General features: G+C 47.7%; 70 protein-coding genes and 2 other annotated features (1 of these 72 running past the window's edge). Of the genes, 68 read left to right on the forward strand and 2 right to left on the reverse strand.

The window, feature by feature from the left end; translation table 11 throughout:
• The 10 genes from ACM6JA_RS11200 to pssA form a co-directional block, all read left to right on the forward strand.
• Window positions 1–204: hypothetical protein (locus tag ACM6JA_RS11200; RefSeq protein ID WP_414852373.1), on the forward strand; the 204-nt coding region annotated here is incomplete at its 5' end.
• A 54-nt stretch (window positions 205–258) separates the two neighbouring features.
• Complete coding sequence (locus ACM6JA_RS11205; RefSeq protein ID WP_007716179.1) at window positions 259–1380, forward strand: UDP-N-acetylglucosamine--LPS N-acetylglucosamine transferase; 1122 nt, start codon at window positions 259–261, stop codon at window positions 1378–1380.
• Between the two features lie 29 nt (window positions 1381–1409).
• Entirely contained in the window at window positions 1410–2084 is a 675-nt protein-coding gene (locus tag ACM6JA_RS11210) for an HAD hydrolase-like protein (protein WP_414852374.1), read from the forward strand.
• Window positions 2085–2285: 201 nt separating this feature from the next.
• Window positions 2286–2750, forward strand: coding sequence for a CtsR family transcriptional regulator (locus ACM6JA_RS11215; protein WP_007716181.1), 465 nt, complete (start codon window positions 2286–2288; stop codon window positions 2748–2750).
• Between the two features lie 16 nt (window positions 2751–2766).
• A complete protein-coding gene (locus tag ACM6JA_RS11220; RefSeq protein ID WP_007716182.1) occupies window positions 2767–3285 on the forward strand; it encodes a UvrB/UvrC motif-containing protein in 519 nt (172 codons plus the stop codon).
• Between the two features lie 19 nt (window positions 3286–3304).
• Window positions 3305–4378, forward strand: coding sequence for a protein arginine kinase (locus ACM6JA_RS11225; RefSeq protein WP_172143232.1), 1074 nt, complete (start codon window positions 3305–3307; stop codon window positions 4376–4378).
• Window positions 4379–4444: 66 nt separating this feature from the next.
• Complete coding sequence (locus ACM6JA_RS11230) at window positions 4445–6895, forward strand: ATP-dependent Clp protease ATP-binding subunit (RefSeq protein WP_106841303.1); 2451 nt, start codon at window positions 4445–4447, stop codon at window positions 6893–6895.
• Between the two features lie 106 nt (window positions 6896–7001).
• A complete protein-coding gene (gene radA, locus ACM6JA_RS11235; protein WP_414852375.1) occupies window positions 7002–8369 on the forward strand; it encodes a DNA repair protein RadA in 1368 nt (455 codons plus the stop codon).
• A gap of 8 nt (window positions 8370–8377) precedes the next feature.
• The gene (disA, locus tag ACM6JA_RS11240; protein WP_414852376.1) at window positions 8378–9454 is read left to right on the forward strand and encodes a DNA integrity scanning diadenylate cyclase DisA; all 1077 of its coding nucleotides are present in this window, start codon (window positions 8378–8380) and stop codon (window positions 9452–9454) included.
• A 114-nt stretch (window positions 9455–9568) separates the two neighbouring features.
• Entirely contained in the window at window positions 9569–10297 is a 729-nt protein-coding gene (gene pssA, locus ACM6JA_RS11245) for a CDP-diacylglycerol--serine O-phosphatidyltransferase (protein ID WP_017247027.1), read from the forward strand.
• Between the two features lie 95 nt (window positions 10298–10392).
• On the opposite strand, the gene ACM6JA_RS11250 is transcribed toward pssA, so the two are convergent.
• Window positions 10393–10788: a hypothetical protein gene (locus ACM6JA_RS11250; protein ID WP_007716195.1), complete on the reverse strand. Its 396-nt coding sequence runs from the start codon at window positions 10786–10788 to the stop codon at window positions 10393–10395.
• A gap of 286 nt (window positions 10789–11074) precedes the next feature.
• Between ACM6JA_RS11250 and ACM6JA_RS11255 the strand changes: the two genes are divergently transcribed.
• The 26 genes from ACM6JA_RS11255 (at window position 11075) to ACM6JA_RS11380 (ending at window position 37967) form a co-directional block, all read left to right on the forward strand.
• Window positions 11075–12163, forward strand: a complete 1089-nt coding sequence (locus ACM6JA_RS11255) for a PIN/TRAM domain-containing protein (RefSeq protein WP_414852377.1) — start codon at window positions 11075–11077, stop codon at window positions 12161–12163.
• A gap of 27 nt (window positions 12164–12190) precedes the next feature.
• Window positions 12191–12877 carry a 2-C-methyl-D-erythritol 4-phosphate cytidylyltransferase gene (ispD, locus tag ACM6JA_RS11260; protein ID WP_414852378.1) on the forward strand — a complete coding sequence of 229 codons (687 nt, stop codon included), beginning with the start codon at window positions 12191–12193 and terminating at the stop codon, window positions 12875–12877.
• A gap of 3 nt (window positions 12878–12880) precedes the next feature.
• Entirely contained in the window at window positions 12881–13354 is a 474-nt protein-coding gene (gene ispF / locus ACM6JA_RS11265; RefSeq protein ID WP_048035642.1) for a 2-C-methyl-D-erythritol 2,4-cyclodiphosphate synthase, read from the forward strand.
• A gap of 87 nt (window positions 13355–13441) precedes the next feature.
• Window positions 13442–14908, forward strand: coding sequence for a glutamate--tRNA ligase (gene gltX / locus ACM6JA_RS11270; RefSeq protein WP_414852379.1), 1467 nt, complete (start codon window positions 13442–13444; stop codon window positions 14906–14908).
• Window positions 14909–14935: 27 nt separating this feature from the next.
• Window positions 14936–15198: a binding site (T-box leader), on the forward strand.
• 276 nt (window positions 15199–15474) lie between these two features.
• Window positions 15475–16140: a serine O-acetyltransferase gene (gene cysE, locus ACM6JA_RS11275; RefSeq protein ID WP_007716200.1), complete on the forward strand. Its 666-nt coding sequence runs from the start codon at window positions 15475–15477 to the stop codon at window positions 16138–16140.
• Window positions 16121–17527, forward strand: coding sequence for a cysteine--tRNA ligase (cysS, locus tag ACM6JA_RS11280; RefSeq protein ID WP_414852380.1), 1407 nt, complete (start codon window positions 16121–16123; stop codon window positions 17525–17527). Before cysE ends, cysS begins: the two co-directional genes overlap by 20 nt.
• Before the next feature lie 17 nt (window positions 17528–17544).
• Window positions 17545–17949: a Mini-ribonuclease 3 gene (locus ACM6JA_RS11285; RefSeq protein WP_414852381.1), complete on the forward strand. Its 405-nt coding sequence runs from the start codon at window positions 17545–17547 to the stop codon at window positions 17947–17949.
• A 1-nt stretch (window position 17950) separates the two neighbouring features.
• Window positions 17951–18706 (forward strand): 23S rRNA (guanosine(2251)-2'-O)-methyltransferase RlmB, encoded by a 756-nt coding sequence (gene rlmB, locus ACM6JA_RS11290; protein ID WP_414852382.1) that lies wholly within the window; start codon window positions 17951–17953, stop codon window positions 18704–18706.
• Between the two features lies 1 nt (window position 18707).
• On the forward strand, window positions 18708–19232 hold the full coding sequence (locus ACM6JA_RS11295; protein ID WP_007716210.1) for an NYN domain-containing protein: 525 nt from the start codon (window positions 18708–18710) through the stop codon (window positions 19230–19232).
• Window positions 19233–19315: 83 nt separating this feature from the next.
• A complete protein-coding gene (gene sigH, locus ACM6JA_RS11300; protein ID WP_005828894.1) occupies window positions 19316–19966 on the forward strand; it encodes an RNA polymerase sporulation sigma factor SigH in 651 nt (216 codons plus the stop codon).
• Between the two features lie 240 nt (window positions 19967–20206).
• Complete coding sequence (rpmG, locus tag ACM6JA_RS11305) at window positions 20207–20356, forward strand: 50S ribosomal protein L33 (protein WP_003392018.1); 150 nt, start codon at window positions 20207–20209, stop codon at window positions 20354–20356.
• The gene (gene secE / locus ACM6JA_RS11310) at window positions 20356–20604 is read left to right on the forward strand and encodes a preprotein translocase subunit SecE (protein WP_007716212.1); all 249 of its coding nucleotides are present in this window, start codon (window positions 20356–20358) and stop codon (window positions 20602–20604) included. Before rpmG ends, secE begins: the two co-directional genes overlap by 1 nt.
• Window positions 20605–20649: 45 nt before the next feature.
• Window positions 20650–21186 (forward strand): transcription termination/antitermination protein NusG, encoded by a 537-nt coding sequence (gene nusG / locus ACM6JA_RS11315; RefSeq protein ID WP_007716213.1) that lies wholly within the window; start codon window positions 20650–20652, stop codon window positions 21184–21186.
• A gap of 184 nt (window positions 21187–21370) precedes the next feature.
• A complete protein-coding gene (rplK, locus tag ACM6JA_RS11320) occupies window positions 21371–21796 on the forward strand; it encodes a 50S ribosomal protein L11 (protein ID WP_007716214.1) in 426 nt (141 codons plus the stop codon).
• Between the two features lie 89 nt (window positions 21797–21885).
• Window positions 21886–22569: a 50S ribosomal protein L1 gene (rplA, locus tag ACM6JA_RS11325; protein WP_007716215.1), complete on the forward strand. Its 684-nt coding sequence runs from the start codon at window positions 21886–21888 to the stop codon at window positions 22567–22569.
• Window positions 22570–22611: 42 nt separating this feature from the next.
• Window positions 22612–22774 (forward strand) — a sequence feature (ribosomal protein L10 leader region).
• A gap of 25 nt (window positions 22775–22799) precedes the next feature.
• Window positions 22800–23315: a 50S ribosomal protein L10 gene (gene rplJ / locus ACM6JA_RS11330; RefSeq protein ID WP_007716217.1), complete on the forward strand. Its 516-nt coding sequence runs from the start codon at window positions 22800–22802 to the stop codon at window positions 23313–23315.
• 55 nt (window positions 23316–23370) lie between these two features.
• The gene (rplL, locus tag ACM6JA_RS11335; RefSeq protein ID WP_007716218.1) at window positions 23371–23733 is read left to right on the forward strand and encodes a 50S ribosomal protein L7/L12; all 363 of its coding nucleotides are present in this window, start codon (window positions 23371–23373) and stop codon (window positions 23731–23733) included.
• Between the two features lie 102 nt (window positions 23734–23835).
• A complete protein-coding gene (locus ACM6JA_RS11340; protein ID WP_414852383.1) occupies window positions 23836–24432 on the forward strand; it encodes a class I SAM-dependent methyltransferase in 597 nt (198 codons plus the stop codon).
• A gap of 307 nt (window positions 24433–24739) precedes the next feature.
• Entirely contained in the window at window positions 24740–28279 is a 3540-nt protein-coding gene (rpoB, locus tag ACM6JA_RS11345) for a DNA-directed RNA polymerase subunit beta (protein ID WP_414852384.1), read from the forward strand.
• A 29-nt stretch (window positions 28280–28308) separates the two neighbouring features.
• Window positions 28309–31935 carry a DNA-directed RNA polymerase subunit beta' gene (rpoC, locus tag ACM6JA_RS11350; RefSeq protein ID WP_007716221.1) on the forward strand — a complete coding sequence of 1209 codons (3627 nt, stop codon included), beginning with the start codon at window positions 28309–28311 and terminating at the stop codon, window positions 31933–31935.
• A 137-nt stretch (window positions 31936–32072) separates the two neighbouring features.
• Window positions 32073–32327: a 50S ribosomal protein L7ae-like protein gene (locus tag ACM6JA_RS11355; RefSeq protein ID WP_087341519.1), complete on the forward strand. Its 255-nt coding sequence runs from the start codon at window positions 32073–32075 to the stop codon at window positions 32325–32327.
• Between the two features lie 123 nt (window positions 32328–32450).
• Window positions 32451–32894, forward strand: a complete 444-nt coding sequence (gene rpsL / locus ACM6JA_RS11360) for a 30S ribosomal protein S12 (RefSeq protein ID WP_005828873.1) — start codon at window positions 32451–32453, stop codon at window positions 32892–32894.
• Window positions 32895–32947: 53 nt separating this feature from the next.
• A complete protein-coding gene (gene rpsG, locus ACM6JA_RS11365) occupies window positions 32948–33418 on the forward strand; it encodes a 30S ribosomal protein S7 (RefSeq protein WP_007716226.1) in 471 nt (156 codons plus the stop codon).
• Window positions 33419–33487: 69 nt separating this feature from the next.
• Window positions 33488–35566: an elongation factor G gene (gene fusA / locus ACM6JA_RS11370; protein ID WP_414852385.1), complete on the forward strand. Its 2079-nt coding sequence runs from the start codon at window positions 33488–33490 to the stop codon at window positions 35564–35566.
• A 120-nt stretch (window positions 35567–35686) separates the two neighbouring features.
• Complete coding sequence (tuf, locus tag ACM6JA_RS11375; protein WP_012683980.1) at window positions 35687–36877, forward strand: elongation factor Tu; 1191 nt, start codon at window positions 35687–35689, stop codon at window positions 36875–36877.
• 154 nt (window positions 36878–37031) lie between these two features.
• On the forward strand, window positions 37032–37967 hold the full coding sequence (locus ACM6JA_RS11380) for a DMT family transporter (RefSeq protein WP_414852386.1): 936 nt from the start codon (window positions 37032–37034) through the stop codon (window positions 37965–37967).
• A gap of 25 nt (window positions 37968–37992) precedes the next feature.
• Here ACM6JA_RS11380 and ACM6JA_RS11385 read toward each other — a convergent pair whose 3' ends face one another.
• Entirely contained in the window at window positions 37993–38379 is a 387-nt protein-coding gene (locus tag ACM6JA_RS11385; protein WP_414852387.1) for a globin, read from the reverse strand.
• A 356-nt stretch (window positions 38380–38735) separates the two neighbouring features.
• Here ACM6JA_RS11385 and rpsJ point away from each other — a divergent pair, with 356 nt between their 5' ends.
• The 32 genes from rpsJ to ACM6JA_RS11545 all read left to right on the forward strand — a co-directional run.
• Complete coding sequence (gene rpsJ, locus ACM6JA_RS11390) at window positions 38736–39044, forward strand: 30S ribosomal protein S10 (RefSeq protein WP_007716236.1); 309 nt, start codon at window positions 38736–38738, stop codon at window positions 39042–39044.
• A 147-nt stretch (window positions 39045–39191) separates the two neighbouring features.
• A complete protein-coding gene (rplC, locus tag ACM6JA_RS11395; RefSeq protein WP_007716241.1) occupies window positions 39192–39821 on the forward strand; it encodes a 50S ribosomal protein L3 in 630 nt (209 codons plus the stop codon).
• Window positions 39822–39841: 20 nt separating this feature from the next.
• Window positions 39842–40465 (forward strand): 50S ribosomal protein L4, encoded by a 624-nt coding sequence (gene rplD, locus ACM6JA_RS11400; RefSeq protein WP_007716242.1) that lies wholly within the window; start codon window positions 39842–39844, stop codon window positions 40463–40465.
• Window positions 40465–40755, forward strand: a complete 291-nt coding sequence (gene rplW, locus ACM6JA_RS11405; protein WP_007716243.1) for a 50S ribosomal protein L23 — start codon at window positions 40465–40467, stop codon at window positions 40753–40755. Before rplD ends, rplW begins: the two co-directional genes overlap by 1 nt.
• Window positions 40756–40787: 32 nt before the next feature.
• Window positions 40788–41618: a 50S ribosomal protein L2 gene (gene rplB, locus ACM6JA_RS11410; protein ID WP_007716245.1), complete on the forward strand. Its 831-nt coding sequence runs from the start codon at window positions 40788–40790 to the stop codon at window positions 41616–41618.
• A gap of 49 nt (window positions 41619–41667) precedes the next feature.
• Window positions 41668–41949, forward strand: a complete 282-nt coding sequence (rpsS, locus tag ACM6JA_RS11415) for a 30S ribosomal protein S19 (protein ID WP_007716246.1) — start codon at window positions 41668–41670, stop codon at window positions 41947–41949.
• A 29-nt stretch (window positions 41950–41978) separates the two neighbouring features.
• The gene (gene rplV, locus ACM6JA_RS11420; RefSeq protein ID WP_007716247.1) at window positions 41979–42311 is read left to right on the forward strand and encodes a 50S ribosomal protein L22; all 333 of its coding nucleotides are present in this window, start codon (window positions 41979–41981) and stop codon (window positions 42309–42311) included.
• A 13-nt stretch (window positions 42312–42324) separates the two neighbouring features.
• Window positions 42325–42987 (forward strand): 30S ribosomal protein S3, encoded by a 663-nt coding sequence (rpsC, locus tag ACM6JA_RS11425; RefSeq protein ID WP_007716248.1) that lies wholly within the window; start codon window positions 42325–42327, stop codon window positions 42985–42987.
• 2 nt (window positions 42988–42989) lie between these two features.
• The gene (gene rplP / locus ACM6JA_RS11430) at window positions 42990–43424 is read left to right on the forward strand and encodes a 50S ribosomal protein L16 (protein ID WP_007716249.1); all 435 of its coding nucleotides are present in this window, start codon (window positions 42990–42992) and stop codon (window positions 43422–43424) included.
• Window positions 43414–43611, forward strand: coding sequence for a 50S ribosomal protein L29 (gene rpmC / locus ACM6JA_RS11435; RefSeq protein WP_007716250.1), 198 nt, complete (start codon window positions 43414–43416; stop codon window positions 43609–43611). Before rplP ends, rpmC begins: the two co-directional genes overlap by 11 nt.
• Window positions 43612–43633: 22 nt before the next feature.
• Window positions 43634–43900 (forward strand): 30S ribosomal protein S17, encoded by a 267-nt coding sequence (gene rpsQ, locus ACM6JA_RS11440; RefSeq protein WP_007716251.1) that lies wholly within the window; start codon window positions 43634–43636, stop codon window positions 43898–43900.
• Window positions 43901–43942: 42 nt separating this feature from the next.
• Window positions 43943–44311 carry a 50S ribosomal protein L14 gene (gene rplN, locus ACM6JA_RS11445; RefSeq protein ID WP_017247050.1) on the forward strand — a complete coding sequence of 123 codons (369 nt, stop codon included), beginning with the start codon at window positions 43943–43945 and terminating at the stop codon, window positions 44309–44311.
• 49 nt (window positions 44312–44360) lie between these two features.
• A complete protein-coding gene (rplX, locus tag ACM6JA_RS11450; protein WP_007716253.1) occupies window positions 44361–44675 on the forward strand; it encodes a 50S ribosomal protein L24 in 315 nt (104 codons plus the stop codon).
• Between the two features lie 26 nt (window positions 44676–44701).
• Entirely contained in the window at window positions 44702–45244 is a 543-nt protein-coding gene (gene rplE / locus ACM6JA_RS11455) for a 50S ribosomal protein L5 (protein WP_007716254.1), read from the forward strand.
• A 24-nt stretch (window positions 45245–45268) separates the two neighbouring features.
• The gene (locus tag ACM6JA_RS11460) at window positions 45269–45454 is read left to right on the forward strand and encodes a type Z 30S ribosomal protein S14 (protein ID WP_007716256.1); all 186 of its coding nucleotides are present in this window, start codon (window positions 45269–45271) and stop codon (window positions 45452–45454) included.
• A gap of 27 nt (window positions 45455–45481) precedes the next feature.
• A complete protein-coding gene (gene rpsH, locus ACM6JA_RS11465) occupies window positions 45482–45880 on the forward strand; it encodes a 30S ribosomal protein S8 (protein ID WP_007716262.1) in 399 nt (132 codons plus the stop codon).
• A 35-nt stretch (window positions 45881–45915) separates the two neighbouring features.
• Window positions 45916–46452 carry a 50S ribosomal protein L6 gene (gene rplF / locus ACM6JA_RS11470; RefSeq protein ID WP_007716264.1) on the forward strand — a complete coding sequence of 179 codons (537 nt, stop codon included), beginning with the start codon at window positions 45916–45918 and terminating at the stop codon, window positions 46450–46452.
• A 32-nt stretch (window positions 46453–46484) separates the two neighbouring features.
• A complete protein-coding gene (gene rplR, locus ACM6JA_RS11475) occupies window positions 46485–46847 on the forward strand; it encodes a 50S ribosomal protein L18 (protein ID WP_007716266.1) in 363 nt (120 codons plus the stop codon).
• A gap of 18 nt (window positions 46848–46865) precedes the next feature.
• Complete coding sequence (gene rpsE / locus ACM6JA_RS11480) at window positions 46866–47363, forward strand: 30S ribosomal protein S5 (RefSeq protein ID WP_007716268.1); 498 nt, start codon at window positions 46866–46868, stop codon at window positions 47361–47363.
• 16 nt (window positions 47364–47379) lie between these two features.
• Entirely contained in the window at window positions 47380–47565 is a 186-nt protein-coding gene (gene rpmD, locus ACM6JA_RS11485; protein WP_007716270.1) for a 50S ribosomal protein L30, read from the forward strand.
• 33 nt (window positions 47566–47598) lie between these two features.
• Window positions 47599–48039 (forward strand): 50S ribosomal protein L15, encoded by a 441-nt coding sequence (gene rplO / locus ACM6JA_RS11490; RefSeq protein ID WP_007716272.1) that lies wholly within the window; start codon window positions 47599–47601, stop codon window positions 48037–48039.
• Window positions 48039–49334, forward strand: a complete 1296-nt coding sequence (gene secY / locus ACM6JA_RS11495) for a preprotein translocase subunit SecY (protein ID WP_414852388.1) — start codon at window positions 48039–48041, stop codon at window positions 49332–49334. Before rplO ends, secY begins: the two co-directional genes overlap by 1 nt.
• Before the next feature lie 60 nt (window positions 49335–49394).
• Complete coding sequence (locus ACM6JA_RS11500; RefSeq protein ID WP_007716278.1) at window positions 49395–50039, forward strand: adenylate kinase; 645 nt, start codon at window positions 49395–49397, stop codon at window positions 50037–50039.
• 6 nt (window positions 50040–50045) lie between these two features.
• Window positions 50046–50792, forward strand: coding sequence for a type I methionyl aminopeptidase (gene map / locus ACM6JA_RS11505; RefSeq protein ID WP_414852389.1), 747 nt, complete (start codon window positions 50046–50048; stop codon window positions 50790–50792).
• A gap of 118 nt (window positions 50793–50910) precedes the next feature.
• Window positions 50911–51129 carry a translation initiation factor IF-1 gene (infA, locus tag ACM6JA_RS11510; protein WP_003333772.1) on the forward strand — a complete coding sequence of 73 codons (219 nt, stop codon included), beginning with the start codon at window positions 50911–50913 and terminating at the stop codon, window positions 51127–51129.
• Window positions 51130–51163: 34 nt separating this feature from the next.
• Window positions 51164–51277 (forward strand): 50S ribosomal protein L36, encoded by a 114-nt coding sequence (gene rpmJ / locus ACM6JA_RS11515; protein WP_003333770.1) that lies wholly within the window; start codon window positions 51164–51166, stop codon window positions 51275–51277.
• Between the two features lie 21 nt (window positions 51278–51298).
• Window positions 51299–51667, forward strand: coding sequence for a 30S ribosomal protein S13 (gene rpsM, locus ACM6JA_RS11520; RefSeq protein ID WP_007716287.1), 369 nt, complete (start codon window positions 51299–51301; stop codon window positions 51665–51667).
• A gap of 16 nt (window positions 51668–51683) precedes the next feature.
• Window positions 51684–52085, forward strand: coding sequence for a 30S ribosomal protein S11 (rpsK, locus tag ACM6JA_RS11525; protein ID WP_005828803.1), 402 nt, complete (start codon window positions 51684–51686; stop codon window positions 52083–52085).
• A 156-nt stretch (window positions 52086–52241) separates the two neighbouring features.
• The gene (locus ACM6JA_RS11530; protein WP_017247057.1) at window positions 52242–53186 is read left to right on the forward strand and encodes a DNA-directed RNA polymerase subunit alpha; all 945 of its coding nucleotides are present in this window, start codon (window positions 52242–52244) and stop codon (window positions 53184–53186) included.
• A 56-nt stretch (window positions 53187–53242) separates the two neighbouring features.
• Complete coding sequence (gene rplQ / locus ACM6JA_RS11535) at window positions 53243–53602, forward strand: 50S ribosomal protein L17 (protein WP_007716290.1); 360 nt, start codon at window positions 53243–53245, stop codon at window positions 53600–53602.
• A gap of 168 nt (window positions 53603–53770) precedes the next feature.
• Window positions 53771–54622 (forward strand): energy-coupling factor transporter ATPase, encoded by an 852-nt coding sequence (locus ACM6JA_RS11540; RefSeq protein ID WP_087341497.1) that lies wholly within the window; start codon window positions 53771–53773, stop codon window positions 54620–54622.
• A protein-coding gene (locus ACM6JA_RS11545; RefSeq protein ID WP_414852390.1) for an energy-coupling factor transporter ATPase crosses the window boundary here: on the forward strand, window positions 54598–54998 show its 5' end (the start). 472 nt of this gene lie beyond the right edge of the window; the window shows 401 of its 873 coding nt (coding positions 1–401); its start codon is at window positions 54598–54600; the stop codon falls past the right edge of the window. Before ACM6JA_RS11540 ends, ACM6JA_RS11545 begins: the two co-directional genes overlap by 25 nt.

Here is a 54998-nt window from a genome sequence, read left to right on the forward strand (position 1 = left end):
TCGGTCGAGGACTTATCCACACACTTAGCAATCATGCGTATTCAGTTTTCAGGGAATGAAACCAACCTCTTTACCCCAGAATGGGTAAGGAGGTTTTTCGTTTTTATAGCAAAAAGACAAACTCGCGATTATTTTGTCGATAAGTTAGGCCGAATGACCGACAAGTTCCCTCTTGCAGACGGGTCTTGGGGTAGACTAACATGAGAAGGTACCTGATCCAGGCGTTGGAGTAGGCGAGGTTATGAAGGAGAATCGTTCATGAAAAAAATTCTAATCTTTTCCGCTTCCATCGGTAACGGACACAACCAGGCAGCGCGGGCCATGCAAGAAAGCTTGGCTGAGAGTGGTTGCACATCAATGATCATCGATACGTTGGAATATATTAGCCCCACCTTTCACAAGATTTTGCTGGAAAGCTATATGAATCTGTTAAGGCTGTCACCCAAGATGTGGGGCAGAATTTACCATAATACAGAAAAAACCCGTTTCTTCGATATGAATGTGCTGATGAATAAGTTATTGGCAAACAAACTGAAAAAGCTGATCAACAGTGTACAGCCTGATGCCTTTATTGCTACGCATCCGTTTGCAAGCTGTATGCTCTCCGTACTGAAAGGGAGAAATGATTGGAAGGAACCAATCTATACAATCATTACTGACTATACCATCCATCCTTCATGGATTAATCACCATATCAATTATTACTTCATCGGCCATGAACAACTGTATTACCTGTTAGACGTTTATCGACAGGACCATCAAAAATTCATTCCGATGGGCATTCCCATCATGAAAAAATTCAGTTTGCCATTGGAACCCGAACTGATTCGGGGAAAGCTTGGCCTTGCTCCTGGACAAAAGAGCATTATTCTTTCAGGGGGCGGATTGGGTCTTGGTTCGATGGAAAAGGTATTAGATGGGCTAGAAGAGATTAACATTCCTCTGAAAACCTTTGTGTTAACAGGGACAAACGACAAGCTGTACAATAAAGTGATAAATCGTACGTATCGCCATGAAGTCGTTCCACTAAAATTCATCAATAACTTCCACGAATACTTGGAGACGGCTGATTTAATTGTCACCAAATCAGGCGGACTTACATCAGCTGAAGTAATGAGTAAACGGGTACCCATGATTGTTTACAACCCTCTGCCTGGACAGGAAGAGAGGAACAGCCACTTTTTGCTCAATAATGGATGTGCGGTACATGCGAATCTGTCAGAGCAATTGATTTACTTTATCGATGAACTATTGCATAGCCCGTCCAAGGTGGATTATATGCGTAGAATGGGACAGAAAATCTCGAAGCCAGATGCTGCACAACGAATTACCGAGTTCATCATGGATGATATGAATATGTTGCCAGGAGAAGTAGAATAGCTGCCTAGCCAGACAAAATGGAGGAACCCATGACTGTACCATTCGCCATATTATTTGATATGGATGGCACGTTACTGCAAACAGAAAAGCTGTCGACCCCCGCATTTATTCGAACGTTTGACCAGCTTCGTCAAAAAGGACTATGGCAAGGTGAAACCCCTGACGAACGTGAACTGATCAATGTACTGGGAATGACGATCGAGCAGATCTGGGACAAATTACTGCCGGGTGCGAGTGAGGAAGCCATTCGCTCAGCCGACGCCTTCTTGCTAGAAAATGAAATCCAGTTACTCAAAGAAAGAGTGACCGAGCTATATCCGGATGTAAAATCAACCTTGGAAACGGTGCGTGAGAAAGGATTTGCTTTGTTTGTAGCAAGCAATGGGCAGGAAGAGTATATCGATGCCATTTGTCAGGAATACGAGTTAAAGCCGCTGATGACCGATCTGTACTCAGCTGGCCGTTTCTGCACGCATTCCAAAAATGACCTAGTTGCAAAATTGTTGTCTGATTACAAAATCGGGCAGGCCATCATGGTAGGAGATCGTCACTCCGACGTAGAAGCAGGCAAGACAAATGGTTTATTTACCATTGGATGCGACTTTGGTTTTGCGAAACCAGGCGAGCTTGATGGGGCAGATGTCATCATCACCAGCTTCTCTCAGCTACTGAGTCATTTGCCAGCAATCGACACCAATACATAAGAACAAACATAAACCATTCCTCAGTGAGTGGTTTTTTTGTTGATCATGTCCAAGTTTCAAGCGACCCTCTTTTGCCCACACTAGAATGTGTAAGGGACACTTGCGGGCACGCATTAAACCCATTATAATTAACGTCAAAGATAGTCAAAGTCAATTAGGTAACCTCATAAGAACATACACAGAGGAATAGGAGGCGATGACTTGCGTAACATCTCGGACATCATTGAACATCACTTGAAAGGCATCATTACAAACAGTCCCAATGGATCGATCGAGATTCAGCGTAGTGAGCTTGCCGACCATTTTCAATGTGTGCCGTCTCAGATCAATTACGTCATCAATACGCGCTTTACCGTTCAAAAAGGATACATTGTAGAGAGTAAGCGCGGGGGCGGCGGGTATATTCGCATACGCAAGGTGCAGATTGTCAGCAAAGCACGCTTGCAGGAATTGCTAACAGAAGAACTAATTGGTGAGAGCATCAGTCAGAGCGTGGGAAATGCGATCGTAGAAAGACTATTTGAGGAAGGATTAGTCAACATCAGAGAAGCCACCTTGATGAAAATCGCTACCTCGCGAAACGTATTGACGCTAGAAGCTGAATTGCGGGATCGTTTGCGGGCAAATATTTTAAAGCAGATGATCGCAGCAATCTTGTTGAAGTAAAAGGAGGTATGATGTTATGAACTGTGAGGAATGCGGAAAACGACCGGCGACACTTCATTTGACGAAAATCGTCAATGGCGAAAAAACCGAATACCATATTTGCGAGCAGTGTGCTCATGAAAAAGGGGACGTCTTTACCGGCTTTCACAACTTCAGCATCAACAATCTCCTGTCAGGACTTTTAAAATTTGATCCCATGCAAAAGAATGGACGCGAAACGGCAACGAATAAGCCGCTTCAATGCGAAACATGTGGACTCACATATTCTCAATTTAGTAAAAGCGGCCGATTTGGCTGTAGTGATTGCTACACCTTTTTGGGTGATCGACTGGACCCCCTTTTCCGCCGAATTCATGGAAACACACAGCATAGTGGAAAAGTACCAGAGCGGACCGGTGGCAAACTGAAGATCCGCAAAGAGCTGGAGCAACTAAAGCAAGCGCTGCAAAGTCATGTCGCCAGTGAAGAGTTCGAGAAGGCAGCAGAAATGCGCGATCGAATTCGAGCATTGGAACAAAAAATGGCCCAATCGTAGCAAGGGAGGTTAGCTGGTTATGTCCCAAAAGCAGTTTATGCAAAACCCGTGGAGCAATTGGATGAAAGGAGAAGGTCCTGATTCCGACATTGTCATTAGTACACGGCTGCGTATCGCCCGTAACCTGCGCCAGCACCCCTTTCCGTTATTGGCAACGGACTCGCAGGGCGAGGAAGTCGTCAGAAAGGTAACGGAAGTAAGCGATTCGGAGGCAATGCGCAAAAGGCATCAGCTTCAGGTCATCCATATGGACCAAATTAATCCGTTAGAAAAAAGGGTGCTCGTAGAAAAGCATCTGATTAGCCCTCATCTGGCAGAGGAGTCTCGCAAAGGTGCGGTATTACTTCGTGAAGATGAGTCTGTCAGCATTATGGTTAATGAAGAAGACCACATTCGAATACAGGTACTATTACCCGGGTTTCGTTTGAACGAGGCATGGGAAATAGGTACGAAGATAGACGACATTTTTGAGAAAAGCTTGAACTACGCTTTCGACGAAACACGAGGATATCTAACAAGCTGCCCAACCAATGTGGGTACGGGAATTCGTGCATCTGTGATGCTGCACTTGCCGGCACTGGTGATGACGCAGCAGATCAGCAGAATTTTACAGGCAATTAATCAAGTTGGTCTAGTCGTTAGAGGAATTTATGGAGAGGGCAGCGAAGCTCTAGGGAATCTTTTTCAGTTATCCAATCAGGTTACACTGGGTATGTCTGAGTCGGATATCCTTTCCAATCTCTACGGTGTAGCCAGACAGATTATTGAGCAAGAGCGTGTGGCACGTACTTATTTGCTGGAGCATACGCGGGTTTCATTGGAGGATCGGATTTTTCGGTCGTATGGCATCTTGATGTACGCTCGCACGGTAGAGTCCAAGGAAGCGGCTCAACGTCTGTCCGATGTACGTCTGGGGATTGATCTAGGCATCATTCCGAATGTATCTCCGCTCGTCCTAAACGAACTGTTGGTCACGACACAGCCAGGGTTTTTACAGCACCACGCTGGACAAAAGCTCACTCCGGACCAACGCGACGAAAGAAGGGCAAGGTTGATCCGCGAACGTCTGCGCGTAGTAGAATCACAAGAATAATTGTAATGGTATCACGCAATTGTTAACCATTTAGAGAAAAAACAGGGTTATACGGAGGTGTACGATATGATGTTTGGACGTTTTACAGAACGAGCACAAAAAGTACTGGCGCTTGCCCTGGAAGAGGCGGTTCGTCTCGGACACAAAGATATTGGGACAGAGCATGTGCTACTGGGACTCATTCGAGAAGGCGAAGGGATTGCGGCGAAGGCACTGCAATCACTTGGGCTTGGCCTCGATAAAATCCAGAGTGAAGTGGAGTCGTTAATCGGGCGAGGAACAGAGCAGTCCGGTAGTAATTACACACCAAACTATACACCTCGCGCCAAAAAGGTTATTGAACTTTCGATGGACGAAGCCCGCAAGCTGGGTCATACCTATGTCGGGACTGAACATATTCTGCTTGGCTTGATCCGTGAAGGAGAAGGCATTGCTGCGAGAATCATGAACAATTTGGGCGTTAGCCTGAACAAGGCACGTCAACAGGTACTCCAGCTTCTTGGCAGCTCGGAAATGATGGCATCTCATCAACCGTCTGGAGGGAATCCAGCGGCGAATACGCCGACACTGGACGGCTTGGCAAGGGATCTGACTGCAATCGCTCGTGATGGCGGGCTGGACCCTGTCATCGGTCGCCAAAAAGAAATCGAGCGTGTGATTCAAGTACTTAGCAGACGCACCAAGAACAACCCTGTTTTGATTGGGGAGCCTGGCGTCGGGAAAACAGCTATCGCAGAAGGTCTTGCCCAAAAAATCGTGAACAACGAAATTCCAGAGACCCTTCGTGATAAACGAGTCATGACACTGGATATGGGAACCGTTGTTGCGGGAACCAAATATCGAGGTGAGTTCGAAGATCGTCTGAAAAAAATCATGGACGAAATTCGCCAAGCAGGAAACATCATCCTGTTTATTGATGAGCTGCACACCCTGATTGGTGCAGGTGGAGCAGAAGGCGCAATTGATGCCTCCAACATTTTGAAGCCTGCTCTGGCACGTGGCGAGCTACAGTGCGTAGGTGCCACAACGTTGGATGAATATCGCAAGTACATCGAAAAAGACGCGGCACTGGAGCGTCGTTTCCAACCGATTCAGGTTGATGAACCGACAGCAGAGGATGCTATTCGTATCCTGCATGGCCTTCGTGATCGTTACGAAGCCCACCATCGTGTCAAAATTACCGATGAAGCAATCGAGCAGGCAGTAAAACTGTCTGACCGCTATATTACGGAACGCTTCCTGCCTGACAAGGCCATCGACTTGGTCGACGAGGCGGCATCCAAAGTTCGCTTGCAATCCTTTACGGTTCCACCCAACCTCAAAGAGCTGGAGGGACGACTGGAAGAGGTGCGCAAGGAAAAAGACGCTGCCGTGCAATCACAAGAGTTCGAGGAAGCAGCAGCACTTCGCGATCAGGAACAAAAACTGCGTGAAGAACTGGATAAAACGAAAAAAGACTGGAAAGAGCGCCAAGGTCAGCTGAACATGGAGGTTACTCCGGAAGACATCGCACAAGTAGTGGCGAGCTGGACGGGTATTCCTGTGTTGAAGCTGAAGGAAGAAGAAACAGAGCGCTTGCTGAAGATGGAAGAAATTTTGCACGATCGCGTCATTGGTCAAGATGAAGCAGTCAAATCCATCTCGCGTGCGATTCGCCGTGCCCGTGCTGGTCTGAAAGACCCAAAACGCCCGATCGGCTCGTTTATCTTCCTGGGACCTACTGGTGTGGGTAAAACTGAATTGGCTCGTGCCGTGGCAGAGACGCTTTTCGGTGACGAGGATGCAATGATTCGTGTAGATATGTCCGAGTACATGGAGAAGCATTCCACCGCTCGTCTGGTAGGTGCCCCTCCTGGCTACGTAGGCTTTGACGAAGGCGGTCAGCTGACCGAAAAAGTGCGTCGCAAGCCTTACTCCGTCATTTTGCTGGACGAAATCGAGAAAGCTCACCCAGACGTATTCAACATCCTCTTACAAGTATTGGATGATGGTCGTCTGACAGACTCCAAGGGACGTACCGTTGATTTCCGCAACACGGTTGTCATTATGACTTCCAACGTCGGAGCCAGCATGATCAAGAAAAATACGACGCTCGGCTTCACGACCAACGATTCGGAAAGAAAGTATCAGGATATGAAAGACAAAGTCATGGATGAGCTGAAGAAAAGCTTCCGTCCTGAGTTCTTGAACCGTATCGATGAAGTCATCGTGTTCCACTCCTTGGAGCAAGAGCACATCGAGCAAATCGTATCTCTCATGACAGATGAGCTGCGTAAACGTTTGAAAGAGCAAGACATTGATTTCCAATTGACCGAAGAAGCCAAGAAAGTATTGGCAAAAGAAGGCTTTGATCCGGCTTATGGTGCACGTCCTCTGCGTCGTGCTATCCAGCGCCACATCGAGGATAATTTGTCCGAGGAATTGCTCAAGGGCACGATCAGTAAAGGCGATACCGTCAATATCGAAGCCGAAGAAGGCAAGCTGGTTGTCAAGCGCCTCGAAAAAACGAAATCATAAGCTGGGTTGAAACGTAATAGAATGCCTCCTGATTCGGGAGGTATTCTTTTTTTGGGTGCGTAATTATGATAAAAGTAGAGAAAGAAATCCAAGTGAGGGTGCGACTATGTCAAAGTATAAAACGAAATACGCGTGTCAAGAATGTGGCTATGAATCACCAAAATGGATGGGAAAATGCCCAGGCTGCAGCAGCTGGAACACCTTGGTGGAGGAAGTGACGGTAAAAAATGCACATCGTCACGAAGGGATGAGCGGCGGCCAGCGCCAATCTGCGATTCCATTGACCCAGGTAGCCAGTGAAGAAGATCCACGTATGGATACGACAATCGGAGAATTGAATCGTGTACTTGGTGGAGGACTTGTTCCGGGCTCACTCATTTTGGTTGGGGGAGACCCCGGAATTGGAAAATCGACATTGCTTTTGCAGACATCTTTTGCCTTGGCTCATCAAGGGGCGAAGGTTCTCTATGTATCTGGAGAAGAGTCGGCAAAGCAAATCAAAATTCGCGCGGATCGACTCCATTTGCAAACGCCGCCGATGTTTGTATTGGCAGAAAATGATTTGGATTTGATCGAACAGCATATTAATCAAGTAGACCCGGATGTGCTAATTATTGACTCGATCCAGACCGTGTTTCACCCAACGATCCAATCGGCTGCTGGAAGTGTCGCACAAGTGCGGGAGGCGACTGCCCAATTGATGCGGATTGCAAAAGGGAAAGGGATTGGGACCTTCATTGTCGGTCACGTTACCAAGGAAGGCTCTATCGCCGGTCCGCGTATGCTTGAGCATATGGTGGATGCTGTTCTTTATTTTGAAGGGGAGCGCCACAATACGTTTCGAATTTTGCGCGCCGTCAAAAACCGTTTTGGTTCGACAAACGAAATCGGTATTTTCGAGATGAAGGATCGCGGTTTGGAGGAAGTGGCGAATCCCTCTGAGATATTTTTGGCAGAGCGTCCATTTGGTGTTGCGGGTTCGACAGTCGTAGCCAGTATGGAGGGCACACGTCCCGTCTTGGTTGAGCTGCAAGCTCTCGTTGCCCCGACCAGCTTTGTAACCCCTCGGAGAACGGCAACAGGGGTCGATCATCAGCGTGTGGCGATGATCATGGCAGTGTTAGAAAAGCGCATGGGCATGATGCTGCAAAATCAGGATGCTTATGTAAACGTAGCAGGTGGGGTCAGATTGGATGAGCCAGCGGTTGATTTGGCGATTGCCGTAAGCATTGCAAGCAGTTTCCGTGACCACGCTACCAATCCGCATGATGTCGTTATCGGAGAAATTGGTTTGACTGGTGAGGTGCGCGGTGTCTCCCGTATTGAGCAACGAGTACGAGAAGCACATAAGTTAGGCTTTAGGCGTGTCATCATCCCTGAGAAAAACATCCGTGGTCTGGATGCGCCAGCAGACATTCAAGTAATTGGTGTGAGCAATATTGCGGATGCGTTGAACGAGGTGATAAGGAGGTAGGAGTGGGCATGCAGGGGAACATCAAAAGAGCTCCGCAAATCGGTGATGTGCTTCGTCTCGTGGCACCCGGCACACAGCTTCGTGAAGGGTTGGAAAATGTTTTACGGGCAAAAACTGGGGGCTTGATCGTCATTGGGTGCGGTCCAGAGATGAAGACGATTGTCGATGGCGGTTTTTCCATCAATTGTGATTTTTCTCCTGCCCATTTGTATGAATTAGCGAAGATGGATGGGGCGATTATAGTAAGTGAAGACGCAAAACGCATCCTGTACGCGAATACGCAAATCTTCCCACCCTCCTCAATCCCCACGAGCGAGACGGGGACACGGCATCGTACAGCGCAACGGACAGCCATCCAAACGAATCATCTGGTCATTGCTATCTCGCAGCGCCGCAATGTGATCACGCTGTACCAGGGGAATTTCCGGTATGTCTTAAGCGAAATCAGCGTCATTTTGGCCAAGGCGAATCAGGCTGTATCTACCCTTGAGAAATACAAGGCTGTGCTTGATCAAACATTGACGAATCTCGGTGCGTTAGAATTCGAGGAGCTCGTTACGTTACACGAAGTTGCCTCGGTTTTGCAACGGATTGAGATGGTGTTACGTATTAAGACTGAGGTCTCCAAATACATATGTGAGCTAGGGATAGAAGGAAGGCTCGTCAGTATGCAGTTGGAGGAACTGGTTTCAAACATTGAGGAAGAGGCCCATATGTTTATTCGGGATTATTCCAGAGATGCATCCTATTCACCTGATCTCGTGCTGCGGGACATGAAAAAATTGAACTCGGAGGAAATGCTGGAGCTCACTTCTTTTTTGCGAACGCTGGGGTATTCCTCCAATGTCAGTATGCTGGATGAATCCGTTTCCCCTAGAGGGTATCGGATCCTGTACAAGATACGGCGTTTGCCCGTTACGATCATCTCAAATCTGGTAGAGCATTTTCATCATCTGCCGCGAATCATGATGGCAACGATTCAGGAATTAGACGAGGTGGAAGGCATTGGAGAGGTCCGAGCGAGAGCGATTAAAGAGGGGCTGAAACGAATTCAAGAACAAGTGTTCATTGACAGACACATTTAAAGTAGAATAGGATAAAGGCATTATTTGTATTCAACATTTGCCTAGGGGACTTGGATAAAAACAAGGTCGACAGGATAACCTGCTCCTTATGCAAAAGAAATCAGGAGGTAGTCTATGTTCGTGAAATCGTTACCGAACATACTAACCGTAAGCAACTTGTTTCTGGGAGTTTTAGCAATTATTCTTGCGTTTCGAGGCGATCAATACGTCGAATATGCAGCGATCACAGTGATCATTGGTATGCTGGCAGACGGGCTGGATGGACGTGTAGCTCGTATGTTGAATGCCCAAAGTGAGTTCGGGAAGGAATTGGATTCACTTTCTGACGTTATTACATTTGGGATTGCGCCAGCGTTCATCATGTATGTTGTCGTCTTGCAACACTTTGATTTGCTTGGGATTCTCATTACAGCCATTTTTCCGATCTGTGGTGCGCTGCGTTTGGCGCGTTTTAACGTACAGGCCGGGGTTCCGGGGTATTTCATCGGTTTGCCGATTACGGCAGCGGGAGGCGTGCTTGCTACGCTCGCACTCTATCACCAAGTGTTCACTCCGGTATTGCTCGCCGTAAGTATGTTGCTGCTTGCCTTTTTAATGGTATCAAAGGTCAAGTATCCTAACTTTAAAAAAGTGGGGATTCCAAAGTCTGCTTACTGGATCACACCCATTATCATCGCGATTGTGGTTGTTGTAGCGATTAAGTATCCGCAGCAATTTCCAAAAATCGTCTTCCTGCCACTCGCTTTTTATGCACTGTACGGAATAAAAAAAAACGTTGACTTTCTTGTCAAAAAATTACGCAAGCGTAAAAACAAAGAGGAAGAATCCGTACCGTTTGAATAGTTACGGCATAAAAAAACCCACACTTCAATGTGCGGGTTTTTCTTTTTTGTATGCAACTTTTTTTAGGGTTCATTCGTAATACGAGTAACGGACTTTTAAGACAGATTGAAGACACCCAAAGTATTCAGTCGGTTGGATTCTTTTTGAAGCACATCTTCTAGCTTAATGTCAGTAATATTGCACAAGGCAGTGAGGTAAAAGAGGTTTTTGCCAAGCTCGGCAGTAACTACATCGCGACAATGCTCGCACAACGGTCCGTTAAAGTGGGTGTCCAAATGGGACTTGTTGTCCTCCAGATTCTTGTTCGAATCGTACGTCTGTTTTTTGGCAACCACTTCGACACAGCCGCATTCGGTGATGGCTTTTGTCAGTGAACGGTTAATGCGGGATGCCGTTTCCTGAACTTTGGACATGACGTCCAGTACGCTACGATGTCTGATCAAAAGCTCGGATACTTGCGTTTGAAAGTCGTCTATGTTTCGATTGTCCATCTGGTTCACCTCTGCTTTAGGCTGTTGGTATCGTCAAAATTTTCTCTCATTACGATACTGACATTATAAGAAGGGAGCCAGCTCCCTGTCAATTTATCATCGAAGGAAACGAGTGTTCCCGGGTTGACGAGAAAATGACAACTATGTTAAAATTTTTGGCTATTTGACATGGCAAAATCTTTTTTGCTATAGTGAGGGAAAGTAAAATGAAGCATTATAATGATTTGGAAAAAAATAGGTTTTTACTCTTAGGCTTCTGTCTATATTAGTAAAAGGAGGTGAAGGCATGTTACGCCGAGTAGGAAAATTCATTTTTGTTTTGATTGGTGGCGGATTGGGGTATCGATTTGGTGACGAACTGTTCTCGTTGCTCGATCCATTGTTAAACTTTGGTGTAGTAGCCGGATCGCAATATATTGGAGCTATACTGGGTGCCATCTTGTTTTTCTTCTTAGCAAATTGGGTTGTGGATTATGTTCTGCGCATCGTTCGATGGGGTGAAGAGACACTCGTCAAAATGCCGGTTGTCGATGTGATGTTCGGAGCGATGGGGTTGATTAGTGGTCTTATTATTGCATTCTTATTATTCCTGCCCATCAGTAAAATTCCGATTCCATTTGTAGGAGATCTTTTGCCGTTAATTGTTTCCGGGTTGCTTGGTTATTTGGGCTTCCAGGTAGGGTTTCGCAAGCGGGACGAGATTATGTCGGTATTTTCGATTGGACGTAAGGATAAGAAAAAGGAAAGTGCAACATCTGCCACTACCTTGGAAAATAAAATTCTCGATACCAGTGTCATCATTGACGGACGCATCGCAGATATTTGCCGTACCGGCTTTCTGGAAGGGGTACTGGTCATTCCGGGATTTGTGCTAGAGGAGTTGCAGCATATCGCCGATTCCTCCGATGTACTGAAGAGAAACCGCGGTCGTCGTGGTCTGGATATCTTGAACAAGATTCAAAAAGAAATGAAGGTAAAGGTCCAGATTTGGGAAGGCGATTTTGAAGAAGTGTCCGAGGTGGACAGCAAGCTTATCAAGCTCGCTAAGCTCATTGGCGGAAAGGTCGTAACAAACGACTTTAACCTGAACAAGGTATGTGAGCTGCAAGGTGTTGCGGTTTTGAACATCAATGATTTGGCGAATGCAGTCAAGCCCGTAGTTTTACCTGGAGAAGAGATGAACGTTCAAGTCATCAAGGATGGGAAAGAGCACGGTCAGGGTGTCGCTTATCTGGACGATGGCACGATGATTGTTGTAGAGGGCGGACGAGAGTACATCGGAAACGACGTCGATGTTCTCGTAACGAGTGTGCTGCAAACTTCAGCAGGACGTATGATCTTTGCCAAACCAAAGTTGCTGGAACGAGCGTTATAGAAAAGACAACAGGAGAGGGATGAATCAGTGAGTACGGGTGTCGTGATCGTTGCAGCCGGTTCGGGTAAACGAATGGGTGGACAACGAAATAAGTTGTGGTTACCGCTTGCGGGCGAGCCGATCTTGGCTCATACGGTACGTCTTTTTGCTACTCATCCCGACATTGATGAAGTCGTGCTGGTGGTGAGTGAAGCAGACCACGCAGAAGTAATGACCTTGATCTCGGTTGAAAAGCTGACGGTTGTGGTTACTCTGGGTGGAGCAGAGCGACAAGACAGTGTGAGAAATGGCTTGGCATCACTATCCGCAAATTGCGATTACGTACTGGTTCACGATGCTGCGCGTCCTTTCGTCACTCGCAAACAGATCAGTGATATGATCAAACAGGTGCAACAAGATCAAGCAACGATCATGGCAGTACCTGTCAAAGATACGATTAAAGTGGTGGGGGCAAAAGGACTTGTAGAGTCAACCCCGGCACGGGAGAGCTTGTGGGCGGTTCAAACCCCACAAGCTTTTCGTATGTCTTTATTGCGAGAGGCACATGAGGCAGCGGAGGCAGCGGGGAAACTGGGTACGGATGATGCGATGCTGGTTGAGTGGCTGGGTCATCCGGTATCGATTCTTCACGGAAGCTATGAGAACATTAAGATTACGACGCCAGACGATCTGTGGTTTGGTGAAGAGATATTGCGGAAACGAAAGGGAGAGTAGCTCATGCGTATTGGACAAGGTTTTGACGTGCATCAATTAGTAGAGGGGCGTCCATGCATTATCGGAGGCGTCACCATCCCGTATGAAAAAGGCTTGCTAGGGCATTCTGACGCGGATGTTCTCCTCCATGCGATTAGTGATGCGATTCTTGGAGCGATTGGTGAAGGGGATATTGGCCGTCATTTCCCAGATACAGACCCGGCTTTTAAGGATGCGGATAGCGTAAAGCTGCTGGAGCATGTATGGAAGTTGGTTCGGGAGCGCGGCTACCGATTAGGAAACGTGGATGCAACGATCATTGCCCAAGCGCCGAAAATGGCGCCGTACATCCCGCAAATGTGTGAAGTCATTGCACGCGTGCTGGAAGCAGACGATCTCTCGCAAGTGAATGTGAAGGCGACGACATCGGAGAAACTCGGTTTTACAGGCAGAGGAGAAGGAATCGCTGCCCAGGCAGTATGCTTGCTTGTCAAGTAGAAGGGCAAGGTGTAACATAAAGCCTTAGATACGTTTTTACTTAAGTCAAGGTTATAGCCTTTTACATTCATAAGGATGGTGCTACCAATGGCGAAAGAAATTCGCACTCGTTATGCGCCGAGTCCTACGGGGCATTTACACATCGGCGGTGCGCGAACAGCGCTCTTCAATTATCTTTTTGCGAAACATCACGGTGGTTCGTTCATCGTTCGGATTGAAGATACGGACCAAACGCGCAATAAGGAAAATGCGGACGAAGAACAAATGAAAAACCTGAAATGGCTCGGCGTAACATGGGAAGAAGGTACAGATGTTGGTGGACCATATGGACCGTACCGTCAAACAGAGCGCCTGGACATTTATCGGAAATATATCGATCAACTGCTGGCAGAAGGCAAAGCGTACTACTGCTACGCGACAAAAGAAGAGCTGGATGCAGAACGTGAAGAACAGCTCGCGCGTGGAGAAACACCACGCATTCTGGAAAAGCACCGTCATGTAACGGACGAGCAGCGTGCTCAGTACGAAGCAGAAGGACGAGTGCCATCCATTCACTTCCTCGTTCAGGATGATCGCGAGTATGTTGTGAACGACCTGATTCGTGGCCAGGTAACATTCAACTCCAACGAGATGGGCGATTTCGTTATTTGTCGTCCGGATGGAATTCCTACATACAACTTTGCCGTTGTAGTGGACGACTATTTGATGAAAATTAGCCACGTCATTCGTGGAGAAGAGCATCTGTCCAACTCGCCTCGTCAATTGATGATTTATGAAGCGTTTGGGTGGGAAGCGCCTGACTTTGCTCACTTGGCACTGATCCTCAACCAAGATGGCAAAAAGATGTCCAAGCGCGACGAGAGTATTCTTCAGTTCATTGAACAGTACCGTGACCTCGGCTTCTTGCCAGAAGCAATCGTGAACTTCCTTGTACTTTTGGGATGGTCACCAGGTGGCGAAGAAGAGATTTTCTTAATGGAAGATCTGATCAAGCTGTTCTCCATGGACCGCGTGAACAAGTCGCCAGCTGTGTTTGATGCAACGAAGATGAACTGGATGAACAACTTCTATTTGAAGCGCCAACCGCTGGATATGATCACAGATATGTGTATCCCGCATCTGCAAAAAGCTGGCTTCATCGAAGAGAATCTGTCTGCTGAGAAGCGCGAATGGGTTCGCAGTATCGTAGGCTTGTACCAAGAGCAAATGTCCTACTGTGCGCAAATCGTTCCGTTGGCAGCTCTTTTCTTCCTTGACGAAGTGGTGTACGATGAAGAAGCAACTTTGGTGCTGAAAGAACCACAATTGCCGGAAGTACTTGCTTCCTTTGTGAAACACCTTTCTGCCCAGGATGCATATAATGTGGATGTTATTAAAGCGGTACTCAAAGACGTGCAAAAGGAAACCGGTCACAAAGGCAAGGCATTGTTCATGCCGGTCCGCGTAGGAGCAACTGGTCAGGCGCATGGTCGCGATCTGGCGGAGACGTTGTATCTGCTTGGACGCGACAAGGTGATTGCACGTGCAGAGCAAGTAATTGCAAACGGTCAGTAAGTATTGGCTGGTTTTCTTTTATAAATAATGAATGCGACGATCAGGAGAAGTACAACAGTCTGCACATCTACAGAGAGGATGGATAGGTGAGAGCCATCTGGTGTGCCCTGTATGGAAATGCCCCTGTGAGCAATGAGCTGAACCTATCTTTTTGAAAAGATATCAGTAGGCGCCATCGGCTTCCCGCCGTTATCGGGATATGAGCGAGATTTGCTCATGACTGTTGTGAGTTTTTAGTGACAGTGATGACGATCTAAGCAGAGTGGAACCACGGTAAACCCGTCTCTGTCCCTTCGTGTTTGAGGGGATAGGGACGTTTTTTATTTTTTTGAAAAGGTAGTTCAAAAAGTCGTCTTTTGATCACGATGTAGTCCTGGAAGCGTATTCGACTTCGAAAGTAGCGTTCACCTTCGAAGTCCGGTGCTCATGTAGGTCTCCTACACTACACTCCGCTCCTCCTTCTTCAGGTTCTCGCTACTTTCTCGATGCTGAAAAGACAACTTTTTGAACCCTGACACTGAGGTTGAACGTGAGCAGGTAAATCAGGCAGGAGGTGCCACCCAAAAATGTTAGCACAGATGAGAGATGACATTCATGCTGTTTTTGAACGAGACCCGGCTGCGCGAAGTACGCTGGAAGTCGTTTTGACCTATTCCGGTTTGCACGCGATATGGGGGCACCGGATTGCCCACAGGCTCTGGAAGGCTGAGCTGTGTACACTCGCCCGAATTGTCTCTCAACTATCCCGTTTTTTCACGGGAATTGAGATTCACCCGGGCGCAACAATTGGCCGCGGCCTGTTCATTGACCATGGCATGGGTGTTGTGATCGGAGAGACGTGCGAAATCGGAGACAATGTAACGATTTATCAAGGGGTTACACTCGGGGGAACAGGTAAAGAAAAAGGAAAGCGTCACCCTACGATTGGCAATGATGTCATTATTGCAACGGGAGCAAAGGTGTTGGGCTCCTTCAAAATTGGCGATAATTCAAAGATAGGGGCTGGTGCCGTTGTCTTGCAGGAGGTACCGCCTAACTCGACCGTAGTAGGAATCAAGGGACGCATCGTCATCCAGGATGGCAAGCGGGTCAAAAATGATCTGGACCATGTAAACATGCCAGACCCGGTAGCGGATACGATTCGTATGATGCAAAAGGAAATTGATCAATTACGTAAAGAATTGGAGCTTTTGAGGGAGGATAAAAAGAACGATGGGCATTCAGCTGACTAACACGATGACGCGGCGAAAGGAACCGTTTCACACATTGGAGCCAGGAAAGGTAAAAATGTACGTGTGCGGCCCGACCGTGTACAACTACATCCACATTGGAAATGCGCGCCCTGCCATTGTATTTGATACACTGCGCCGTTACTTGAAATATCGTGGATACGAAGTGACATTCGTGCAAAATATTACGGACGTAGATGACAAACTGATTCGTGTGGCGAATCAGGAAGGTGTCACTGTCAAAGAAGTGGCTGATCGATACACAGATGCGTACAATGCTGATCTGAAATCACTGAACGTATCGCCACCGGATATTCAACCGCGAGTGATGCAGACAATTCCAGAGATCATTGAATTCGTGCAAGGGCTGATTGAAAAAGACTTTGCCTACGAGAGTGAAGGTGACGTCTATTTCCGCACGGGACGTTTTCAGGAATACGGAAAGCTTTCGCATCAACCGTTGGATGATTTGCAGGCAGGTGCTCGTGTAGAAATCAACGAGAAAAAGGAACATCCCCTGGACTTCGTACTTTGGAAAGCGGCCAAGACCGGAGAAGTTACCTGGGACAGTCCGTGGGGCGAAGGAAGGCCAGGATGGCATATTGAGTGCTCGGCAATGGCCCTGAAGTTTTTGGGTGAGGAAATCGATATTCATGCGGGCGGAACAGACCTTGTGTTCCCACACCACGAAAATGAAATTGCCCAGTCGGAGTGCTTTACGGGTAAAGTCTTTGCTCGTTATTGGCTACACAACGGGATGCTCAATATCGATAACGAAAAAATGTCCAAATCCCTCGGGAATTTCTTGCTTGCACGCGAACTTTCGGAGAAATTCGGCGGTCAATTAATTCGCTTCTTTATGCTTCAGGGGCACTATCGCAACCCGATCAATTTTAGTGAAGAGTTGATCGAACAGGCGGCCAATGGAATGGAGAGAATCAAGACTGCGTATACGAATCTTTCCCATCGTCTGGATACTGTGCGCGCAGAAGAGCCGAATGAGCAGGCACAGGAGCAGGCACGAATTATTGGAGAGCTTCGCGAGCGTTTCGTTGCTGAGATGGATGATGATATCAATACAGCTAATGCCATTACCGTTATTTTTGACGTTGTGAAGGAAGCCAACCTGTATTTGCGTTATCAAAATGTAGGCGAAACCGAAGTTCGTGCGTACATGGATTTGTTGGTGGAGTTGACGGAGGTTCTTGGTCTTGAAATTGCAGAAGAGCAGGAGCTGTTGGATAGTGAGATTGATGCGTTGATCGAAGAGCGCACAGAAGCTCGCAAAGCAAGAGACTTTGCCCGTTCTGACGAAATCCGCGATCTGCTCGCAGCAAAAGGAATCGTGCTGGAGGACACGCCACAAGGTGTTCGCTGGCGTCGAAAGTAAGGGGCCGAAGAAAATAGATGCAAAAAGAAGAACTAACCCGAGATCCTAATCTGACAAATCCACTCGTGCTTGCCTTCCTCGGGGATGCTACCTATTCGCATTGTGTCAGGTATCATTTGATCGCCAAGGGGCTGGTTAAACCAAACCAGCTCCACAAGGCGGCCAACAGCTATGTTTCAGCGAAAGCACAGGCCAATGTGTTGTTGACGTTAATGCCCGCATTGCCGGAGGAAGAATTGAATGTAGTGAAGCGGGGGCGGAATGCCAAATCCGGCTCCAGTGCCAAAAACGCCGATATTATCGACTACCGTCATGCAACGGCTTTTGAAGCATTGATCGGGTACCTGTACTTGAGTGGAAAAGAAGAGCGGATCGCTGAAATTGTGCAGCAGGCTTTTGCCATAGTGGAAGGAGAATCATGAAATGAGTGAAGAATGGATTCTGGGGAAAAACCCCGTCATCGAGGCTTTGCGATCAGGTCGTACGATTAATAAGATTTGGATTGCAGAGGGAACGAATAAAAATCTGATGGGACCTGTCTATGCCTTGGCGAAAGAACAGGGTGTCATTGTGACGACGGCGAATCGCAAAAAGCTGGATCAGCTCGTGTCGACGGACAACCATCAGGGTGTAGTGGCTTCTGTTGCTGCTTACGATTACGTAGAGATAGACGATATTTTAAAGCGGGCAGAGGAAAAAAACGAGGCGCCGTTCATTTTGCTGTTGGACGAGCTGGAAGATCCGCATAACCTCGGTTCCATCATGCGGACAGCCGATGCAGTCGGTGCTCATGGTGTCATCATTCCAAAACGACGTTCTGTCAGTCTTACGGCAACGGTAGCAAAAGCTTCGGCAGGGGCGATCAACTACGTGCCAGTAGCGCGAGTGACGAACTTGGTTCGTACCATGGAAGAGCTCAAAGAACGCGGTGTTTGGATCGCAGGAACAGACGCGAGTGCCAAACAAGATTTCCGCCAGGGTGACTATACGATGCCACTCGCGATTGTCATTGGCAGCGAAGGAAAAGGTATGAGTCGCCTCGTGCGGGAAAACTGTGATTTTCTGTACAGCCTTCCGATGGCGGGCAATGTTACCTCACTCAACGCTTCTGTAGCAGCTGCCTTGTTGATGTATGAAGTCTATCGCTCCAGGAGTCCAATCCCGACTCGGGTGAAATGACATGGCGAAACGAAAAGCCAAGCAGCTGTTGATCGTAGATGGATACAATATCATCGGCGCCTGGCCCGATCTGCGCCTGCTGAAGGATCAAGAGCGGATGGACGAGGCGCGTGATCAATTAATCGCAAAAATGGCAGAGTACCAGAGCTACACTGGTGTGAAGGTCATCATTGTCTTTGATGCGTACAACGTTCCTGGCATTGGCCGTCAAATGGAAGACTTCCAGGTTGAAGTTTATTTCACGAAGAAAAAGGAGACGGCTGACGAAAAAATCGAGCAGTTAGTCTCTCAATTTCACAATAAAAATCGACAAATTTATGTGGCAACTTCTGACTATACGTCACAACGTGTCATATTTGGGCAGGGAGCTTTGCGCAAATCTGCCCGGGAGTTGTTGCTCGATATGGAAAATGCGGGGAAAGAAATCAAGAAACAAGTCGAAAAAACGAAGGAAGACGGCTTCTCCAGGCGGATTGCGCTGAATGATGAAATAGCGAAAATATTCGAAAAATGGAGAAGGGAATAACTTGGATTCGGTTGACGCTTTTTTACGGCATCATGTATAATAGCGCTATCTATTGGAGAAACCGGTTGGCGGAGGGATCATTTGTGAGTGTTGACCTCAAGGAGTTAAAACATGCCCAATATGAACTAATGACCGACGAAGAAGTAGTCGACCTGGTTCGCGATAATGACGCCGAAGCTTTGGAGTATTTGATCAACAAATACAAGAACTTCGTCCGTGCCAAAGCGAGATCCTATTTTCTTATTGGGGCTGACCGCGAAGACATCGTGCAGGAAGGGATGATCGGACTGTACAAGTCTATTCGCGACTTCCGAGGAGACAAGCTCACGTCGTTCAAGGCATTTGCCGAGCTGTGTATTACCCGTCAGATCATTACCGCGATCAAGACGGCGACACGCCAAAAGCACATCCCGCTCAATTCTTACGTCTCATTGGACAAGCCTATATACGATGAAGATTCTGACCGTACACTACTCGATGTGATCTCGGGAACCAAGGTGACCGATCCAGAGGAATTGTTTATCAATCGGGAAGAATTCGATGACATCGAAGGCAAGATGAGTGAAATCTTGAGTGACTTGGAGCGCCAGGTTCTCATGCTTTACTTGGACGGACGATCCTATCAGCAGATTGCTGTGGAACTGAAGCGTCATGTCAAGTCTATCGATAATGCATTACAGAGAGTCAAGCGCAAGCTAGAGCGCTATTTAGAAGGAAGAGAGATTCATCTGTAAGAGAGAATCTCTCTTTTTATTTTGGAAGCAAAAGGACTTCTGGTTGTCAAGTCATTTTGTTTGACATGGGTATTTCGGTATGATAAATTTATTTAGGTAGCCATAGACTCTTATCTCTCTGTTCTATGGTTACTTAGGTGAATGAAATGGTCTGGAAAAAGTAGCGGTTTTCCCGTACTATTAATCATCGGGGTACTTTTAACTAATAGCAGGTTTGAAATGAGATGGAGGTGGCAATAAATGCGAGTAAACATCACGTTGGCGTGCACCGAGTGTGGCGAGCGTAACTATATCTCCACAAAGAACAAGCGCACCACTACTGAACGTGTTGAACTGAAAAAGTATTGCTCCCGTGACAAGAAGCAAACCCTTCATCGCGAGACGAAGTAATGGTTGATGCGACGAAGTCAGGGGGTGGCAAAGTGGGTTTTTTATCACGAATCGGAGCCAGTTTTCGCCGTACCGGTGGTTTTTTTAGTGACGTAATGTCCGAACTAAAGAAAGTCCGTTGGCCTAACCGTAAAGAATTGACGACCTATACGCTCGTTGTTCTTGTTACGGTTATGCTCCTGGCAGTATTCTTCTTCGTCGTTGATTTGGGTATCTCGCGCTTGATCGATTTGATTCTAGGAACGTAATTATGCAAGTCTTAGGAGGGACGGACGGTTATCGTCCTGTTGGATATGGAAAAAGCATGGTATGTACTTCATACGTACTCAGGTTACGAAAACAAGGTGAAAACCAATCTGGAGAAGCGACTCGAGTCGATGGGCATGGAAGACAAGATCTTTCGCGTTCTTGTTCCCACTGAAGAAGAGGTGGAAACCAAGGATGGTAAGAAGCGCACCGTCACGAAAAAAGTGTTTCCTGGATACGTCCTTGTTGAAATGGTGATGACGGACGACTCTTGGTATGTCGTGCGCAACACCCCTGGGGTTACCGGCTTTGTCGGATCCACGGGTGCTGGCTCTAAACCGACAGCGCTGCGTCCTGAAGAGGCCGATACGATTCTCAAGCAAATGGGAATCGAAATTCCCAAGATCAGAATCGATTTTGCTCTCCGCGATATGGTGCGCGTCACAGATGGTCCGTTTTCCAATCGCACCGGGGAGATTATCGAGATTTACCCGGACAGGCAGAAGGTTCGCGTGTTGGTGGACATCTTCGGTCGCGAAACACCGGTAGAGCTAGACTTTACACAAGTTCAACAATTGGATTAGGATTCAACTTGAAAAGTATCGCGCTATGTGGTACATTTCATTTTGTTTTAACAATCCCACAACATTAATTGGGGTTTCTTGCACTCTCACTATAGATTCGGAAGTCTTTTACTAGACTTTCAAAAAACGGTGGGAGGGGGCATTCCCCCGTAATAACCACATGTGAAGTAAGGAGGTGTCTTACGTGGCTAAGAAGGTTATCCGCGTAATTAAATTACAAATTCCAGCAGGTAAAGCGAATCCTGCACCTCCAGTAGGTCCGGCTCTCGGTCAAGCTGGTGTAAACATCATGGGATTCTGTAAAGAATTCAATGCTCGCACTGAAAGCGAAGTAGGTATGATCATTCCGGTGGAAATCACCGTGTTTGAAGACCGTTCTTTCACTTTTATCACAAAAACTCCTCCAGCTGCAATTCTGTTGAAGAAAGCTGCTGGTATCGAGTCCGGTTCCGGCGTACCAAACAAAACAAAAGTTGCTACGCTGAAACGTGATAAAGTTCGTGAAATCGCAGAACTGAAGCGTCCTGACCTGAATGCTGCATCCGTAGAAGCGGCTATGCGCATGGTAGAAGGTACAGCTCGTTCTATGGGTATCGTAATCGAAGACTAATTGTCTTGAGTGCAAGGGGGCACAGACGTTGTGCCCCCCTGTCTGTGGGAGGATCAACCGCTACGACCACATTGAAGGGAGATTTAATCATGGCGAAAAAAGGTAAGAAGTATCAAGACGCTGTAAAGCTCGTTGATAAAAACAAAGTATACGAAGTAGCAGAAGGTATTGAGCTGGTTAAAAAAGCAGCTACTGCTAAGTTCGATGAAACTGTTGAAGCAGCTTTCCGTTTGGGTGTAGACCCTAAGCGTGCTGACCAACAAATCCGTGGCGCTGTTGTATTGCCACATGGTACTGGTAAAGTACAACGTGTTCTCGTATTCGCTAAAGGCGAAAAAGCAAAAGATGCTGAAGCAGCTGGCGCAGACTTCGTAGGCGATGCAGACATGATCGCGAAAATTCAAGGTGGCTGGTTCGACTTTGACGTTATCGTAGCTACCCCTGACATGATGGGTGAAGTAGGTAAATTGGGTCGTGTACTCGGTCCAAAAGGCCTGATGCCAAACCCTAAGACCGGTACTGTTACTTTTGACGTAACAAAAGCGGTTAACGAAATCAAAGCAGGTAAAATTGAATACCGCGTAGACAAAGCTGGTAACATCCACGCTCCTATCGGTAAAGCATCCTTTGATGCTGACAAGCTGGCTGACAACTTGGCTGCTCTGACGGATGCACTGAACCGTGCGAAACCAGCTGCAGCAAAAGGTGTTTACATGAGAAATGTAACCCTGAGCTCTACTATGGGCCCTGGTGTTCGTGTAGCTGTAAAATAATGACACTTGACTTCCTTTATGGGAGTTGTTAAGATAGTCCCTGTTGATGAAAAGAATATGCCGTAGACAGAAGGCGCGGTGCTTGTGAGAGTAACGCTTAATATCCCTCCGAGGCGTGTAATGTACGAATGAGGAAACGCTGTTTTCCTTTGACGATATAGCATTATGCCCTCGTGAGTCTGCGAGGGCATTCTTCATTTTCTAGGATTAGAGCACGGGAGGTGTAATCAATGGCAGAAATTCGTCCAACCGTTATTCGTGAAGAAAAGGTACAAGCGATCAATGAAATCGCAACTAAGCTTCGCGAAAGCCAAACTACAGTGGTAGCTGACTACCGCGGTTTGACAGTAGCACAAGTAACTGAGCTCCGTAAGCAATTGCGTGAAGCTGGTGTTGAGTTCCAAGTGTTGAAAAACTCTTTGACTCGTTTGGCTACTGAGAAGGAAAGCCTGACTGAACTGGATCAATATCTGACTGGACCGAACGCTTTGGCGTTCTGCAAAGACGATATCATCGCTCCAGCGAAAGTTATTGCTGAATTCGCTAAGAAAAACGACAAGCTGGAAATCAAGGGTGGCGTTATCGAGGGTAAAGTAGTTGGTGCTGAGCAAATTAAAGCTCTGGCTTCCCTACCGAACCGCGAAGGTCTCTTGTCCATGCTTCTTTCCGTCCTGCAAGCTCCAATGCGCAACGTTGCACTGGCAGTCAAAGCAGTGGCAGAACAAAAAGAAGGTCAAGGCGCTTAATCGTCTGATCGGTTAATGTTTTACAAATACTATTCCTTGAATGGAGGATTTACAAATGTCTAAAGACCAAATCTTGGAAGCCATTAAAGGCATGTCCGTTCTCGAACTGAACGATCTGGTAAAAGCAATTGAAGAAGAATTCGGCGTAACTGCTGCTGCTCCTGTAGCTGTAGTTGCTGGTGGCGGAGCAGAAGCTGCTGCTGAGCAAACTGAGTTCACTGTTAACCTGGTAAGCGGCGGCGCTTCCAAAATCAACGTAATCAAAGTTGTTCGCGAGCTGACTGGCTTGGGTCTGAAAGAAGCAAAAGACCTGGTAGACAACGCTCCAAAAACACTCAAAGAGGGCGTTTCCAAAGACGAAGCAGAAGCTCTCAAAGCAAAACTCGAAGAAGCTGGCGCACAAGTAGAAGTAAAGTAAGTTAGCTTCCTTTAGGATATCCCCTTGCCTGCGGCAGGGGGATTTTCTATAAACTTTTGATGATAGAGGTTTTCGTAAACGATGAGGAAGGGTGAATCACACGTGGCAGACCATTACTATACCAATCAACCGGGCGCTGCACATGATGAGCAGCAATTTACGTTCAAGCTCCGTGGAAATGAACTTCGTTTCATAACGGATGCCGGCGTTTTTTCCCGAGACCGGATTGACTTTGGAAGTGTATTGCTCATCGAGAACATGGAAATCGACAGTTATGCGCGTGTACTCGATGTGGGATGCGGGTATGGTCCGATGGGATTGACGGCTGCCAAGCTTGCTGATCATGGTCGGGTGACGATGATCGACGTGAACGAGCGTGCGGTTAACCTGGCTCGTCGTAACGCAGAAGCAAATGGAATAAAAAATGTTGAAGTTCGAGTGAGTGATGTCTACAGCGGCGTGCAAGGCGGGCAGTTTGATGTCATTCTGACCAATCCGCCGATTCGTGCGGGCAAGGAAATCGTTCATCGCATTTTCGTGGAAGGTTACGATCTGTTGGTTGACGGTGGAGAAATGTGGGTTGTCATTCAAAAGAAACAAGGCGCCCCATCTGCATTAAAGAAGCTGCAGGAAATGTACCGCGAAGTAATAGAGGTAGATCGGGAAAAGGGCTATCACATATTCAGGGCAATCAAATAAGCAAGAAGAAATCATTAGAAAAGTTTTCTTGACGTGAATAATTGAATGTGATAGCATTATAAAATGTCAATATGGGATAAATGTCTATTTTTCAGCAATTCCCTGTCTGTCAAGCCTTTCTACTTTTTTCCTGAGATAGGAATGTTTGCGTGAAAACATGGGAATTCTTTTAAAATAGAGTTTCTCTGGGTTAAAAATGGTTGAAACTGCTTTAACCCATTTTTATTTTTAGGCATTCGTCTGCGATTTTAAAGTTGCCGAATGCCGAGTTTCTATGTGTGAAAACACAACCTGAGGGGTGAATAAGTTGGCAGGTAAAGTGATTCAAAGTGGCCGACACCGCCAGCGTCGTACGTATTCACGTATTAACGAAGTGCTGGGCCTTCCAAATCTCATCGAGATTCAACAAAAGTCCTACCAGTGGTTCCTTGATGAGGGGCTCCGTGAGATGTTCCAAGACATTTCGCCAATCCAGGACTTCACAGGTAATCTCGTGCTGGAGTTTATTGATTACAGCTTGGGAGAGCCGAAGTACGATGTTGACGAGTCGAAAGAACGTGACGTCACCTATGCGGCGCCTCTGCGTGTGAAGGTACGTTTGTTGAACAAAGAGACGGGAGAAGTGAAGGAACAAGAAGTCTTCATGGGGGATTTCCCGCTCATGACCGAAACGGGAACCTTCATTATTAATGGTGCTGAGCGCGTTATTGTCAGCCAGCTTGTTCGTTCCCCCAGTGTATATTACAACACCAAAGTGGACAAAAACGGCAAGCAGACGTTTACAGCTACAGTAATCCCGAACCGGGGTGCTTGGCTGGAGCTGGAGACCGATGCGAAAGACGTAATTTATGTCCGCATCGACCGTACGCGAAAAATCCCGGTAACGGTTCTTTTGCGTGCGTTGGGCTTTGGTTCTGACATCGAGATTCTCAACTTGCTGGGTGAAGATGAATACATCAAGAACACGCTGGAAAAAGACAATACCGATTCTACGGAAAAAGCGCTCATCGAAATCTACGAGCGTCTTCGTCCGGGCGAGCCGCCAACAGTCGAAAATGCGAAGAGCCTCTTGATCTCTCGTTTCTTCGACCCTAAGCGCTATGACCTGGCTTCTGTTGGTCGTTACAAAATGAACAAGAAGCTTCATCTGAAAAACCGTCTGTACAACCAACGTTTGGCTGAAACATTGATCGATACCACTACAGGTGAAATTTTTGCCGAAGCCGGTCAAATGATTGACCGTCGTGTATTGGAACGCATTGTGCCAGCTCTGGAAGGCAGCATCGGATTTATTGACGTTCGCACGCATGGCGGCGTTCTGGAAGATGAAGCAATCCATCTACAATCTATCAATATTTTCTCTCCGATTGAAGATGGCAAGATCATCAAAGTAATCGGAAACGGAAATGTAGATAAGTCCTTCAAACATATTACGCCGGCGGACATCGTATCGGCGATCAACTATTTCATGAACCTCCTGCACAGTGTAGGTTCCACAGACGATATCGACCACTTGGGTAACCGTCGTCTGCGTTCCGTGGGTGAACTGTTGCAGAACCAGTTCCGTATTGGTCTGTCCCGTATGGAGCGTGTGGTTCGTGAGCGCATGTCCATCCAGGATCAAAACCAAATTACACCGCAGGCTCTCATTAACATCCGTCCAGTGATTGCATCTCTGAAGGAGTTCTTTGGTAGCTCGCAGCTGTCTCAGTTTATGGACCAAACAAATCCATTGGCTGAGCTGACGCACAAACGCCGTCTGTCCGCACTCGGACCTGGTGGTTTGACGCGTGAGCGCGCGGGCTTCGAAGTGCGCGACGTTCACCATTCCCACTACGGTCGTATGTGTCCAATTGAGACGCCAGAGGGACCAAACATTGGTTTGATCAACTCTTTGTCGTCCTTTGCACGCATTAACGATTACGGATTCATCGAAACGCCTCGTCGTAAAGTAGATCCAGAAACAGGCTTCGTGTTGACTGATATCAGCTACTTGACTGCTGATGAGGAAGACGTGTTCAACGTGGCACAGGCGAATCAGCCACTGGATCAAGATGGCCGTTTCGTAAACGACATGGTTATCTGCCGTCGTAAAGGTGAGATCTTGAGCGTACCGCGCGACAAGGTTGACTTCATGGACGTATCGCCGAAGCAGGTTGTATCCGTTGCGACAGCGCTGATTCCGTTCCTCGAGAACGATGACGCCAACCGCGCACTGATGGGTTCAAACATGCAGCGGCAGGCCGTTCCGCTTTTGATTCCACAAGCACCGTTTGTCGGTACGGGTATGGAGCATAAAGCAGCGCAAGATTCCGGTGTGGCGATCGTAGCCAAAAATCCGGGTCAAGTAGAACGCGTAACGGCTCGCGAAATCTGGATTCGTCGTTACCAAGAAATCGACGGCAGAAAAGTTGCCGGCGATCTCGATAAGTACAAAATGCACAAGTTTATCCGTTCCAACCAAGGTACCTGCATCAACCAGCGTCCAATCGTAAGCACTGGAGACTGGATTGAAAAAGGCGATATCGTTGGGGACGGCCCGTCCACTGAAAAAGGTGAATTGGCTCTCGGTCGTAACGTGATCGTCGCGTTTATGACGTGGGAAGGATACAACTACGAAGACGCGATTCTTCTGAGTGAAAAACTTGTTAAAGATGACGTGTATACGTCTATCCATATTGAAGAATACGAGTCCGAAGCTCGCGACACCAAGCTGGGTCCAGAGGAAATCACTCGCGATATTCCAAACGTCGGGGAAGATGCTCTGAAAAACCTGGACGAACGCGGTATCATCCGTGTTGGTGCGGAGATTCAGGACGGCGACATTCTCGTTGGTAAGGTTACACCTAAAGGGGTTACTGAGCTGACAGCAGAAGAACGCCTTCTGCATGCCATCTTCGGTGAAAAAGCTCGTGAAGTTCGTGATACATCCCTGCGCGTACCGCATGGTGGTTCCGGTATCATCGTAGACGTAAAAGTATTTACGCGTGAGAATGGCGACGAATTGCCACCAGGCGTAAATCAACTGGTTCGCGTTTACATCGCCCAAAAACGGAAAATCTCCGTGGGTGACAAAATGGCCGGTCGACATGGTAACAAAGGGGTTATCGCCCGCATCATGGCGGAAGAAGACATGCCGTTCCTGCCAGATGGCTCTCCAGTAGAGATCGTACTCAACCCGTTGGGTGTACCTTCGCGTATGAACATCGGTCAGGTATTGGAGACTCACTTGGGTATGGCAGCGAAGCTTCTGGGTATCCACGTAGCAACGCCAGTATTTGACGGTGCGCGTCAGGCAGAAGTATTCGAAACGTTGGAAGAAGCAGGCCTGGATCGTGACGGAAAAACGATCTTGTTTGATGGTCGTACAGGTGAACCATTTGATCGCCGTGTAACAGTTGGTTGTGTATACATGCTGAAACTGGCTCACTTGGTCGATGACAAAATCCATGCTCGTTCCACTGGTCCTTACTCTCTTGTTACGCAACAGCCATTGGGTGGTAAAGCTCAATTCGGTGGACAGCGTTTCGGGGAGATGGAGGTTTGGGCATTGGAGGCATACGGTGCTGCTTACACCTTGCAAGAAATTCTCACTGTCAAGTCGGATGACGTCGTGGGCCGCGTGAAAACGTACGAAGCGATCGTTAAGGGCGAAAACGTTCCAGAACCAGGTGTTCCTGAGTCCTTCAAAGTATTGATTAAGGAACTCCAGAGCTTGGGTATGGACGTGAAGATTCTGTCCGGTGATGAGCAGGAGATTGAAATGCGTGAAATGGAAGACGAGGATGAAGGTAACGGTGAAAAACTGAACCTCGTACTCGAAGGCGGAAGCTTGAACGAAGAGTAAGATTCCGGTACCAAGGGAGGTAACGCCCTGTGATTGACGTGAACAACTTCGAATATATGAAGATCGGCTTGGCTTCCCCCGATAAGATCCGTTCGTGGTCTTTCGGGGAAGTGAAGAAGCCAGAGACGATCAACTACCGCACATTGAAACCGGAAAAAGACGGCTTGTTCTGCGAACGCATCTTTGGACCAACCAAGGACTGGGAATGTCATTGCGGTAAGTACAAGCGCGTTCGTTATAAAGGTGTAGTGTGCGACCGTTGTGGCGTGGAAGTGACCCGCGCCAAAGTACGGCGTGAGCGTATGGGGCACATTGAACTGGCTGCCCCAGTTTCTCACATCTGGTACTTCAAGGGGATTCCAAGCCGTATGGGCTTGGTACTCGACATGTCCCCTCGTTCCCTGGAGGAAGTAATCTACTTTGCTTCTTACGTAGTAACCGATCCAGGTGACACTCCTCTCGATAAAAAGCAATTGCTCTCCGAAAAAGAGTATCGCAACTATCGTGAGAAATACGGCCACTCCTTCCAAGCGATGATGGGAGCAGAAGCGATCAAACGCCTGCTTGCAGAAATCGATCTGGATAAAGACGTGGAAACGTTAAAAGAAGATTTGAAAACGGCACAAGGTCAGCGTCGCAACCGTGCGATCAAGCGTCTGGAAGTGCTCGAGGCATTCCGCAACTCCGGTAACCACCCGGATTGGATGGTTCTCGACGTACTGCCGGTTATCCCGCCAGAGCTTCGTCCAATGGTTCAGTTGGATGGTGGACGTTTTGCCACTTCCGACCTGAATGACCTGTACCGCCGTGTAATTAACCGTAATAACCGTCTGAAGCGCCTGCTCGAATTGGGTGCTCCTGACATTATCGTACAAAACGAGAAACGCATGCTGCAGGAAGCAGTAGACGCGCTCATCGACAACGGTCGTCGTGGACGTCCTGTAACAGGACCAGGTAACCGTCCTTTGAAATCTCTCAGCCACATGCTGAAAGGTAAACAAGGTCGTTTCCGTCAAAACCTGCTCGGTAAGCGTGTTGACTACTCCGGTCGTTCCGTTATCGTTGTAGGACCTAACCTGAAGATGTATCAGTGCGGTTTGCCTAAAGAAATGGCACTGGAACTCTTCAAACCGTTCGTGATGAAAGAGCTGGTTTCCAAAGGCCTCGCTCACAACATCAAGAGCGCAAAGCGCAAGGTTGAGCGCGTTCAGCCAGAGGTATGGGACGTTCTCGAGGACGTTATTCGTGAGCACCCGGTACTGTTGAACCGTGCCCCCACCTTGCACCGTCTGGGTATCCAGGCATTCGAACCAGTTCTGGTTGAAGGCCGTGCGATCCGTCTGCATCCACTCGTTTGTACAGCGTACAACGCGGACTTTGACGGTGACCAAATGGCGGTTCACGTTCCGTTGTCTGCTGAAGCACAGGCGGAAGCTCGTATCCTCATGCTGGCAGCGCAGAACATCTTGAACCCGAAAGACGGTAAACCGGTAGTAACACCATCCCAGGACATGGTGCTTGGTTCTTACTATCTGACACTGGAACGCGAAGGTGACAAAGGCGAGGGTACGATTTATCGCGATCCTCACGATGCGATTGCCGCTTATCAGCAAGGCTTTATCAGCCTGCATACGCGCATCGCTCTGCCAGCGAAACGCCTGAACAAAATCAGCTTTACTGAGCGTCAAGAGAACGCACTGATTGTAACGACAGTTGGGAAAGTGATCTTCAACGAAATCTTCCCTGCAGATATGCCGTTTATCAATGCACCGACTAGAGCTAACCTGCAAACGATGGTTCCAGATGAGTGCTTTGTCTTTGATAAAGGTACGAATGTTTCTGAGTTCATTAAGAACCTCCCGGACCCAGGTGCTGTAAAAAAAGGCTTCCTAGGAACTATTATTTCCGAGTGCTTCCGTCGCTTTGGTACGATGAAAACGTCCATGATCCTCGACAAGATCAAGGAACTGGGCTTCACGTACTCGACAAAAGCAGGTATCACGATTGCCGTAGCGGACATCGCGGTACCAGGAAAGAAAAAAGACATCCTTGATGCTGCAGATGAGAAAGTTGCAACTGTCATGACACAATTCCGTCGCGGTTTAATTACCGAAGACGAGCGTTATGACCGTGTAATCTCCATCTGGTCCAAAGCGAAGGATGAAGTAACAGAAGTCCTGATGAAGGCGATGGATAAGTTCAATGCGATCTACATGATGGCGAACTCCGGTGCCCGCGGTAACGTATCCCAGATCACTCAGCTGGCAGGTATGCGCGGTCTGATGGCCAACCCATCTGGTCGAATCATTGAGTTGCCGATTAAATCCAACTTCCGTGAAGGTCTGACGGTATTGGAGTACTTTATCTCCACGCACGGTGCGCGTAAAGGTCTCGCCGATACGGCCTTGCGTACAGCGGACTCGGGTTACCTGACTCGTCGTCTGGTGGACGTAGCTCAAGACGTGATTGTACGCGAAACCGATTGTGGAACAGATAAAGGTATCCGTGTAACAGCGATCAAGGATGGTAAAGAAGAGATCGAGAAGCTGTCTGACCGTCTGACAGGACGTACTTGCTTCGAGACTTTGCGCCACCCTGAGACGAAAGAAATCATCGTGCACCGCAATGAGGAGATCTCTGAAGAGGTTGCCGAGTATATCGAAAAAGAAGGCATTACTTCCGTCTATATCCGTAACGTACTTGCTTGCCGCACCAGCCATGGTGTCTGCAAACTGTGCTACGGACGCAACCTGGCGACAGGTGCCGAGGTGGAAGTGGGAGAAGCGGTTGGTATTATCGCTGCTCAGTCCATTGGTGAGCCGGGTACCCAGCTGACCATGCGTACCTTCCATACCGGTGGGGTTGCGGGAGACGATATTACCCAAGGTTTGCCGCGTATTCAGGAGTTGTTCGAAGCGCGTAATCCAAAAGGGCAAGCAGTCATCTCCGAGATCGATGGTGAAGTCGTCGATATTCGCGAAGGGAAAGATCGTCGCGAAATCGAAGTGCGTGGAGAAGCGGAAAACAAAGTGTATGCAGCACCGTATGGCTCTCGCATCAAGGTTTCTGTTGGTGTGAAGTTAAATGCTGGTGATGAGCTCACGGAAGGTTCCGTAGACCCGAAAGAAATGCTCAAAGTTCGCGGCATGCGCGGCGTTTCCAACTACATCTTGCAAGAGGTACAAAAAGTTTACCGTATGCAAGGGGTAGAAATTAACGACAAGCACGTTGAGGTTATGATTCGTCAGATGCTGCGCAAACTGCGCGTCATCGACAGCGGAGATACAGACCTCTTGCCAGGCTCCTATGTTGAGGTGCCAGAATTTGAAGTAGCGAACACAAAAGCCCTCATGGAAGGCAGAAGTCCAGCAGTAGGTCGTCCGGTTCTTCTCGGGATTACAAAAGCATCTCTTGAGACTGATTCCTTCTTGTCGGCAGCTTCTTTCCAAGAAACTACCCGTGTTCTCACCGATGCAGCGATCAAAGGAAAAGTGGACCGCTTGCTAGGTTTGAAAGAGAACGTTATTATCGGGAAGTTGGTTCCAGCAGGTACCGGTATGTCTCGTTACCGCAATGTAAAAGTTGCTAGTCAAGTAGATTACGAAGCAGAGCTGGAAGCAGCAAAAGCCGAGCAAGAAGCGGTTTCTGTAGAGTAATTACGGGAAAAGCGCCCATCACCGATTGGTGGGCGCTTTCCTAAATAAAAATATGAGATGGGCGTTGACAACAACTAGCCCACCTGATATTATATTCAAGTGTGCCTGACATCTGTACTTTGGAGGATATGAGAATCATGTCTTATGAAAAAGTCGAGCGGGCCAAGGACTTGACTATCGGCATTAAGCAGACGATCAAGGCTGTTGAAAACCAACAGGTAGAAGCAGTGTATATCGCTGTTGATGCAGATAAGCGTTTGACCCAAAAAGTCGAGCTCCTTTGCAAAGAGAAGGGTGTTCCAGTCATTCATGTAGATTCCATGCATCGCTTAGGTAAAGCGTGCGGAATTGAAGTGGGAGCGGCTACTGCTGCGATTAAAAAAAGTGGTTAACGATGTTTTTGTCTGTGGCTTACACGTTGCGTAATGCTGGACAAGGACTTTCTATTTGACCTAAAAATGACTCACCTGGATCTGTGGTCTTGAAGATTGGGTATTAAGAAGGGAGGTAACATCATGCCTACAATTAACCAATTGGTGCGTAAAGGTCGCGAGGATAAGGTTGTGAAGTCGAAGTCCCCAGCTCTTCAAAAGGGGTACAACAGCTTCAAGAAAAGCCAAACTAACCAAAGTTCTCCTCAAAAACGTGGTGTTTGCACTCGTGTAGGTACCATGACTCCGAAAAAACCGAACTCCGCGTTGCGTAAATACGCTCGTGTGCGTTTGACTAACGGAATCGAGGTAACAGCTTACATCGGTGGTATTGGCCACAACCTGCAAGAGCATAGCGTCGTGCTGGTGCGCGGCGGTCGTGTAAAAGACTTGCCAGGGGTACGCTACCATATCGTTCGTGGTGCACTTGACACTGCTGGTGTGAACAACCGTAAACAAGGTCGTTCCAAGTACGGTACTAAGCGTCCGAAGCCAGGTCAAGCAGCAGCTGCAGCGAAAAAGAAATAAGAAAACGCCTGTGAAGTGGCGTGATTTTATAACGAAAAGAAGGAGGGAATACGATGCCTCGTAAAGGTCCTGTAACCCGTCGTGACGTGCTGCCTGATCCTATTCACAACAGCAAGTTGGTTACTCGCTTGATTAACCGCCTGATGTTGGATGGTAAGCGTGGTGTAGCTCAGAACATTCTCTACAACGCATTTGACATCATCCAGGAGCGCACAGGTCGCAACCCGATGGAAGTGTTTGAAGAAGCACTGAAAAACGTAATGCCAGTACTGGAAGTTAAAGCTCGCCGTGTAGGTGGTGCTAACTACCAAGTACCAATCGAAGTAAAACCGGAGCGCCGTACCACTCTTGGCCTGCGTTGGATGGTTAACTACTCCCGTAACCGTGGAGAGAAAACCATGGAACAACGTCTTGCTAACGAGATCATGGACGCTGCTAACAACACCGGTGCAGCAGTTAAAAAGCGTGAAGACACGCACAAGATGGCTGAAGCGAACAAAGCGTTTGCTCACTATCGCTGGTAGGAATTGAATCGGGTGTCCGTATTGGATACCCGTTTATTCTCAAACTCGAGTATGGAAGGAGCATACCTAATGGCTCGCGAGTTCTCTTTGCCGAATACGCGTAATATCGGTATCATGGCTCACATCGATGCTGGTAAGACGACGACTACTGAGCGTATTCTGTTCTACACTGGTCGCGTTCATAAAATTGGTGAGGTGCACGAAGGTGCAGCAACCATGGACTGGATGGAACAAGAGCAAGAGCGTGGTATCACGATCACTTCGGCTGCTACTACTGCTCAATGGAATGGCCATCGAATCAACATTATCGATACGCCAGGCCACGTAGACTTCACTGTAGAAGTTGAGCGCTCCCTGCGCGTTCTTGACGGTGCTGTAACCGTTTTTGACGCAAAAGGTGGCGTTGAGCCGCAAACCGAAACCGTATGGCGCCAAGCTGACCGCTATGGCGTACCACGCATGTGCTACATCAACAAAATGGATATCATGGGTGCTAACTTTGATATGTGCTTGGGTCAGATCAAATCTCGCCTGGGTGCAAATCCAGTAGCTATCCAATATCCAATCGGTGCAGAAGATCAATTCAAAGGTATGGTTGACCTGATCGAAATGAAGGCAATCATTTATACCGATGACTTGGGTAAAACTTCTGACTCCGCTGAAATCCCTGCTGACATCCTGGCACGTTGCGAAGAACTTCGCATGGCGATGGTAGAGGCAGCTGCAGAACAAGACGAAGAGCTCATGATGAAGTACTTGGAAGGCGAAGAGCTGACCAACGACGAAATCCGCATGGCTCTGCGTAAGGGTACTATCGAGTGCAAACTGACGCCGGTAATGTGCGGTTCTTCTTACCGCAACAAAGGTGTTCAGCCTATGCTGGACAACGTTGTTACTTTCCTGCCGTCCCCGGTAGATATCCCTGCAATCAAAGGTACATTGCCAGATACTGAAGAAGAAGTTGATCGTCCTGCTGACGACAACGGTCCGTTCTCTGCTCTTGCGTTCAAGATCATGACTGACCCGTATGTAGGCCGTCTGACTTTCTTCCGCGTATACTCCGGTGTACTGAGTTCCGGTTCTTATGTTCTCAACTCTACCAAAGGTAAACGTGAGCGCGTAGGCCGTATCCTGCAAATGCACGCAAACCACCGTGAAGAGATCCAAACGGTTTACTCCGGTGACATTGCTGCAGCTGTAGGTTTGAAAGATACAACAACTGGTGATACTCTGTGTGATGAAAAGGCTCCTGTAATCCTTGAGTCTATGGACTTCCCAGAGCCAGTTATCTCTGTTGCGATTGAACCAAAATCCAAAGCAGACCAAGACAAGATGGGTATCGGCCTGTCCAAGCTGGCTGAAGAGGATCCAACGTTCAGAACTCGCACAGATGAAGAGACTGGTCAAACAATCATCTCCGGTATGGGTGAGCTTCACCTGGAGATTATCGTAGACCGTCTGAAACGCGAATTTAAAGTCGAGTCGAACGTAGGTGCTCCACAAGTTGCTTACCGTGAAACATTCCGTAACGCAGCAAAAGTGGAAGGTAAATTCGTTCGTCAGTCCGGTGGTCGTGGTCAATACGGTCACGTTTGGGTGGAATTCTCTCCACTCGAAGCTGGTCAAGGCTTCCAATTCGAAAACAAAATCGTTGGTGGTGTAGTACCACGCGAATACATCCCTGCTGTTCAAGCGGGTATCGAAGAGTCCATGAAAAATGGTGTTATCGCCGGCTTCCCGCTGGTTGATATCAAAGCAACTGTTGTAGACGGTAGCTACCATGATGTTGACTCCAACGAGATGGCATTTAAAGTAGCAGGTTCTCTCGCTCTGAAAGAAGCTGCGAAAAAATGTGGCGCTGTACTGCTCGAGCCAATCATGAAAGTAGAAGTTACAATGCCAGAAGAGTACATGGGCGACGTTATGGGCGACCTGAACTCCCGCCGCGGTCGTATCGAAGGTATGGAAGCTCGTGCAAATGCACAAGTAATCCGTGCGATGGTACCACTGTCCGAGATGTTTGGTTACTCCACAATTCTTCGTTCCCGTACCCAAGGCCGTGGCGTTTACTCCATGGTGATCGACCACTACGAAGAAGTACCTAAATTTATCGCTGAAGAGATCATCAAGAAATCTAAAGGCGAATAATTACAGGTTACAGCTTTATCTTGCAATCAGAAAGGTTTACAATATTGAAGGGACAACCATTCGTAAGGTAAACCTTTCTTCAAACCATAAAACCCTTATCTATAAGGAGGCTTTTCTCTCATGGCAAAAGCGAAATTTGAGCGTAATAAACCACACGTTAACATTGGTACCATCGGTCACGTTGACCATGGTAAAACTACCCTGACTGCTGCTATCACAACTGTTTTGGCACAAACAGGTCAAGCACAAGCAATGAACTATGCATCTATCGACGCTGCTCCAGAAGAAAAAGAGCGCGGTATCACTATCAACACTGCTCACGTTGAGTACGAAACTGAAAACCGTCACTATGCTCACGTTGACTGCCCTGGTCACGCGGACTACGTGAAAAACATGATTACTGGTGCTGCTCAAATGGACGGCGCGATCCTGGTTGTATCCGCAGCTGATGGCCCTATGCCACAAACTCGCGAGCACATCCTGCTCTCCAAACAGGTAGGCGTACCTTACATCGTAGTATTCATGAACAAATGCGACATGGTAGACGATGAAGAGTTGTTGGAACTGGTTGAAATGGAAATCCGTGACCTGTTGTCTCAATATGAGTTCCCAGGTGACGACACTCCAGTAATCAAAGGTTCTGCTAAAGAAGCTTTGGATAACCCAACTGGCGAGTGGGCTAAGAAAATTGGCGAACTGATGGAAGCTGTTGACAGCTACATCCCAACTCCTGAGCGTGCAACTGACAAGCCGTTCCTGATGCCTGTAGAGGACGTGTTCACGATCACTGGTCGTGGTACTGTTGCTACTGGTCGTGTAGAGCGCGGTATCGTTAAAGTCGGTGACCAAGTAGAAATCATTGGTCTGGCTGAAGAAACTAAAAACACAACTGTAACTGGTGTTGAGATGTTCCGCAAATTGCTGGATCAAGCTCAAGCTGGTGACAACATCGGTGCTCTGCTGCGCGGTGTAGACCGTAACGACATCGAGCGTGGACAATGCTTGGCGAAACCAGGTTCCGTTAAGCCTTACACTAAGTTCAAAGCAGAAGTTTACGTTCTGTCCAAAGAAGAAGGCGGACGTCACACTCCTTTCTTTGCTAACTACCGTCCACAGTTCTACTTCCGTACAACTGACGTAACAGGTATCATCCAACTGCCAGAAGGCGTTGAAATGATCATGCCTGGCGACAACACTGAGTTCACTGTTGAACTGATCGCTCCAGTAGCGATGGAACAAGGTACTCGCTTCGCGATCCGCGAAGGTGGCCGTACAGTAGGCGCTGGTGTTGTAGCTTCTATCGACGCTTAGGATTTACTTATACGCAAAAACCCGACAACTTTGGTTGTCGGGTTTTTTTATGCGCTTTTATCGAATTTTTAAATAACTCCCATCAAAATCATTCAATTTGCGTCTCGTAGCAATATGCTACAATACCATCAGGATTGGATGGGGGATACTATAGATGAAAAATAATGAGCGATTATTGTTTCTTATGCTTGCAGGTGTTGTAACGCTGTGGGGCTTGAACGTGGTCATGGTCAAATATTTAACGACGTTCCCTCCATTGTATGTGGCCGCTATACGCATGACTGTTGGTGGAATATGTTTATCGCCACTCATCTTCATATACAGAAAGAGTCTGCGATTTAGCAAAACGGATTGGTTCTTGTTAGCTGGAGTCGGTGCTAGTTCTATCGCACTTCATCAAATAACGCTTGCAGCAGGTGTTCAATACACGACGGCAGGAAATGCATCGCTTATACTTGGATTAAATCCTCTGGCAACTGCTCTCTTGGCGATGCTTTTCTTAGGGGAAGGCATGTCGTTGAAAAAAGGGCTTGGCATTGGGATGGGGTTTGCAGGAGTATTGATTGTCGTCATCTCACAGCACGGCGGCCTTCATATGAATGGCTGGGGAGATGCCATTATGTTTTTCTCCATGCTCATGTATGTAACGGGTGGTTTACTCATTCGCAAGTTGGTCGTAAGAGGTGTACCGGTACTCTTAATTACAGCTTTATCGCAAATGTTTGGGGTCATCTTCTTATGGGGAGTCGCATTGACTGTTCAACCAGCTTCCTTTTATCTTTCTTTGGACGTTTCTTCCTTCCAGTGGCTTGTGATTTTTGCTTCAGGTGCGCTATCAACTGCGGTCGGCTCGATCGGCTGGAACTATGGCATACGTCAGCTGGGGGCAAGCCGTACAGCAGTTTTTTTAAATGGAATGCCAATGGCCAGCTTGGTATTTGCGGCGATATTCCTGGGAGAAAGCCTTCAACTCGTACACTTGCTGGCGTTGTGTATGATAGTCGGCGGTGTATATTTGGGATCGCGTAGCCTGGTGAGACCGAAAGTTACGAGTACGGCAGCAACCTCTGATCTAACAACAAAAGCGTAGGACAGTAATTGTCCTACGCTTTTTCTTATTGTTCCCACTTATTGACCATATGGTGGGCGGTTAAACGCAAACGATCAAAGATTTGTTTCCGAATCTCGCCTTCGAGTCCAGTCAGTTCCATGGCTTTATCCATACATGAGAGCCAAGCCTCTGCCTGTATAGGTCCAATAGGGAACGGCATGTGTCGTGCTCGCAGCATCGGATGACCATGGGCGTCTGAATAAAGGCTTGGACCACCGAGAAACTGTGTCAAAAACTGATATTGACGCTCCTTCACATCAGTTAAATCGTCAGGGAAGAGGTCGGTAATGTCGGGATGCTGCTTTACCAGATCATAAAAGGTATCGACAAGACGGGCTAAGGTATCTGCACCGCCGATGATTTCATAAGGGGTTTGATTCACATCAGACACTGAGGAAAACCTCCATTTCTTAACGATTACAAACATAAGTATAACGTCTTCTTTCTATTATAGATAGATTACTCGGCGAGTTGGCAGGTAATCCCGCTTGCCTTTCTTCCCGGAAATCTGTAATATGGTCAAAGTGAGCTATTCAGTAGGCACACCATGTACAAAAAAATATGCGGAAACCCAAGAAAAAACTTGCGTTGCCCAAATCTTTTTAGTACAATATTGAATGTTGGTCATGGACTTGCGATGATGTGGGAGGTTGCTGACACACCCGGGCCCTTTGCCATGACTGGGGTGCAGGATATTTCCACGGAGAAATGTCTGTTTAAAAAATGGGCGAAAAAGGAGGGACTTCAATGGCAAAGCAAAAGATTCGTATTCGTTTGAAGGCGTATGATCATAAAATCCTGGATCAGTCCGCAGAGAAAATCGTGGACACTGCGAAGCGTTCCGGTGCTAACGTATCCGGTCCAATTCCACTTCCTACGGAGAAAGCAATTTACACGATCCTGCGTGCGGTTCATAAGTACAAAGATTCTCGTGAGCAATTCGAGATGCGTACACATAAACGTTTGATCGATATCTTGAATCCTACACCACAAACAGTAGATGCTCTGATGCGTCTGGATCTGCCATCTGGTGTGGACATCGAGATTAAACTGTAAGGTCCCAAAAAGCGATACACGCGCAGACGTTGTCTTGATAAGCGTGTTATACCAAGCAACAAACCCTTAAATGGCACCCCTGCGCATCGATGGGGACTTGATACAACATAAAATGTTTTACTGAAATAAGCACAGGAGGTGGCACAAATGACCAAAGGAATCTTAGGGAAAAAACTTGGAATGAGTCAAGTTTTTGGTCCAAACGGAGCAGCGATTGCTGTAACGGTTATCGAAGCAGGTTCTAACGTAGTTCTTCAGAAGAAAGACGTTGCGAACGACGGTTATGAAGCAATTCAAATCGGTTTCGACGACAAAAAAGAACAGCGCGCTAACAAGCCGGAAAAAGGCCATGCAGCAAAAGCTAACACTGCTCCTAAGCGCTTCATTCGCGAAATTCGCGGAGTAAACCTCGCTGACTATGAGGTTGGTCAAGAGTTGAAGGCTGATATTTTTGCTGAGGGAGAATTCGTTGACGTTGCCGGCGTAACCAAGGGTAAAGGTTTCCAAGGTGCTATCAAACGTCACAATCAATCCCGCGGTCCTATGGCTCACGGTTCACGCTACCATCGCCGCCCAGGTTCTTTGGGTGCTGTCGATCCAGGTCGTGTATTTAAAGGCCAAACCCTGCCAGGTCAAATGGGTGGAGACAACGTTACCATTCAAAACCTGGAAGTGGTTAAAGTTATCGCAGAACGCAACTTGATTCTCGTGAAAGGCTCCGTGCCTGGTCCGAAAAACGGATGCGTACTGGTTTCCACGGCAGTCAAGAAGAACTAGTAAGGAAAGGAGGAACTGACATGCCGAAAGTAGCTCTTTATAACCAAAGCGGTTCTCAAGTTGGCGAAATCGATCTGGCAGACAGCGTATTTGGGATTGAGCCTAACAGCGCAGTTCTGTACGATGCGATCGTGATGCAACAAGCATCCCAACGCCAAGGTACACATGATGTAAAGAACCGTTCTGAAGTACGTGGTGGTGGCCGCAAGCCATGGCGCCAAAAAGGTACAGGACGTGCACGCCAAGGTTCCATTCGCTCTCCGCAATGGAAAGGTGGCGGTGTTGTATTCGGTCCAACTCCGCGCAAATACGGTTACAAACTGAACCGTAAAGTTCGCCGTTTGGCACTGAAATCCGCACTCTCCGCAAAAGTACAAAGCAATGAAATTTTGGTTTTGGAAGCTCTGAACATTGCAGCTCCTAAAACGAAAGAAATGACAGTTGTTCTGAACAACTTGAAAGCAGATCGCAAAGTTCTGATCGTTACTTCCGAGTACGACCAAAACGTAGCTCTTGCTTCCCGCAATATTCCAGGTGCAAAAATCGTAGATGCTGCTGGCATTAACGTTCTTGATCTGGTAGCGCATGACAAAGTAATCGTGACGAAAGAAGCGATTGCGAAAGTAGAGGAGGTGCTCGCCTAATGAAGAGCCTTCATGATGTCCTTAAACGCCCTGTCATTACCGAGCGCACCACTGATATGATGGCTGAGAAAAAGTACGTATTCGAAGTACCTCTCAAAGCCAACAAGACAGAAATCAAACAAGCAGTTGAAAAAGTATTTGGCGTAAAAGTAGAAGCAGTTAACACAGTTCGTGTACCTGCTAAACCAAAACGCTACGGAAAATACTCCGGTTACACATCCGAGTGGAAGAAAGCAATCGTTAAGCTGACTGATGACAGCAAAGAATTGGCCTTCTACGAGGGAGTATAACCTCGACGACTACCGAAAAGGAGGGTATTAACATGGGTATCAAAAAGTTTAAACCGACTTCTCCTGGTCGTCGCCAAATGACGGTTTCTACTTTCGAGGAGATCACCACGTCGACTCCCGAAAAATCCTTGTTGGCGCCTCTCAGCAAAAAAGCTGGTCGCAACAACCAAGGTAGAATTACCGTTCGTCATCAAGGTGGCGGTCACAAACGTAAATACCGTATTATCGACTTCAAACGTAACAAAGATGGTATCATTGGTCGCGTAGCAACCATTGAATACGATCCAAACCGTTCCGCTAACATCGCGCTGATCAACTATGCAGACGGTGAAAAGCGTTACATTATCGCTCCACAAAACCTGAAAGTGGGCGACCAGATTGTATCCGGAGCAGATGCCGACATCAAAATCGGTAACGCACTGCCAATGGAGAAAATCCCGGTAGGTACTACCATCCACAACATCGAGCTGAAACCTGGTAAAGGTGGCCAATTGGTTCGCGCAGCTGGTACTTCTGCTCAATTGCTTGGTCGTGATGGTGAATTCGTAATCGTTCGCCTGTCTTCCGGTGAAACTCGCCGCATTCATAACGTATGCCGCGCTACCATCGGTCAAGTAGGTAACCAAGATCACGAATTGCTGAACATCGGTAAAGCAGGACGTTCCCGCTGGTTGGGTATTCGCCCGACAGTTCGCGGTAGCGTAATGAACCCTAACGATCACCCACACGGTGGTGGTGAAGGTCGCGCTCCAATCGGTCGTAAGGCTCCTGTTACTCCTTGGGGTAAACCAACCCTGGGTCTCAAGACTCGTAAGAAGAAGAACAAGTCCGACCAGTACATCATCCGCCGCCGTAAAAAGTAAGGTAGGCTGATACTATAACCGAACGCCTATGGCGAAGGGAGGTTCACTAATGGGACGTAGCTTAAAAAAGGGTCCTTTCGTGGATGACCACTTGATGAAAAAAGTTGACGAGCAAAATGAAAAGAACGAGAAACGCGTGATCAAAACATGGTCTCGCCGTTCCACCATCTTTCCTGATTTCGTAGGACACACGTTTGCAGTTTACGATGGCCGCAAACATGTACCTGTATACGTATCGGAAGACATGGTTGGTCATAAATTGGGTGAATTCGCACCAACTCGTACCTTCAAGGGTCACGTCGACAACGACAAGAAGTCCAAGAAGCGCTAATTTTCTCTTGACAGAGAGGAGGTACAAAGATGGAAGCAAAAGCAGTTGCACGCAATATTCGCATCGCGTCTCGTAAAGTCCGCCTGGTGGTTGACTTGATCAGAGGCAAGCAAGTAGGTGAAGCTTTGGCGATCTTGAAACATACGCCTAAAGCATCTTCTCCGGTTGTTGAAAAGCTCCTGAAATCGGCTATTGCAAACGCTGAGCACAACTACGAGCTGGATCCAAACAGCCTGGTAGTGAGCAAAATCTTCGTAGACCAAGGTCCTACGTTGAAGCGTTTCCGTCCGCGCGCTATGGGTCGCGCTAGCCGCATCCATAAACGCACGAGCCACATCACAGTGGTACTAAACGAGAAATAAGGAGGGATTACGTGTGGGTCAAAAGGTAAGCCCGGTAGGTCTTCGGATCGGTGTCATTCGTGACTGGGAGTCCAAATGGTACGCTGACAAGGACTTCGCAACTCTGTTGCACGAAGACTTGAAAATCCGTAAGTATGTAAAAGGGCGTCTGAAGGATGCTGCTGTATCCACGATCGAAATCGAACGCGCAGCTAATCGCGTGAACGTTACGATTCACACCGCTAAGCCTGGTATGGTAATTGGTAAAGGTGGTTCAGAGGTTGAAACTCTGCGCAAAACTTTGACCGAACTGACTGGCAAACGCGTTCATATCAACATCAACGAAGTAAAACGTCCGGATCTGGATGCTACTCTTGTAGCTGAAAATATTGCACGCCAATTGGAAAACCGCATTTCTTTCCGCCGTGCGCAAAAGCAATCGATTACTCGTTCGCTGCGCTCTGGTGCTAAAGGTATCAAAACCTTGGTAAGCGGTCGTCTTGGCGGCGCGGACATCGCACGTTCTGAAGGTTACAGCGAAGGTACTGTTCCGCTTCACACATTGCGCGCTGACATCGACTACGGTACTGCTGAAGCACATACCACTTATGGTCGCATCGGTGTTAAAGTGTGGATCTATCGTGGAGAAGTCCTTCCAGCGAGAAAGAACGTCGCTACTGAGGAAGGAGGCAAGTAATCATGTTGACGCCAAAACGCGTGAAACACCGTAAACAACACCGCGGGAAAATGGCAGGTAACGCAAAAGGCGGTACTACTGTTGCGTTCGGTGAATACGGATTGCAAGCAATGGAGCCATCTTGGGTAACTAATCGTCAGATCGAGGCAGCTCGTATCGCGATGACTCGTTACATTAAACGTGGTGGTAAAGTTTGGATCAAAATTTTCCCAGACAAACCAGTAACACAAAAACCGCTCGAAGTACGGATGGGTTCCGGTAAAGGTTCTCCTGAGAAATGGGTAGCGGTAGTGAAGCCAGGCAAGATCATGTTTGAACTTGCTGGTGTTCCTGAAGAAGTCGCTCGCGAAGCTATGCGTCTGGCTATGCACAAACTGCCTATCAAGTGCAAGTTCGTGAAGCGTGAAGAAGTGGGTGGTGACGCACATGAAGGCTAATGAGTACCGTAATTTGACCACTGCCGAGCTCGAACAAAACGTTACTTCTTTGAAAGAAGAGTTGTTCAACCTTCGTTTCCAGTTGGCAACGGGTCAACTCGAAACCACATCTCGTATCAAACAAGTGCGTAAGGATATTGCTCGTGCGAAAACCGTCCTGCGCCAGAGAGAATTGGGAATCGGCTAATTATAGGAAGGAGGTTTGAACGATGACCGCAGATCGCAATATGCGTCGAACCGTTGTAGGTCGCGTCGTTTCCGACAAGATGGATAAAACCATTGTTGTTCTTGTTGAAACTTACAAGACACACCCATTGTACGGTAAACGCATGAAATTCTCCAAAAAGTTCAAGGCTCACGATGAGAACAACGCAGCAAAAGTTGGCGACATCGTAGAAATCATGGAAACTCGTCCATTGTCTAAAGACAAGCGTTTCCGTATGGTACGTATCGTTGAAGAGGCAGTAATCGTATAAGTCAGATTTTCGGATAGATAAATCCGAAAGGAGGAACAGTAAATGATCCAAACTCAAACGAGATTGGCTGTTGCTGACAACTCCGGTGCTAAGGAACTCATGTGCATCAAGGTTCTGGGTGGTTCCGGTCGCAAAACGGCGAACATCGGGGATGTTATCGTGTGCTCCGTAAAATCCGCTACACCCGGCGGCGTTGTCAAGAAAGGTCAAGTAGTTAAAGCGGTTGTAGTACGCACAGCAAGTGGCGTTCGTCGTAACGATGGTTCTTACATCAAGTTCGATGAGAATGCAGCTGTAGTTATCAAAGACGATCAATCCCCTCGTGGAACTCGTATCTTTGGACCTGTGGCTCGTGAGCTCCGCGACAAGGATTTCATGAAGATCATCTCTCTGGCTCCAGAGGTTATCTAATTGAACGGCAAAACTCAGGCAGTTTGTTCGATAGGAGGTGCACCAAGCGATGCACGTTAAAAAAGGCGACACTGTTATCGTAAATGCGGGCAAAGATAAAGGCAAAAAAGGTCGCGTTCTCGCTGCTTATCCAAAGAAAGAACGCGTTCTGGTTGAAGGTATCAACCTCGTGAAGAAACATAGCCGTCCGTCCCAAGCTAACCCGCAAGGTGGCATTGTGACTCAAGAAGCAGCTATTCACGTATCCAACGTGTCTTTGATCGATCCGAAGTCCGGAAAAGCTACTCGCATCGGTTACAAAGTTTTGGATAACGGCAAGAAAGTTCGGTACGCGAAAAAGTCTGGCGAAGTACTCGACAAGTAGTCAGGTTGGAAAGGAGGATATCCTAGATGGCAACAAGATTGAAAGAAAAGTATACGAGCGAAATCGTGCCTGGTTTGATGAGCAAGTTCAACTACACTTCCATCATGCAAGTGCCGAAAGTAGAAAAGATCATCATCAATATGGGTGTTGGCGAAGCGGTAGCGAACGCTAAGTCCTTGGATACTGCAATTGAAGACCTGCAAATCATCGCTGGTCAAAAGCCTGTAGTAACAAAGGCTAAGAAATCCATCGCGGGTTTCAAATTGCGTGAAGGTATGCCGATCGGTGCGAAGGTTACTCTGCGCGGCGAGCGTATGTACCACTTCCTCGACAAATTGATGAACGTATCTCTCCCGCGTGTTCGTGACTTCCGTGGAATTTCTTCCAAGGCTTTTGACGGTCGCGGTAACTACACACTTGGTCTGAAGGAACAACTGATCTTCCCTGAGATCGAGTACGATAAAATTGATAAAGTTCGTGGTATGGACATCGTTATTGTTACTTCCGCGAAAACGGATGAGGAAGCTCGTGAGTTGCTGACTCAAATGGGTATGCCATTCCGTAAATAAACCCACTCGTAAGGAGGGAAGAATGTGGCAAAGAAATCAATGATCATCAAGCAACAGCGGGAGCCGAAGTTTGCAGTACGCGCGTACACTCGTTGCGAGCGTTGCGGACGTCCTCACTCCGTATTGCGTAAATTCAAACTCTGCCGTATTTGCTTCCGTGAACTTGCTTATAAAGGTCAAATTCCAGGCGTGAAAAAAGCAAGCTGGTAATTTGAAACGGGAAGGAGGTTTTCTCTCATGGTTATGACTGATCCAATCGCAGATATGTTGACACGAATTCGTAACGCCAACATGGTTCGCCACGAGAAAGTGGAAATCCCGGCGTCCACCATCAAGAAGGAAATCGCGCGCATTCTGAAAGAAGAAGGCTTCATCCGCGATGCGGAGTTTGTTGAAGACAACAAACAAGGAATCATCCGCGTATTCCTGAAATATGGTGCGAGCAACGAGCGCGTCATCACAGGTCTGAAACGTATCTCCAAGCCAGGACTTCGTGTTTATGCAAAGAACAATGAAGTACCTAAGGTTTTGGGTGGTCTCGGTTGCGCGATCATCTCTACATCCACTGGTGTAATGACTGACAAGCAAGCTCGTCAAGCACACGTTGGTGGAGAAGTTCTCGCATACATTTGGTAATTAACAGATTGTAAATAGCACAGGAGGTGCACCACATGTCTCGTGTCGGTAGAAAACCGATCGTGGTCCCTGCAGGCGTTACCCTCACTCTGAACGGTACTGAGCTGACGGTAAAAGGCCCTAAGGGTCAACTCGTTCGTAGCTTCCATGAAGATATCAAAATCAACATCGCTGAAAACGAAGTAGTAGTAGAGCGTCCAAGCGATAACAAACTTCACCGTTCCCTGCATGGTACGACTCGTGCGCTGGTTGCCAACATGGTAAATGGCGTATCTGAAGGCTTCACTCGTACCCTGGAATTGGTCGGTGTAGGTTACCGTGCTGCCAAAACTGGCAACGGCGTTACTCTCTCTCTTGGTTTCTCCCACCCAGTGGAAGTTACTCCAGAAGAGGGTATCGAAATCGACGTACCTAACCAAACGACTCTGATTGTTAAAGGTATCAACAAAGAGCGTGTAGGCCAAGTTGCTGCTGAGATTCGTTCCCTGCGCAAACCTGAGCCTTACAAAGGTAAAGGTATTCGTTACAACAACGAAGTGGTTCGTCGTAAAGAAGGTAAAAAAGGTAAATAAGCTTCTAGCTTCATGAGAAAGGAGGCCGCTTAATGTTTACGAAAGCTGATAAAAACAAAGCTCGGAAAAAACGTCATCTGCGAATCCGCAAACGCGTGATTGGTTCAACCATTCGCCCGCGTCTGAACGTATTCCGTTCTTCTAAGCACATCTACGCTCAATTGATCGACGATGCAACAGGAGCAACATTGGTATCTGCATCTTCTTTGGATAAAGAGCTGGGCCTGAATAATGGCGCTAACGTGGAAGCTGCTACAGCTGTTGGCACACTGATCGCTAAGCGTGCACAAGAAAAAGGTGCGACTGAAGTGATTTTTGACCGCGGTGGTTACATCTATCATGGACGTATTAAAGCACTGGCAGAAGCAGCTCGTGAAGCTGGTCTGCAATTCTAACAACAAGGAGGGTAAGGAATGCGTATCGACCCTAGCAAATTAGAGCTCGAAGAAAAAGTAGTCGCAGTTAACCGTGTAGCAAAAACGGTTAAAGGTGGACGTCGCATGAGCTTCAGCGCCTTGGTTGTTGTGGGAGACCGTAACGGCCACGTAGGTGCTGGTATGGGTAAAGCTCAAGAAGTTCCAGACGCTATTCGCAAAGCGATTGACGATGCTAAGAAAAAATTGATTCGTGTACCGATGAGAGGGACAACTGTTCCACACCAAGTACTGTGCCAATTTGGCGCAGGTAAGGTTCTCATCAAGCCTGCTGCCCCTGGTACAGGAGTTATCGCTGGTGGACCTGTTCGTGCCGTACTCGAACTGGCTGGTGTAGGCGATATTTTGAGTAAGTCTCTTGGTTCCAACAATCCTATCAACATGGTCAACGCTACGCTGGAAGGCCTCGGCCGTCTGAAAACAGCGGAAGATGTCGCGAAATTGCGCGGTAAGACTGTTGACGAGTTGTTGGGTTAATAAGGAGGGAATGAAAATGGCAAAATTGCAAATCACCCTCAAACGCAGCTTGATTGGTCGCACTGTTGACCAACAAGACACTGTAAAAGCTCTGGGTCTTCGCAAAATCAACTCCACTGTAGTGAAGGAAGATAACGCTGCAATCCGTGGAATGGTTTTCAAAGTGAAGCACTTGGTTGAAGTGAAAGAAGTAGAAGCTTAATTGAACATCTCAATTAGTTAGGAGGTGCAACGTATGAAATTGCATGAACTGCAACCTGCAGAAGGATCCCGTCACACTCGTAAGCGCATCGGTCGCGGTATTGGTAGCGGTACTGGCAAAACTGCTGGTAAAGGTCACAAAGGTCAAAACGCTCGTTCTGGTGGCGGTGTTCGCCCTGGTTTCGAGGGTGGTCAAAACCCATTGTACCGTCGTCTGCCTAAGCGTGGTTTCACTAACATCAGCCGCAAAGAATTTGCGATTGTTAGCTTGGACGCGCTGAACCGTTTCGAAGAGGGCACTGTAGTAACACCTGAACTGTTGAAAGAAACTGGTGTTATCAGTGCGCTGCGCGATGGTGTTAAGGTTCTTGCTAACGGTGAACTGACTGTGAAGCTGACTGTAAAAGCTCACAAGTTCTCCGGAGCTGCTGCTGAGAAGATCGCTCAAGTCGGTGGAACAACCGAGGTGATCTAATGTTAGCGTCCTTAACTAACATTTTTAAGATTAGCGACTTGCGTAGTAAGATCCTTTTTACGCTCATGATGCTGGTTGTTTTCCGTATCGGAAGCTATGTGCCAGTTCCTAACGTAAACGTCGAGTTGTTTCAGCAGAACACAAACCAATTACTGGGCTTGTTGAACACCTTCTCAGGTGGAGCACTGCATAACTTCTCGATTTTTGCCATGGGTATCATGCCGTACATTACGGCATCGATTATCATGCAGCTGATGTCCATGGATGTTGTGCCTAAGCTTACGCAATGGGCTCGTGAAGGGGAAGTTGGCCGTCGCAAGATTGCCACTGTTACCCGTTACGCTACAATTATCCTTGGTTTGATTCAGTCTGTAGGGATGACGATTGGATTCAACAATATGGCGCCTGGTTTGCTAAACGACACGTCGGTTAGCAGCTATGCACTCATTGCGTTGACTTTGACAGCTGGGACCGCATTCATGATGTGGATGGGGGAGCAGATTACGGAGAAGGGTATCGGTAACGGGATTTCGATCCTGATCGTTGCCGGGATCGTTGCTGGACTGCCTAATGCAGCTACGACGATTTACACCACGATGTTTGGTGACCCATCTGTAAACATCTTTTTCAGCATCGTCAAAGTTCTGCTTATCCTATTGGTGGTCCTCGCCATTATTGTCGGGGTTATCTTTATGCAGCAAGGTCTTCGTAAGATTCCAGTGCAATATGCGAAACGAGTGGTTGGACGCAAAATGTACGGTGGTCAATCTACCCACATTCCGTTGAAAATCAACTCTGCTGGTGTTATTCCTGTTATCTTTGCGGTATCGCTGGTAATGTTCCCGTCAACGCTTGCTCAGTTCTGGGTGGATGCATCCGGACAAGGATTTGCTAACTGGATTTATCAGAACTTCCAAGTCAACCAACCATTAGGAATGACGCTCTACGCTATCTTGATTCTCGGATTCACCTACTTCTACACATTCGTACAGATCAACCCTGTACAAATGGCAGAAAACATGAGAAAAAATGGTGGTTACATTCCTGGTATCCGACCTGGTAAAAACACTGAGGTATTCATTACTCGTACATTAAACCGGTTAACATTGGCGGGCGCTTTGTTCTTGATGCTGATTGCGATTTTGCCATTCTTCTTCGGTAGTATTGCAAACTTGCCGCAATCCATTTACATCGGCGGTACATCGCTGTTGATCGTGGTTGGGGTATGCTTGGATACAATGAAGCAGATTGAAAGTCAGATGATCAAACGCCACTACCAAGGGTTTATCAAGTAATGACTTAGATGTTTACAGAAAAGCTTCTGTAGCTTTTTTGATGGGACGGAGGGAATGGACGTGAATATAATTCTGATGGGACTGCCTGGAGCCGGTAAAGGGACACAGGCAGAACGTATCGTAAAAGAGTTTGACATCCCGCACATTTCGACTGGCGACATGTTCCGAGCTGCGGTCAAAAACGAAACGCCGCTCGGACTAGAGGCTAAATCCTACATGGATAAAGGTCATCTCGTCCCAGACGAGGTCGTCATTGGTATTGTGCGGGAGCGCCTTTCGATGGATGACTGCGAAAAGGGATTCCTCTTAGATGGTTTTCCGCGCACAGTTCCTCAGGCGGAAGCGTTGACAGCTACAGTAAAAGAGCTGGGACGCGAAATTGACCATGTAATTAACATCAACGTTCAACGCGAGCAATTGATTGAACGTCTGACCGGTCGCTGGATCTGCCCTGTTTGCGGTGCTAGCTATCACACGATGTTCAATCCTCCAAAAGAGGCTGGCGTATGTGATAAAGATGGTGGTAAGCTGTATCAGCGTGATGACGACAAGATCGAAGTGGTAACACAACGCCTTGACGTAAATATCGCTCAAACACAGCCACTTATCGACTACTACTCCGCACAGGAACTTCTGCGAGATATCGATGGAGAACAAGATATCCAGGTAGTGTTTGCGGAAATTAAGTCTTTGTTGCGAGGGTAATTGCGAATGATTATCCTAAAGTCGAAAGCAGAACTTGAGGTTATGCGCGAAGCTGGTCGTATCGTCGCACTCACCCATCAAGAACTGGCCAAGGCGATCAAGCCTGGTGTCACGACGAAGCAGCTAGACGAAATTGCCGAGACCTTTATTCGAAGCATGGGAGCAATTCCATCGTTTAAAGGCTATGGTGGCTTTCCAGGAAGTATCTGTGCTTCAGTCAATGAAGAACTCGTACACGGGATCCCAGGTAAACGGGCGTTGCAAGAAGGAGACATTATCAGTATCGACATTGGTGCCCAGTTTCAGGGTTACCATGGCGACTCCGCTTGGACGTATCCGGTCGGTAAGATTTCAGCAGAAAACCAGAATCTGCTCAGAGTAACGGAAGAGTCGTTGTACAAGGGGCTTGAAAAAGCTGTACCGGGTGGACGCTTATCCGATATCTCTCATGGGATTCAGGTTCATGCAGAAGCTGCCGGCTTCACACTCGTTCGCGAGTATGTGGGGCATGGGATCGGGCAAAACTTGCACGAAGATCCGCAGGTTCCTAACTACGGGCCTCCTGATCGAGGACCGCGGTTAAAACCAGGCATGGTGTTGGCAATTGAGCCAATGGTAAATGCCGGCGAACGTTATGTCCGCACATTGGAGGACAATTGGACGGTAGTAACAGTGGATCGGAAAACTTGTGCTCATTTTGAACACACCATCGCGATTACGGAAGATGGCTATGAGATTTTTACACGGACATAAAAACGGTAGTTCCGAATGGTTCGGGATTGTCGTCCAACGTGTCGACGATAAGTTCGTTGTGTGATCATTTCGCAAAACTCATGGGCCGACTGAAGAGCAGAAGAAAGGAGAGTTTACCATGGCAAAAGATGATGTAATTGAGGTGGAAGGTACGGTAATCGAACCTTTGCCAAATGCTATGTTTCGAGTAGAATTAGAGAATGGACATAAAGTCCTTGCTCACGTCTCTGGAAAAATCCGCATGCACTTTATCCGTATCCTGCCGGGGGATAAAGTAACTGTTGAACTGTCGCCGTACGACTTAACCCGCGGACGTATTACGTACCGCTATAAATAGTAAGCAAAACCCCTAGAAAAGGGAGGCAAGAACCATGAAAGTGAGACCTTCGGTTAAACCGATCTGCGAGAAATGCAAGGTTATCCGTCGCAAAGGTAACGTAATGGTTATTTGTGAAAATCCGAAGCATAAGCAAAAACAAGGGTAAACAAGGAGGTGCTTTTGACACATGGCACGTATTGCAGGCGTAGACTTGCCGCGCGAAAAACGCGTTGAAGTTGCTCTTACCTACATTTTTGGTATTGGCCGCCCCACGTCTCAAAAAGTTCTGTCCGCCACTGGCGTAGACGCTAACACTCGTGTTCGCGATCTGACAGAAGACGAAGTAAACAAACTTCGTGAGTACATCGACAAAACTGTGAAGGTGGAAGGTGACCTCCGTCGTGAGATCTCCCTCAACATCAAGCGTCTGATGGAAATCGGTTGCTTCCGTGGCATCCGTCATCGTCGTGGACTTCCAGTTCGCGGTCAACGTTCTAAAACAAATGCTCGTACGCGTAAAGGTCCACGCCGTACAGTAGCAAACAAGAAGAAGTAAAGGAGGGTAATCTGACATGGCGAAAAGAAAACAAGCTACAGCAACTCGTACCCGTCGTCGTGACCGTAAGAATGTTGAAGTCGGCGTAGCACACATCCGCTCAACTTTCAACAATACGATCGTCACTATCACGGATCCACACGGTAACGCGATCTCTTGGTCCAGTGCTGGTTCCCTCGGCTTCAAAGGCTCCCGCAAAAGCACGCCATTTGCTGCGCAAATGGCTGCTGAAGCGGCTGCACGCGTTGCTATGGAACACGGTATGCGTTCCCTTGAAGTATCAGTAAAAGGCCCAGGTGCTGGTCGTGAAGCTGCGATCCGTTCCCTGCAAGCAACTGGTCTTGAAGTGAACATGATTAAAGACGTGACGCCAATTCCGCACAACGGTTGCCGTCCACCAAAACGTCGCCGCGTGTAACTGGTTTATATCGTTCAGAACATGTCCATACTAGAATGGTAAATTCTGATTTATAGCTTGTCATGCACGCAAACGGTAAACCGCCGGGGAAATTCCTGAGTGGGCACGTATGCGGCCCACCCAAGGATTTCGACGTTTTGAAGGAGGGTTTGTTTAATGATAGAAATAGAAAAACCAAAAATCGAGGTTGTGGAAGTTAGCGACGACAACTCGTATGGAAAGTTTGTTGTAGAACCTCTAGAGCGCGGATACGGAACTACCCTTGGCAACTCGCTGAGACGAATTCTTCTTTCGTCCTTGCCAGGCGCGGCAGTTCGTACTGTTCAAATCGATGGGGTTCTTCACGAATTCTCCACGATTGAAGGCGTCGTTGAAGATGTAACCGAGATCATCCTGAACATCAAAGGCTTGGCGCTGAAGATCCATTCCGATGAAGAAAAAGTAATCGAGATCGATGCAGAAGGCGAAGGCGTTGTCAAAGCGGGAGATATCCGTGCTGACAGTGATGTGGAGGTCTTAAACCCTGATCTTCATATTGCAACGTTGGCCAATGGCGGTCGTCTGCATATCCGCATGACAGCTGGACGTGGTCGTGGTTATGTTCAATCTGACGGAAACAAATCTGAGGATCTGCCTATTGGTGTGATTCCGATTGATTCGATCTACACGCCTATCAAGCGCGTTAACTATCAAGTGGAAAATACCCGTGTAGGGCAAATGACCAACTATGATAAGTTGACACTTGAGGTTTGGACTAACGGTAGCATCAGTCCGGAAGAAGCCGTAAGTCTCGGCGCTAAAATCATGACGGAGCACCTGAACCTGTTTGTCGGTCTGACTGACGAGGCGAAGGATGCAGAAATCATGGTAGAGAAGGAAGAGGACAAGAAAGAGAAAGTCTTGGAGATGACTATCGAAGAGCTTGACCTTTCTGTTCGTTCCTACAACTGCTTGAAGCGTGCCGGTATTAATACCGTGCAAGAGCTGACGCAGAAGACCGAAGAGGACATGATGAAAGTACGCAATCTGGGGCGCAAATCTCTTGAAGAAGTTCAAGAAAAGTTAGCTGAGCTGGGCCTGTCCCTGCGCAGCGACGACTAGAATAGCAAACCAAGAAGCAAACTTTTGTTCTCTCGATTAAGAGGGAGGTAAACCACATGGCACAACGTAAATTGGGTCGTCGTAGCTCAGCTCGTAAAGCGCTGTTCCGCGACTTGGTAACAGACCTGATCATCAACGAGCGCATCGAAACTACAGAGATGAAGGCGAAAGAACTGCGCCCAATCGCTGAAAAAATGATCACGCTCGCGAAACGTGGCGATCTGCATGCTCGCCGTCAAGTTGCTGCTTTCGTTCGCAAAGAAGTTGCGAATACTGAAGGCCGCGATGCTGTTCAAAAACTGTTCGATGAAATCGCACCTCGCTTCAAAGAGCGCAACGGTGGATACACTCGTATCCTGAAAACCGGCCCTCGCCGTGGCGACGCTGCTCCAATGGCGTACATCGAATTCGTTTAATACATGTAAGCTGGTCGTTTACTCAGGTTTTAAGCCTGGTAGATTACCGCGAAAAGGGTGGGGGCAGATCTGGTCATAGGCTGGACTCTGATTCAACCCTTTTTTCCTTTCTCATCGAAATCCTGCTAGTCAGTTCCCTGTGAAGGCTGGGGAGGTTGTGAATGCCTCATGAATGAAGATAACCTGCTGGCATTGCGAGATGTTTCTTATATCTACGATGGTGAGGATGGCCAACGGGTTCCGGTATTACAAGGTGTTGACCTTACCATTCAAAAAGGTTCCTTTGTATCCGTACTGGGTCACAACGGTTCCGGCAAATCAACGATGGCAAAGCTGATGAATGCCCTGTTGCTTCCAGAAGGCGGCACAGTACTTATCGGTGGAATGGATACGAAAGATGGGGAGCAGCTTTGGGAAATTCGACGACATGTGGGCATGGTCTTTCAGAACCCGGACAATCAGATTGTTGGGGCTACAGTGGAAGATGATGTCGCCTTTGGCCTAGAAAACATGGGTGTGGACCCCAAAGAGATGCGAGATCGTATTGATGAGGCGCTCGTTTCTGTAGGGATGGAGTCTTATTTACAGGCACAACCACATCGTCTGTCTGGAGGTCAAAAGCAACGAGTGGCGATCGCAGGGATTATGGCGATGCGTCCTTCTGTCATCATCTTGGATGAAGCGACAGCGATGCTTGATCCACAAGGGAGAATGGAAGTGCTGAATCTGGCTCGTCAACTGAACCGTGACGAGGGACTCACGATCATTAACATTACCCATTTTCCGGAAGAAGCCATCTATTCGGATAAGGTCATCGTCATGAATGCGGGTGAAGTCCTGATGGAAGGTAAGCCGAGTGAAGTGTTTAATGAGGTAGATCGATTGAAACAGGTGGGGCTGGATGTGCCATTTGCCGTTCGACTGCGACACGCACTTCATTCCAAAGGGATTGATATACCGTTTGTCCTGCATCAAGAGGAGCTGGTGGAGCACGTATGCAAATTACTTTTGACCAAGTAAGCCATATCTACGCAAAGGGAACACCGTTCGAAAGAGTTGCCTTACACAATATTTCGCTGACGATTCCATCCGGTTCGTTTGTCGGAATTATTGGCCACACGGGCTCGGGTAAGTCAACGCTGATTCAGCACTTGAACGGGTTGCTGATGCCTAGTACAGGGCAGATTACCCTGGGTGATGCGGTCATTACTCCAAAGCGGCGATTACCCCATGCTCAAAGGCGCGCTATTGGGCTCGTCTTTCAATATCCTGAACATCAGTTGTTTGAAGAAACGGTTGCGAAGGATGTTGCTTTTGGACCGCTCAATTTTGACTTGCCAACGGAAATGGTGGAAGCGCGCGTAAAGGAGTCCCTTGAAATTGTCGGTCTGGATTA

Origin of the sequence: Brevibacillus sp. IT-7CA2 (assembly GCF_949767855.1) — a bacterium.
GTDB lineage: Bacteria > Bacillota > Bacilli > Brevibacillales > Brevibacillaceae > Brevibacillus.

What these genes read in the sequence shown, in the direction of transcription:
- ACM6JA_RS11205 (WP_007716179.1), top strand. Translation starts at nt 259, where the DNA reads ATGAAAAAAATTCTAATCTTTTCCGCTTCCATCGGTAACGGACACAAC.
- ACM6JA_RS11210 (WP_414852374.1), top strand. Translation starts at nt 1,410, where the DNA reads ATGACTGTACCATTCGCCATATTATTTGATATGGATGGCACGTTACTG.
- ACM6JA_RS11220 (WP_007716182.1), top strand. Translation starts at nt 2,767, where the DNA reads ATGAACTGTGAGGAATGCGGAAAACGACCGGCGACACTTCATTTGACG.
- ACM6JA_RS11225 (WP_172143232.1), top strand. Translation starts at nt 3,305, where the DNA reads ATGTCCCAAAAGCAGTTTATGCAAAACCCGTGGAGCAATTGGATGAAA.
- ACM6JA_RS11230 (WP_106841303.1), top strand. Translation starts at nt 4,445, where the DNA reads ATGATGTTTGGACGTTTTACAGAACGAGCACAAAAAGTACTGGCGCTT.
- radA (WP_414852375.1), top strand. Translation starts at nt 7,002, where the DNA reads ATGTCAAAGTATAAAACGAAATACGCGTGTCAAGAATGTGGCTATGAA.
- disA (WP_414852376.1), top strand. Translation starts at nt 8,378, where the DNA reads ATGCAGGGGAACATCAAAAGAGCTCCGCAAATCGGTGATGTGCTTCGT.
- pssA (WP_017247027.1), top strand. Translation starts at nt 9,569, where the DNA reads ATGTTCGTGAAATCGTTACCGAACATACTAACCGTAAGCAACTTGTTT.
- ACM6JA_RS11250 (WP_007716195.1), bottom strand. Translation starts at nt 10,788, where the DNA reads ATGGACAATCGAAACATAGACGACTTTCAAACGCAAGTATCCGAGCTT.
- ACM6JA_RS11255 (WP_414852377.1), top strand. Translation starts at nt 11,075, where the DNA reads ATGTTACGCCGAGTAGGAAAATTCATTTTTGTTTTGATTGGTGGCGGA.
- ispF (WP_048035642.1), top strand. Translation starts at nt 12,881, where the DNA reads ATGCGTATTGGACAAGGTTTTGACGTGCATCAATTAGTAGAGGGGCGT.
- gltX (WP_414852379.1), top strand. Translation starts at nt 13,442, where the DNA reads ATGGCGAAAGAAATTCGCACTCGTTATGCGCCGAGTCCTACGGGGCAT.
- cysE (WP_007716200.1), top strand. Translation starts at nt 15,475, where the DNA reads ATGTTAGCACAGATGAGAGATGACATTCATGCTGTTTTTGAACGAGAC.
- cysS (WP_414852380.1), top strand. Translation starts at nt 16,121, where the DNA reads ATGGGCATTCAGCTGACTAACACGATGACGCGGCGAAAGGAACCGTTT.
- ACM6JA_RS11285 (WP_414852381.1), top strand. Translation starts at nt 17,545, where the DNA reads ATGCAAAAAGAAGAACTAACCCGAGATCCTAATCTGACAAATCCACTC.
- rlmB (WP_414852382.1), top strand. Translation starts at nt 17,951, where the DNA reads ATGAGTGAAGAATGGATTCTGGGGAAAAACCCCGTCATCGAGGCTTTG.
- ACM6JA_RS11295 (WP_007716210.1), top strand. Translation starts at nt 18,708, where the DNA reads ATGGCGAAACGAAAAGCCAAGCAGCTGTTGATCGTAGATGGATACAAT.
- rpmG (WP_003392018.1), top strand. Translation starts at nt 20,207, where the DNA reads ATGCGAGTAAACATCACGTTGGCGTGCACCGAGTGTGGCGAGCGTAAC.
- secE (WP_007716212.1), top strand. Translation starts at nt 20,356, where the DNA reads ATGGTTGATGCGACGAAGTCAGGGGGTGGCAAAGTGGGTTTTTTATCA.
- nusG (WP_007716213.1), top strand. Translation starts at nt 20,650, where the DNA reads ATGGAAAAAGCATGGTATGTACTTCATACGTACTCAGGTTACGAAAAC.
- rplA (WP_007716215.1), top strand. Translation starts at nt 21,886, where the DNA reads ATGGCGAAAAAAGGTAAGAAGTATCAAGACGCTGTAAAGCTCGTTGAT.
- rplJ (WP_007716217.1), top strand. Translation starts at nt 22,800, where the DNA reads ATGGCAGAAATTCGTCCAACCGTTATTCGTGAAGAAAAGGTACAAGCG.
- rplL (WP_007716218.1), top strand. Translation starts at nt 23,371, where the DNA reads ATGTCTAAAGACCAAATCTTGGAAGCCATTAAAGGCATGTCCGTTCTC.
- ACM6JA_RS11355 (WP_087341519.1), top strand. Translation starts at nt 32,073, where the DNA reads ATGTCTTATGAAAAAGTCGAGCGGGCCAAGGACTTGACTATCGGCATT.
- rpsL (WP_005828873.1), top strand. Translation starts at nt 32,451, where the DNA reads ATGCCTACAATTAACCAATTGGTGCGTAAAGGTCGCGAGGATAAGGTT.
- rpsG (WP_007716226.1), top strand. Translation starts at nt 32,948, where the DNA reads ATGCCTCGTAAAGGTCCTGTAACCCGTCGTGACGTGCTGCCTGATCCT.
- fusA (WP_414852385.1), top strand. Translation starts at nt 33,488, where the DNA reads ATGGCTCGCGAGTTCTCTTTGCCGAATACGCGTAATATCGGTATCATG.
- tuf (WP_012683980.1), top strand. Translation starts at nt 35,687, where the DNA reads ATGGCAAAAGCGAAATTTGAGCGTAATAAACCACACGTTAACATTGGT.
- ACM6JA_RS11380 (WP_414852386.1), top strand. Translation starts at nt 37,032, where the DNA reads ATGAAAAATAATGAGCGATTATTGTTTCTTATGCTTGCAGGTGTTGTA.
- rpsJ (WP_007716236.1), top strand. Translation starts at nt 38,736, where the DNA reads ATGGCAAAGCAAAAGATTCGTATTCGTTTGAAGGCGTATGATCATAAA.
- rplC (WP_007716241.1), top strand. Translation starts at nt 39,192, where the DNA reads ATGACCAAAGGAATCTTAGGGAAAAAACTTGGAATGAGTCAAGTTTTT.
- rplD (WP_007716242.1), top strand. Translation starts at nt 39,842, where the DNA reads ATGCCGAAAGTAGCTCTTTATAACCAAAGCGGTTCTCAAGTTGGCGAA.
- rplW (WP_007716243.1), top strand. Translation starts at nt 40,465, where the DNA reads ATGAAGAGCCTTCATGATGTCCTTAAACGCCCTGTCATTACCGAGCGC.
- rplB (WP_007716245.1), top strand. Translation starts at nt 40,788, where the DNA reads ATGGGTATCAAAAAGTTTAAACCGACTTCTCCTGGTCGTCGCCAAATG.
- rpsS (WP_007716246.1), top strand. Translation starts at nt 41,668, where the DNA reads ATGGGACGTAGCTTAAAAAAGGGTCCTTTCGTGGATGACCACTTGATG.
- rplV (WP_007716247.1), top strand. Translation starts at nt 41,979, where the DNA reads ATGGAAGCAAAAGCAGTTGCACGCAATATTCGCATCGCGTCTCGTAAA.
- rplP (WP_007716249.1), top strand. Translation starts at nt 42,990, where the DNA reads ATGTTGACGCCAAAACGCGTGAAACACCGTAAACAACACCGCGGGAAA.
- rpmC (WP_007716250.1), top strand. Translation starts at nt 43,414, where the DNA reads ATGAAGGCTAATGAGTACCGTAATTTGACCACTGCCGAGCTCGAACAA.
- rpsQ (WP_007716251.1), top strand. Translation starts at nt 43,634, where the DNA reads ATGACCGCAGATCGCAATATGCGTCGAACCGTTGTAGGTCGCGTCGTT.
- rplN (WP_017247050.1), top strand. Translation starts at nt 43,943, where the DNA reads ATGATCCAAACTCAAACGAGATTGGCTGTTGCTGACAACTCCGGTGCT.
- rplX (WP_007716253.1), top strand. Translation starts at nt 44,361, where the DNA reads ATGCACGTTAAAAAAGGCGACACTGTTATCGTAAATGCGGGCAAAGAT.
- rplE (WP_007716254.1), top strand. Translation starts at nt 44,702, where the DNA reads ATGGCAACAAGATTGAAAGAAAAGTATACGAGCGAAATCGTGCCTGGT.
- rpsH (WP_007716262.1), top strand. Translation starts at nt 45,482, where the DNA reads ATGGTTATGACTGATCCAATCGCAGATATGTTGACACGAATTCGTAAC.
- rplF (WP_007716264.1), top strand. Translation starts at nt 45,916, where the DNA reads ATGTCTCGTGTCGGTAGAAAACCGATCGTGGTCCCTGCAGGCGTTACC.
- rplR (WP_007716266.1), top strand. Translation starts at nt 46,485, where the DNA reads ATGTTTACGAAAGCTGATAAAAACAAAGCTCGGAAAAAACGTCATCTG.
- rpsE (WP_007716268.1), top strand. Translation starts at nt 46,866, where the DNA reads ATGCGTATCGACCCTAGCAAATTAGAGCTCGAAGAAAAAGTAGTCGCA.
- rpmD (WP_007716270.1), top strand. Translation starts at nt 47,380, where the DNA reads ATGGCAAAATTGCAAATCACCCTCAAACGCAGCTTGATTGGTCGCACT.
- rplO (WP_007716272.1), top strand. Translation starts at nt 47,599, where the DNA reads ATGAAATTGCATGAACTGCAACCTGCAGAAGGATCCCGTCACACTCGT.
- secY (WP_414852388.1), top strand. Translation starts at nt 48,039, where the DNA reads ATGTTAGCGTCCTTAACTAACATTTTTAAGATTAGCGACTTGCGTAGT.
- map (WP_414852389.1), top strand. Translation starts at nt 50,046, where the DNA reads ATGATTATCCTAAAGTCGAAAGCAGAACTTGAGGTTATGCGCGAAGCT.
- infA (WP_003333772.1), top strand. Translation starts at nt 50,911, where the DNA reads ATGGCAAAAGATGATGTAATTGAGGTGGAAGGTACGGTAATCGAACCT.
- rpmJ (WP_003333770.1), top strand. Translation starts at nt 51,164, where the DNA reads ATGAAAGTGAGACCTTCGGTTAAACCGATCTGCGAGAAATGCAAGGTT.
- rpsM (WP_007716287.1), top strand. Translation starts at nt 51,299, where the DNA reads ATGGCACGTATTGCAGGCGTAGACTTGCCGCGCGAAAAACGCGTTGAA.
- rpsK (WP_005828803.1), top strand. Translation starts at nt 51,684, where the DNA reads ATGGCGAAAAGAAAACAAGCTACAGCAACTCGTACCCGTCGTCGTGAC.
- ACM6JA_RS11530 (WP_017247057.1), top strand. Translation starts at nt 52,242, where the DNA reads ATGATAGAAATAGAAAAACCAAAAATCGAGGTTGTGGAAGTTAGCGAC.
- rplQ (WP_007716290.1), top strand. Translation starts at nt 53,243, where the DNA reads ATGGCACAACGTAAATTGGGTCGTCGTAGCTCAGCTCGTAAAGCGCTG.
- ACM6JA_RS11540 (WP_087341497.1), top strand. Translation starts at nt 53,771, where the DNA reads ATGAATGAAGATAACCTGCTGGCATTGCGAGATGTTTCTTATATCTAC.